Annotated in this window: 56 protein-coding genes (1 of these 56 running past the window's edge); 19 read left to right on the forward strand and 37 right to left on the reverse strand. The window is 58.9% G+C overall.

All coding sequences use genetic code 11. The features are described 5' to 3' along the window. The 4 genes from glyA to MKI83_RS04065 all read right to left on the reverse strand — a co-directional run. Positions 1-533, reverse strand: the 5' end (the start) of a protein-coding gene (gene glyA / locus MKI83_RS04050) for a serine hydroxymethyltransferase (RefSeq protein WP_241583543.1). Its footprint begins 721 nt before the window's first position; 533 of the gene's 1254 nt are visible here — the first part of the coding sequence; its start codon is at positions 531-533; its stop codon lies beyond the left edge, outside the window. Between the two features lie 46 nt (positions 534-579). After that, positions 580-3429 (reverse strand): aminomethyl-transferring glycine dehydrogenase, encoded by a 2850-nt coding sequence (gcvP, locus tag MKI83_RS04055; protein ID WP_241583544.1) that lies wholly within the window; start codon positions 3427-3429, stop codon positions 580-582. A gap of 9 nt (positions 3430-3438) precedes the next feature. Continuing rightward, positions 3439-3822, reverse strand: coding sequence for a glycine cleavage system protein GcvH (gene gcvH, locus MKI83_RS04060; RefSeq protein WP_241583545.1), 384 nt, complete (start codon positions 3820-3822; stop codon positions 3439-3441). Positions 3823-4079: 257 nt separating this feature from the next. Then, a complete protein-coding gene (locus tag MKI83_RS04065; RefSeq protein WP_241583546.1) occupies positions 4080-5606 on the reverse strand; it encodes a sigma-54-dependent transcriptional regulator in 1527 nt (508 codons plus the stop codon). 143 nt (positions 5607-5749) lie between these two features. Between MKI83_RS04065 and MKI83_RS04070 the strand changes: the two genes are divergently transcribed. Then, the gene (locus MKI83_RS04070; RefSeq protein ID WP_241583682.1) at positions 5750-6646 is read left to right on the forward strand and encodes a sugar nucleotide-binding protein; all 897 of its coding nucleotides are present in this window, start codon (positions 5750-5752) and stop codon (positions 6644-6646) included. Next, a complete protein-coding gene (locus tag MKI83_RS04075) occupies positions 6639-7592 on the forward strand; it encodes an NAD-dependent epimerase/dehydratase family protein (protein ID WP_241583547.1) in 954 nt (317 codons plus the stop codon). The genes MKI83_RS04070 and MKI83_RS04075 overlap by 8 nt, the downstream gene beginning before the upstream one ends. On the opposite strand, the gene MKI83_RS04080 is transcribed toward MKI83_RS04075, so the two are convergent. The 3 genes from MKI83_RS04080 to MKI83_RS04090 are packed head-to-tail and all read right to left on the reverse strand — an operon-like array spanning position 7582 to position 12108. Then, positions 7582-8736 (reverse strand): L-lactate dehydrogenase, encoded by a 1155-nt coding sequence (locus MKI83_RS04080; protein WP_241583548.1) that lies wholly within the window; start codon positions 8734-8736, stop codon positions 7582-7584. The genes MKI83_RS04075 and MKI83_RS04080 overlap by 11 nt on opposite strands. Before the next feature lie 3 nt (positions 8737-8739). Then, positions 8740-10470: a thiamine pyrophosphate-binding protein gene (locus MKI83_RS04085; RefSeq protein ID WP_241583549.1), complete on the reverse strand. Its 1731-nt coding sequence runs from the start codon at positions 10468-10470 to the stop codon at positions 8740-8742. Between the two features lie 24 nt (positions 10471-10494). Continuing rightward, entirely contained in the window at positions 10495-12108 is a 1614-nt protein-coding gene (locus tag MKI83_RS04090; protein WP_241583550.1) for an FAD-dependent oxidoreductase, read from the reverse strand. Between the two features lie 188 nt (positions 12109-12296). Between MKI83_RS04090 and MKI83_RS04095 the strand changes: the two genes are divergently transcribed. Both MKI83_RS04095 and MKI83_RS04100 read left to right on the forward strand, forming a co-directional pair. After that, positions 12297-13304, forward strand: coding sequence for an AraC family transcriptional regulator ligand-binding domain-containing protein (locus tag MKI83_RS04095; protein ID WP_241583551.1), 1008 nt, complete (start codon positions 12297-12299; stop codon positions 13302-13304). Positions 13305-13367: 63 nt separating this feature from the next. After that, on the forward strand, positions 13368-13778 hold the full coding sequence (locus MKI83_RS04100) for a ribonucleotide reductase subunit alpha (RefSeq protein ID WP_241583552.1): 411 nt from the start codon (positions 13368-13370) through the stop codon (positions 13776-13778). An 8-nt stretch (positions 13779-13786) separates the two neighbouring features. Here MKI83_RS04100 and MKI83_RS04105 read toward each other — a convergent pair whose 3' ends face one another. The 7 genes from MKI83_RS04105 to MKI83_RS04135 form a co-directional block, all read right to left on the reverse strand. Next, complete coding sequence (locus tag MKI83_RS04105; protein ID WP_241583553.1) at positions 13787-14146, reverse strand: SirB2 family protein; 360 nt, start codon at positions 14144-14146, stop codon at positions 13787-13789. 106 nt (positions 14147-14252) lie between these two features. After that, positions 14253-14933 carry an OmpW/AlkL family protein gene (locus tag MKI83_RS04110; RefSeq protein ID WP_241583554.1) on the reverse strand — a complete coding sequence of 227 codons (681 nt, stop codon included), beginning with the start codon at positions 14931-14933 and terminating at the stop codon, positions 14253-14255. A 96-nt stretch (positions 14934-15029) separates the two neighbouring features. Next, entirely contained in the window at positions 15030-15563 is a 534-nt protein-coding gene (locus MKI83_RS04115) for a DUF3299 domain-containing protein (protein ID WP_241583556.1), read from the reverse strand. Between the two features lie 95 nt (positions 15564-15658). Next, positions 15659-16924 (reverse strand): ABC transporter permease, encoded by a 1266-nt coding sequence (locus MKI83_RS04120; RefSeq protein WP_241583557.1) that lies wholly within the window; start codon positions 16922-16924, stop codon positions 15659-15661. Next, the gene (locus tag MKI83_RS04125) at positions 16915-17622 is read right to left on the reverse strand and encodes an ABC transporter ATP-binding protein (RefSeq protein ID WP_241583558.1); all 708 of its coding nucleotides are present in this window, start codon (positions 17620-17622) and stop codon (positions 16915-16917) included. Before MKI83_RS04125 ends, MKI83_RS04120 begins: the two co-directional genes overlap by 10 nt. A 30-nt stretch (positions 17623-17652) precedes the next feature. Continuing rightward, positions 17653-18285, reverse strand: coding sequence for a DUF2796 domain-containing protein (locus tag MKI83_RS04130; protein ID WP_241583559.1), 633 nt, complete (start codon positions 18283-18285; stop codon positions 17653-17655). Positions 18286-18317: 32 nt separating this feature from the next. Continuing rightward, on the reverse strand, positions 18318-18611 hold the full coding sequence (locus tag MKI83_RS04135; protein WP_241583560.1) for a hypothetical protein: 294 nt from the start codon (positions 18609-18611) through the stop codon (positions 18318-18320). A 177-nt stretch (positions 18612-18788) separates the two neighbouring features. Here MKI83_RS04135 and MKI83_RS04140 point away from each other — a divergent pair, with 177 nt between their 5' ends. Then, on the forward strand, positions 18789-19172 hold the full coding sequence (locus MKI83_RS04140) for a hypothetical protein (protein ID WP_241583561.1): 384 nt from the start codon (positions 18789-18791) through the stop codon (positions 19170-19172). A gap of 1 nt (position 19173) precedes the next feature. Here MKI83_RS04140 and MKI83_RS04145 read toward each other — a convergent pair whose 3' ends face one another. The 8 genes from MKI83_RS04145 to pmcY form a co-directional block, all read right to left on the reverse strand. Continuing rightward, complete coding sequence (locus MKI83_RS04145) at positions 19174-20235, reverse strand: AraC family transcriptional regulator (RefSeq protein WP_241583562.1); 1062 nt, start codon at positions 20233-20235, stop codon at positions 19174-19176. 377 nt (positions 20236-20612) lie between these two features. Next, the gene (gene trxA, locus MKI83_RS04150; RefSeq protein WP_241583564.1) at positions 20613-21491 is read right to left on the reverse strand and encodes a thioredoxin; all 879 of its coding nucleotides are present in this window, start codon (positions 21489-21491) and stop codon (positions 20613-20615) included. Between the two features lie 57 nt (positions 21492-21548). Continuing rightward, positions 21549-22217 (reverse strand): class I SAM-dependent methyltransferase, encoded by a 669-nt coding sequence (locus MKI83_RS04155; protein WP_241583566.1) that lies wholly within the window; start codon positions 22215-22217, stop codon positions 21549-21551. After that, on the reverse strand, positions 22217-22672 hold the full coding sequence (locus tag MKI83_RS04160; protein WP_241583568.1) for a hypothetical protein: 456 nt from the start codon (positions 22670-22672) through the stop codon (positions 22217-22219). The genes MKI83_RS04155 and MKI83_RS04160 overlap by 1 nt, the downstream gene beginning before the upstream one ends. 117 nt (positions 22673-22789) lie before the next feature. Next, complete coding sequence (locus MKI83_RS04165) at positions 22790-23548, reverse strand: sulfite exporter TauE/SafE family protein (protein WP_241583570.1); 759 nt, start codon at positions 23546-23548, stop codon at positions 22790-22792. Positions 23549-23609: 61 nt separating this feature from the next. After that, on the reverse strand, positions 23610-24032 hold the full coding sequence (locus tag MKI83_RS04170) for an MAPEG family protein (protein WP_241583571.1): 423 nt from the start codon (positions 24030-24032) through the stop codon (positions 23610-23612). A gap of 48 nt (positions 24033-24080) precedes the next feature. Then, positions 24081-24995, reverse strand: a complete 915-nt coding sequence (locus MKI83_RS04175) for a cation diffusion facilitator family transporter (RefSeq protein WP_241583573.1) — start codon at positions 24993-24995, stop codon at positions 24081-24083. A 157-nt stretch (positions 24996-25152) separates the two neighbouring features. Further along, entirely contained in the window at positions 25153-25569 is a 417-nt protein-coding gene (gene pmcY / locus MKI83_RS04180; protein ID WP_241583575.1) for a periplasmic Zn2+ metallochaperone PmcY, read from the reverse strand. Positions 25570-25743: 174 nt separating this feature from the next. Between pmcY and hrpB the strand changes: the two genes are divergently transcribed. Beyond that, a complete protein-coding gene (hrpB, locus tag MKI83_RS04185) occupies positions 25744-28266 on the forward strand; it encodes an ATP-dependent helicase HrpB (RefSeq protein ID WP_241583577.1) in 2523 nt (840 codons plus the stop codon). Here hrpB and MKI83_RS04190 read toward each other — a convergent pair. Next, positions 28187-29095 (reverse strand): substrate-binding periplasmic protein, encoded by a 909-nt coding sequence (locus tag MKI83_RS04190; RefSeq protein WP_241583578.1) that lies wholly within the window; start codon positions 29093-29095, stop codon positions 28187-28189. The genes hrpB and MKI83_RS04190 overlap by 80 nt on opposite strands. Positions 29096-29104: 9 nt before the next feature. Further along, the gene (locus MKI83_RS04195; RefSeq protein WP_241583579.1) at positions 29105-30196 is read right to left on the reverse strand and encodes an endonuclease/exonuclease/phosphatase family protein; all 1092 of its coding nucleotides are present in this window, start codon (positions 30194-30196) and stop codon (positions 29105-29107) included. Between the two features lie 260 nt (positions 30197-30456). Here MKI83_RS04195 and MKI83_RS04200 point away from each other — a divergent pair, with 260 nt between their 5' ends. Together MKI83_RS04200 and MKI83_RS04205 are read left to right on the forward strand one after the other, a co-directional pair. Next, positions 30457-30696 (forward strand): CDGSH iron-sulfur domain-containing protein, encoded by a 240-nt coding sequence (locus MKI83_RS04200; protein WP_241583580.1) that lies wholly within the window; start codon positions 30457-30459, stop codon positions 30694-30696. 68 nt (positions 30697-30764) lie between these two features. Further along, positions 30765-31598: an SDR family oxidoreductase gene (locus MKI83_RS04205; protein WP_241583581.1), complete on the forward strand. Its 834-nt coding sequence runs from the start codon at positions 30765-30767 to the stop codon at positions 31596-31598. A gap of 9 nt (positions 31599-31607) precedes the next feature. On the opposite strand, the gene MKI83_RS04210 is transcribed toward MKI83_RS04205, so the two are convergent. Then, complete coding sequence (locus MKI83_RS04210) at positions 31608-32582, reverse strand: threonine dehydratase (protein WP_241583582.1); 975 nt, start codon at positions 32580-32582, stop codon at positions 31608-31610. Positions 32583-32628: 46 nt separating this feature from the next. Continuing rightward, on the reverse strand, positions 32629-33549 hold the full coding sequence (locus MKI83_RS04215; protein WP_241583583.1) for a histone deacetylase family protein: 921 nt from the start codon (positions 33547-33549) through the stop codon (positions 32629-32631). A gap of 147 nt (positions 33550-33696) precedes the next feature. Between MKI83_RS04215 and tesB the strand changes: the two genes are divergently transcribed. Beyond that, positions 33697-34566 carry an acyl-CoA thioesterase II gene (tesB, locus tag MKI83_RS04220; protein ID WP_241583584.1) on the forward strand — a complete coding sequence of 290 codons (870 nt, stop codon included), beginning with the start codon at positions 33697-33699 and terminating at the stop codon, positions 34564-34566. A gap of 20 nt (positions 34567-34586) precedes the next feature. Next, positions 34587-35111: an RNA methyltransferase gene (locus MKI83_RS04225; RefSeq protein ID WP_241583585.1), complete on the forward strand. Its 525-nt coding sequence runs from the start codon at positions 34587-34589 to the stop codon at positions 35109-35111. 73 nt (positions 35112-35184) lie between these two features. Here MKI83_RS04225 and MKI83_RS04230 read toward each other — a convergent pair whose 3' ends face one another. From MKI83_RS04230 to MKI83_RS04240, 3 genes are read right to left on the reverse strand one after another with little or no spacing between them, the layout of a single operon-like run. Beyond that, the gene (locus tag MKI83_RS04230) at positions 35185-35973 is read right to left on the reverse strand and encodes a substrate-binding periplasmic protein (RefSeq protein WP_241583586.1); all 789 of its coding nucleotides are present in this window, start codon (positions 35971-35973) and stop codon (positions 35185-35187) included. 56 nt (positions 35974-36029) lie between these two features. Continuing rightward, complete coding sequence (locus MKI83_RS04235; RefSeq protein ID WP_241583588.1) at positions 36030-37328, reverse strand: NAD(P)/FAD-dependent oxidoreductase; 1299 nt, start codon at positions 37326-37328, stop codon at positions 36030-36032. Positions 37329-37362: 34 nt separating this feature from the next. Beyond that, on the reverse strand, positions 37363-37536 hold the full coding sequence (locus tag MKI83_RS04240; protein WP_241583589.1) for a DUF3094 family protein: 174 nt from the start codon (positions 37534-37536) through the stop codon (positions 37363-37365). A gap of 126 nt (positions 37537-37662) precedes the next feature. On the opposite strand from MKI83_RS04240, the gene MKI83_RS04245 reads away from it, so the two are divergent. Together MKI83_RS04245 and MKI83_RS04250 are read left to right on the forward strand one after the other, a co-directional pair. Then, the gene (locus tag MKI83_RS04245; protein ID WP_241583590.1) at positions 37663-38106 is read left to right on the forward strand and encodes a GNAT family N-acetyltransferase; all 444 of its coding nucleotides are present in this window, start codon (positions 37663-37665) and stop codon (positions 38104-38106) included. Continuing rightward, positions 38103-38774, forward strand: a complete 672-nt coding sequence (locus MKI83_RS04250) for an energy-coupling factor ABC transporter permease (RefSeq protein ID WP_241583591.1) — start codon at positions 38103-38105, stop codon at positions 38772-38774. The genes MKI83_RS04245 and MKI83_RS04250 overlap by 4 nt, the downstream gene beginning before the upstream one ends. Before the next feature lie 28 nt (positions 38775-38802). Here MKI83_RS04250 and yacG read toward each other — a convergent pair whose 3' ends face one another. From yacG to pilB, 5 genes are read right to left on the reverse strand one after another with little or no spacing between them, the layout of a single operon-like run. Then, a complete protein-coding gene (yacG, locus tag MKI83_RS04255; protein ID WP_241583592.1) occupies positions 38803-39009 on the reverse strand; it encodes a DNA gyrase inhibitor YacG in 207 nt (68 codons plus the stop codon). Next, positions 39006-39617: a dephospho-CoA kinase gene (gene coaE / locus MKI83_RS04260; RefSeq protein WP_241583593.1), complete on the reverse strand. Its 612-nt coding sequence runs from the start codon at positions 39615-39617 to the stop codon at positions 39006-39008. Before coaE ends, yacG begins: the two co-directional genes overlap by 4 nt. After that, the gene (locus tag MKI83_RS04265; protein WP_241583594.1) at positions 39617-40492 is read right to left on the reverse strand and encodes a prepilin peptidase; all 876 of its coding nucleotides are present in this window, start codon (positions 40490-40492) and stop codon (positions 39617-39619) included. Before MKI83_RS04265 ends, coaE begins: the two co-directional genes overlap by 1 nt. After that, entirely contained in the window at positions 40493-41713 is a 1221-nt protein-coding gene (locus tag MKI83_RS04270) for a type II secretion system F family protein (RefSeq protein ID WP_241583595.1), read from the reverse strand. 5 nt (positions 41714-41718) lie between these two features. After that, a complete protein-coding gene (gene pilB / locus MKI83_RS04275; RefSeq protein ID WP_241583596.1) occupies positions 41719-43422 on the reverse strand; it encodes a type IV-A pilus assembly ATPase PilB in 1704 nt (567 codons plus the stop codon). Between the two features lie 234 nt (positions 43423-43656). Here pilB and MKI83_RS04285 point away from each other — a divergent pair, with 234 nt between their 5' ends. Both MKI83_RS04285 and MKI83_RS04290 read left to right on the forward strand, forming a co-directional pair. Further along, the gene (locus MKI83_RS04285; protein ID WP_272493004.1) at positions 43657-44130 is read left to right on the forward strand and encodes a pilin; all 474 of its coding nucleotides are present in this window, start codon (positions 43657-43659) and stop codon (positions 44128-44130) included. 54 nt (positions 44131-44184) lie between these two features. Next, positions 44185-45756: a PglL family O-oligosaccharyltransferase gene (locus MKI83_RS04290; RefSeq protein ID WP_241583598.1), complete on the forward strand. Its 1572-nt coding sequence runs from the start codon at positions 44185-44187 to the stop codon at positions 45754-45756. A 23-nt stretch (positions 45757-45779) separates the two neighbouring features. Here the strand turns inward: MKI83_RS04290 and nadC are convergent, their stop codons facing one another. Beyond that, on the reverse strand, positions 45780-46625 hold the full coding sequence (gene nadC, locus MKI83_RS04295; protein WP_241583599.1) for a carboxylating nicotinate-nucleotide diphosphorylase: 846 nt from the start codon (positions 46623-46625) through the stop codon (positions 45780-45782). Positions 46626-46892: 267 nt separating this feature from the next. On the opposite strand from nadC, the gene MKI83_RS04300 reads away from it, so the two are divergent. From MKI83_RS04300 to MKI83_RS04315, 4 genes are all read left to right on the forward strand, one after another. Continuing rightward, a complete protein-coding gene (locus MKI83_RS04300; RefSeq protein ID WP_241583602.1) occupies positions 46893-49277 on the forward strand; it encodes a DUF1631 domain-containing protein in 2385 nt (794 codons plus the stop codon). 71 nt (positions 49278-49348) lie between these two features. Next, the gene (ampD, locus tag MKI83_RS04305) at positions 49349-49942 is read left to right on the forward strand and encodes a 1,6-anhydro-N-acetylmuramyl-L-alanine amidase AmpD (protein ID WP_241583604.1); all 594 of its coding nucleotides are present in this window, start codon (positions 49349-49351) and stop codon (positions 49940-49942) included. Then, the gene (ampE, locus tag MKI83_RS04310; protein WP_241583606.1) at positions 49939-50769 is read left to right on the forward strand and encodes a regulatory signaling modulator protein AmpE; all 831 of its coding nucleotides are present in this window, start codon (positions 49939-49941) and stop codon (positions 50767-50769) included. Before ampD ends, ampE begins: the two co-directional genes overlap by 4 nt. A gap of 242 nt (positions 50770-51011) precedes the next feature. After that, positions 51012-53042 carry a methyl-accepting chemotaxis protein gene (locus MKI83_RS04315; protein WP_241583607.1) on the forward strand — a complete coding sequence of 677 codons (2031 nt, stop codon included), beginning with the start codon at positions 51012-51014 and terminating at the stop codon, positions 53040-53042. A gap of 45 nt (positions 53043-53087) precedes the next feature. Here MKI83_RS04315 and MKI83_RS04320 read toward each other — a convergent pair whose 3' ends face one another. Next, the gene (locus MKI83_RS04320) at positions 53088-53888 is read right to left on the reverse strand and encodes a TatD family hydrolase (RefSeq protein ID WP_241583608.1); all 801 of its coding nucleotides are present in this window, start codon (positions 53886-53888) and stop codon (positions 53088-53090) included. A gap of 99 nt (positions 53889-53987) precedes the next feature. Here MKI83_RS04320 and MKI83_RS04325 point away from each other — a divergent pair, with 99 nt between their 5' ends. Then, positions 53988-54620 (forward strand): response regulator, encoded by a 633-nt coding sequence (locus tag MKI83_RS04325; protein WP_241583609.1) that lies wholly within the window; start codon positions 53988-53990, stop codon positions 54618-54620. Positions 54621-54651: 31 nt separating this feature from the next. Here MKI83_RS04325 and MKI83_RS04330 read toward each other — a convergent pair whose 3' ends face one another. Then, on the reverse strand, positions 54652-54963 hold the full coding sequence (locus tag MKI83_RS04330; RefSeq protein WP_241583610.1) for a hypothetical protein: 312 nt from the start codon (positions 54961-54963) through the stop codon (positions 54652-54654). Between the last annotated feature and the right edge of the window lie 50 nt (positions 54964-55013).

Below are 55013 nucleotides of genomic sequence, written 5' to 3' on the forward strand. Positions count from 1 at the left end.
GAGTAAGCCGAGAAGCCCGCGACGATCATCTTCGGCTGATGCTCTTTGGCCAGGCGCTCCACTTCGTCGTAATCAACCAAGCCTTGCGCGTTGATGCCGTATTGCACCGCGTTATACAGCTTGCCGGATGAGCTGACTTTGGCGCCGTGAGTCAGGTGGCCGCCGTGGGCCAGGCTCATACCCAAAATGGTGTCGCCGGCTTGTAGCAGGGCGAGGTACACCGCTGCGTTGGCTTGGCTGCCGGAGTGCGGCTGCACGTTGGCGTAGTCGGCACCGAACAGTTGCTTGGCGCGGTCGATGGCCAGTTGCTCGACTTCATCCACGTGTTGACAGCCGCCGTAGTAGCGCTTGCCCGGATAGCCTTCGGCGTACTTGTTGGTCAGCGCCGAGCCTTGCGCTTGCATCACGCAGGGGCTGGTGTAGTTCTCTGAGGCGATCAGTTCAATGTGCGCTTCTTGGCGCACATCTTCGGCGTCCATGGCTTTTGCCAAGGCGGGGTCGTAAGCGTTCAGCTGTAGGTTGCGATCAAACATGGGCACATCCTCATCACGGGCCGGCCCGAAGGCCGGCGGCAATACATTAGTCTTGATAGGCTTCGATGGCGGGGCAGGCGCATTGCAGATTGCGATCGCCGTAGACGTTGTCGACGCGCCCTACCGGTGGCCAGTACTTGCCGTCGATCAAGCTGGCGACGGGGAACACCGCCTGCTCGCGGCTGTAGGCGTGCTGCCAGTCGCCGGCCAGTTCTTGGGCGGTGTGTGGGGCGTTTTTCAGCGGATTGTCGAGGTCGTTAAGCTGGCCTTGTTCGACCGCGCGGATTTCCGCACGAATGGCGATCATGGCGTCGCAGAAACGATCCAGCTCGGCGCGCGACTCGCTCTCGGTCGGTTCGATCATCAAGGTGCTCGCCACCGGGAAGGACATAGTCGGCGCGTGGAAACCGTAATCGATCAGGCGCTTGGCAATGTCATCCACGCTGATGCCGCTGCTCTCTTTAAAGGGCCGCACATCGATGATGCATTCGTGCGCCACCAAACCGTTGGCGCCGGTGTACAGCACCGGATAGTGCTCCTCAAGGCGGCGCGCAATGTAGTTGGCGTTGACAATGGCCAGCTCTGAGGCGCGTTTTAAGCCTTTGCCGCCCATCATGCGCATGTACATCCAGGTGATCGGCAGAATGCTGGCGCTGCCGTAAGGCGCCGCGCTGACTGCGCCTTCGCGACGGCTTAGCGCGTGGCTATGGCCGGGCAAGAAAGGCGCTAAGTGGGCTTTGACGCCAATCGGGCCGACACCTGGGCCGCCGCCACCGTGCGGAATACAAAAGGTTTTGTGCAGGTTGAGGTGCGACACGTCACCGCCGAATTGCCCCGGCGCGCACAAGCCGACCATGGCGTTCATGTTGGCGCCGTCGATGTACACCTGCCCGCCGTTGGTATGCACGATGTCGCAAATCTGGCGAATCTCTTCTTCAAACACGCCGTGGGTCGACGGGTAGGTGATCATGATGGCCGCCAGGTGCTCGCGCAGCTCTTGCGCTTTGGCGCTAAGGTCAGCGAGGTCGACGTTGCCGCGTGCGTCACAGGCCACCACCACCACGCGCATGCCGGCCATGCTGGCGGTGGCGGGGTTGGTACCGTGTGCCGACTGCGGAATCAGGCAGATATCGCGCTGCTTGTCGCCACGGCTGTGGTGGTAGGCACGGATGGCCAGTAGGCCGGCGTATTCGCCCTGTGAGCCAGCGTTGGGCTGCAGGGATACGGCGTCGTAGCCGGTGGCCGCGCACAGCATGGCTTCTAGTTCGCGGGTTAGCTGTTGGTAACCTGCGGTTTGCTCGCTGGGGGCAAAGGGATGCAAGTCGGCAAAGGCTGACCAGGTGACGGGGATCATCTCGCTGGCAGCGTTGAGCTTCATGGTGCAGCTGCCCAGCGGAATCATGCTGCGATCGAGGGCTAAGTCTTTGTCGGCCAGCTTGCGCAAATAACGCATCAGCTCGGTTTCTGAGTGGTAGCGGTTGAACACCGGGTGCTGAAGAATCGCCGACTGGCGACGCAGTGCCGCTGGCAGGCAGCTGGCGGCGCTGGCGTGTTTGATAAAGGCCGGTAGCGGCTGCCCTTCGGCAAACACCTGCCAGAGTTTCTGTACGTCGGCTTCGCGGGTGGTTTCATCTAGCGAAATCCCCAAGTGCTCAGCATCGATGACGCGCAGGTTGATGTCGGCGGCAAACGCCGTGTCATGCAGGCGTTGGGTGGCAGCACCGGTGTGCAGGCTCAGGGTGTCGAAGAAATGGCTTTGCTCGACCGCGTAGCCCAGCTGACCTAAACCGCTGGCCAGCACGCAGGTCAAACCGTGCACCCGCCGAGCAATCGCGGTGAGCCCGCGCGGGCCGTGGTACACCGCATACATGCTGGCGATGTTGGCCAGCAGCACTTGCGCGGTGCAGATGTTGCTGGTGGCCTTTTCGCGGCGGATATGTTGCTCGCGGGTTTGCATGGCCAAACGCAGCGCCGGCTGACCAAAGCGGTCGACCGATACGCCGACCAAACGCCCGGGGATGTCGCGCTTAAAGCGCTCATGAGTGGCAAAGTACGCCGCGTGCGGGCCGCCAAAACCGAGCGGCACGCCAAAGCGCTGGGCGCTGCCGAGGGCGACATCGGCGCCTAATTCGCCGGGGGCGCAGAGCAAGGTCAGGGCGAGCAAGTCGGCGGCCATAGCCACCAAGGCACCGCTGGCGTGGAAGCGCTCGATCAGCGCGCGGTGGTCGATAATGTCGCCGTTGCTGGCGGGGTATTGCAACAGCGCGCCAAAGTAGGCACTGGTGTCTTGCAGGGTGTTTTCATCGCCGATCACCACCTCAAGCCCTAAGGGCTCGGCGCGGGTGCGCAGGATGTCCAGCGTTTGCGGATGACAGTGCTGCGAGGCAAAAAACTGCTGACTGGCTTTGTTCTTACTCAAGCGCTTGCAGAAGGTCATCGCCTCGGCCGCGGCGGTGGCTTCATCCAGCAGTGAGGCATTGGCAATCGGCAACGCCGTCAGGTCGCTGATCAGGGTTTGGAAATTCAGCAGAGCTTCAAGACGGCCTTGCGAGATTTCCGGCTGGTAAGGGGTGTAGGCGGTGTACCACGCTGGGTTTTCGAGCAAGTTACGCAGGATCGGCGCCGGCGTGTGGGTGCCGTAATAGCCTTGGCCGATGTAGCTGCGCAGCGGCAGATTACGATCGGCAATCTGGCGGATTTCAGCCAATGCGGCGGCTTCGCTGACGCCGTCGCTGTCGGGCAGCACGCTGCTGTCGGCAATGCTCGGCGGGATCACGTGTTGGATCAGCGCATCGAGGCTGTCATAGCCCAACAGCTGCAGCATGCCGGCAAGGTCATCCTCGCGCGGGCCAATGTGGCGCTGATGAAATTCGTTGTGCGTCGAGAACCCAGTCATGGCGGCTCCTTAAGCGTCGGCGGTGGCGGTGAGAAAGCGCGCGTATGCACTTTCGTCCATCAGGCTGTCGAAGGCGCTCATGTCGGCGGCGCGCATGCGGAAGAACCAGCCTTCGGTCAACGGCGCTTGGTTAACCAGCTCGGGGGTTTCTTCCAGCGTGGCGTTGACCGCAATCACCTCACCGGCCATGGGCATGACGATGCTGCTGGCCGCTTTGACCGACTCCAGCACCGCGACCTCTGCGCCTTGCTCGTAATCACCGGCTTCGGGCAATTGCACAAACACCACATCGCCGAGGGCGTCTTGGGCAAAGTGGGTGACGCCCACGGTGATCAGTCCATCCTGATCCACACGCAGCCATTCGTGGTCGACGGTGAAACGTAGCTCGCTCATTGCAACTCCTCATCATTGTTGTGATCGCAGCCCACGGAGCAGGGCTGGCGACGATACGAGGAGATAGCAACGGCTGTGCCATGTCGTAAATGCCTGATAAATCAGTGGGTTGCGGCTTGCGTGCGAATAGATTGGAATGATTTCGTTACGGTTTTTTTGTGCCAACCCGCCGAGCGCGTGGCGCTAACCCGCGTCAGTCGTGTGGCTTAAGGGCGTGTTGCGAAATCGTTACGCTGTAGTGAAATCGTTACGAGGCGCTATTCGTTGCCAATCCCGTACTTACGCAGGCGTTTGGCGATCGCGGTGTGGGAGGTGCCGAGGCGCTCGGCCAGTCGGCGAGTGGAAGGAAAGTCTTGATACAGCTGGCTGAGCAGGTCGCGCTCGTAACGCGCCATGCTGGCCTCTAGCGTTGCATGCTCGTGGTTGGGGTTTAACGAGGTGGCGGTGGCGGCGGGGATATCGAGATCAGCCTGATCAATCAAGGGACCTTCGCCAATCGCGGCGGCGCGGAAGATCACGTTTTGCAGTTGCCGCACATTGCCGGGCCACGCATGGTTGAGCAAGGTGTCGTGGGTGGCGGCGGTGAGGCGGCACGGTTGGCGGCGGATTTGTTTGCACGCTTGCTGCAAAAACGCTTCGGCCAGCGCGAGGATATCTTGGCCGCGCTCGCGCAAGGGCGGCACTTCGAGGTTGAGCACGTTAAGGCGGTAATACAGGTCTTCGCGGAAGCTGCCGGCGGCGACCATGGCTTTTAAGTCGCGGTGTGTGGCGCTGACGATGCGCACATCCACTTGGATTTCGCGCTCGCCGCCAACCCGGCGAAAGCGTCCGTCATTTAAAAAACGCAGCAACTTGGCCTGCAAGTACAGCGACATTTCGCCGATTTCATCGAGAAACACAGTGCCCTTATCGGCCAGCTCCAGCAGGCCCGGCTTGCCGCCGCGTTGAGCGCCGGTAAAGGCGCCAGAGACATAGCCAAACAGTTCGCTTTCGGCCAGATTCTCCGGCACCGCGGCGCAATTGAGCGCGAGAAAAGGCTCGCTGGCGCGTCCGCCGCCGCTGTGGCTGGCGCGCGCGATCAGCTCTTTACCGGTGCCGGTTTCGCCTTGGATCAGTAGCGGCGCATCCAATTGCGCCAAGCGCTGCGCCCGCGCTAACAGGGTGCGCATGGGCGGCGAGTTACCCAGTAGCGTGGCGAAGTCATCGGCTTGCTCTTGTAGCGCCGACAGGCGGCCACCGATGCGGCTGGGATGAAACAGAGTCAGCAGCGCGCCGGCTTGGCCGCTGTCATCGCTGGCCAGTGGCACGGCATCCAACAAAAAGGCTTGGCCGGCCAATAGCACTTCACGCATCGGCAGGCGAAAACCGTGGGCTTGTAGCTCGCGGGTCAGCGCTGGGTCATTAAACAGCTCGCCCACGGTGCCGGCTAGGTGACGGCTGGCCTCAGGCAGGCAGCGTAAGAAGGCGACGTTGGCCAGCATGACGTGCGTGTTGGAATCCAGCAGCACCGCAGGGTCGGTCATGGCATCGAGCAGGGCATTAAGCTGCAAGCGCCGATGCTGGCTGGGCAGTAAATCAATCACGGCCACGGTTTGCACGCCGGCAATCGCCAGCAGCGCTTGGCGCAGCTCGGCGAGTACTTCTGGCAGCAGGGTTGGTGCGTCGATATAGACGTTCGGCGGCACCATTTCGACGGCGTCGAGGTTGAGGTTGCGCCCGCCCAGTAAGGCCAACACTTCTTGGGTGATGCCAACGCGGTCATCAAAGGTGACGTGAATACGCATGCGGTCAGGCTGTGGTGATGGGGTGTTTCAGTCTGCCTAAGCGCTGCGGCGATGCCCAGTGTTTTCCCGTGGGTGCTGCCACACGGACGACTTGGGGTACACTCGCGCTTTGCTTACTTGATTGGTTTAACAGGGTCGCCATGTTGCGAATGCGTCTGTTGTTACTCGGCGGTGGCAGTGCACTGGGGCAAGCGTTGCTGCGCCAAGGGGCTGAATACGATATTGGCTTCATCGCGCCGATCCCACCTGCCGGCGGTTGGGATGCGCCCAGCCTCACCGCGCTGGTGGATGAAACCCGCCCCGATGCCATCATCAATTTCGCCTTCTACCACGACTGGTTTCAAGCGGTGAGCGTGCCGGTTGAACGCTTGGCCGAGCAAGAGCGGGCCGTGGCGCGCTTGGCCAGCTTGTGCCAGCACCACGATATTTTGCTGATTCAGCCGTCGAGCTTCCGTGTGTTTGATGGTGCGCGTTCCACCGCTTACACCGAGCGTGACGAGCCGCTGCCGTTGGGCGAGTTGGGCCATGCGCTGTGGCGTATCGAACAAAGCGTGCGTGCGGCCAGCCCACGGCATGTGTTGCTGCGTTTTGGTTGGTTGCTGGATAACAGTTTGGACGGCTGGCTGGGGCGCTTCTTGCAGCTGGCGGCGCAGCAAGCCGAGATCAGCATGGCGGACGATCGCCGCGGCATGCCAACGCCGGTTGAAGATGCCGCGCGGGTGGTCTTGGCGGTGATTCAACAGTTGGATTGCGACGCACCGTTGTGGGGCCTGTATCAATACGGCAGCCACGAGCCGGTGGCCGCGCACAGCTTGGCTAATCTGATCTTGCAGGAGGCGCGCTTGCAGGCGCCGCTGCAATGTCAGCAGGTGACGCCGGTGGCGCACAGCGCCCTGCCTGACGCCCACGACACCCCGCAACACGTGGTGTTTAACTGCAAAAAAATCATGCACACCTTCGGCATCAAGCAGCGCGCTTGGCGCGTGCAGTTGACCGGTTTGCTGGATAGTTATTACCGACAAGGCAAAACCCATGAGTGAACAACGCAGTAATGAGCCCCGTATTTTGGTCACCGGCGGCGCGGGTTTTATTGGCTCGCACTTGGTGGACTTGTTACTGAGCCAAGGCTTTGCCGTGACCGTGCTGGATAACCTGTCGTTCGGTCATCAGCACAACCTGCCGTTGGACAATCCCAAGCTGCGCTTTATCCAAGGCGATGTGGCCGACGCCACCGTTGTTGCCGAGGCCGTGCAAGGTTGTCAGGCGATTGCCCACTTGGCCGCAGTGGCCTCGGTGCAAGCCTCGGTCGATGACCCGTTGGGTACCCATCAAGCCAATTTGGTCGGCACGGTGGTAGTGGCCGAGGCCGCCAAGCAGGCCGGTATTAAGCGCATTGTGTTTGCCTCCAGCGCGGCGGTGTACGGCAACAATGGCGAGGGCGTGGCGATTGATGAAGACACCCCAAAGGCCCCGCTGACGCCGTACGCGGCCGACAAACTGGCCAGCGAGCATTACCTTGATTTTTACCGGCGCGAGCATGGTCTGACGCCTGCGATCTTCCGCTTCTTTAATATCTACGGCCCGCGCCAAGACCCTTCCTCTCCGTACTCGGGGGTGATCAGCATCTTCACCGAGCGCACCCTCAAGCAACAGCCGATCACCGTGTTTGGCGACGGCGAGCAAACCCGCGACTTTGTCTTTGTTGCCGACTTGGTGGCCTTGCTGGCGCAAGCCTTACACGCCGAGCAGGTGCCGGTGGCCGCGGTCAACGTCGGCCTGCAGCGCTCGACCAGCCTGAACCAGCTGCTGGGCTATTTGCGTGAGATTACCGCCAGCCAGCCGAGCGTGACATACGCTGCAGGCCGCCCCGGCGATATTCGACACTCCTTGGCCAACAACCAGCGCCTGCGCCAGTGCTACGCGTTTGCGGAGCCTGTGCCCATGCTCGACGGCTTGCGTGCCTTGGTTGCCAGCGTTAAGGCTTAAGCAAGGTGCTGTTGGCTTGGCTGAGCGAGTCAATGCCGCACAAGGCCATGGCAACGCGTAGCTCGTGTTGCCAGCCGCGCAGCCATTGTTCCACCCCGGCCTGACCTCCTGCGGCCAGCGCCCATGCCCAAGGCCGGCCGACCATCACGGCGTTGGCACCCAGAGCGCAGGCCTTGAGCAGGTCGGCACCGCTGCGCACGCCCCCGTCGATCAGTAGCGGCACGCGGCCATCTATCTGCGCGGCGATCATCGGCAGCTGACTGATGGTGGAGGCAACATCATCCAGCTGGCGGCCACCGTGGTTCGACAACACCAGTGCATCGGCACCACTGTCGCAGGCGGGCTCGACATCGGCGCAGTCCAAAATCCCCTTTAAGACCAAGGTGCCCGGCCATTGTTGACGCAGCCAGGTGATGTCTTGCCACGTCACGCTGGGATCAAACTGTTGGTCGAGCCAAGCTTTGAACTGATTAAGGTCGTGCGGGGCCGTGGCTTGCTCGGCTAAGTTGGCAAACTGATGGGGTTTGCCGCGCAGGCCCACGTCCCATAACCATTGCGGGCGTTGTGCCAGCTGCCATGCCTTGCTGAGTTTGCCGGTCCAGTGCTGAGTCAACAGGCCATTGCGCTGATCACGATGACGCACCCCGGCCACGGCCAAGTCGATGGTAAACACCAGCGTGCGGCAGCCTTGCTGCCAGATGTGCTGCAGTAAGTCGGCGACAATCGCGCGGTCGCGCAGCATGTACAGCTGAAACCAGCACGGTGTTTGGCTAGCCGCGTGCACCTCGGCCACACTGCAAATACCCACGGTAGACAAGCTAAACGGCACTTTTAGTGCGGCGGCCGCGCGGGCGGCTTGCGCCTCGCCACGGCGGGCGTACAGCCCAGCCATACCAATGGGCGCGAGGACTAACGGCATGGCAAGGCTTTGCCCCAACAGCGTGCAGCGGGTGTCGCACTGGCTGACATCTTTAAGCACGCGCTGGCGTAAGCGCAGCGCGGCAAAGTCAGCTTGGTTGGCGTGCAGCGTGTGCTCGTCGCCAGCGCCGCCATCGATGTAGTCGAACAAAAAACGCGGCAGCCGTTGCCGGGCTTGTCGGCGGTAATCGGCGCAACTGGCGGCAAACACGAGTGGCGTCGGCATACGTCACCCCGTCACACGGCGCCACAGCGCCCGGCTAATTACGCGCACTTTGTCGCGCGGGGTAAAGCGTTGCAGCGTGGCTTTGACCACGCCTTCGGTAAAGCGCGTGCGTTTGCTGTAGTCGATGGCCACATCGACCAGCACGGTGTGCTGCTGTTCGGCCAGCGCCAAGGCTTGGCGAATGCCGGCGGCGCAGTCTTGATTGTTATGGATGCGCACAAACTCGACGCTGCAGGCTTTGGCCAAGGCTTGTAAATCAAGGTTGGGCAGTACGCTGCAGGTTTTGCGGTTGTAGGGGATTTCTTGGGCTTGGGCGATTTGCGAGAGCTCGCCGTCATTGAACACAAACACCACCGCGCCGAGCTTCAAGCTGCTGGCAGTTAACAGCTCCAGACCGGTCATGCGCACGGCACCGTCACCGACCACGCCGACCACAGGGCGCGACGGGTTAGCCAGCTTGGCGCCGATGACGGCGGGTATGCAGTAGCCCATGGCGTTGAAATCGCTCGGTGAGATGAACTGCCGTGGGCCGTGGATGGGCATCAACTCAGCGAGCAAAAACGTGTGGTTGCCGTCGTCGGCCACCACGATGGCGTCATCGCTTAATTGCTCGCGCAAGTCGGCGCAAAAGCGCATGGGGTTAACGCGGCCTTGGCTGTCATGGTTGAGCCAGCTGGCTTGGTAGGCGTGCTTGTCATGGGCGATACGTTTGGCCACGCCGCGCTCAGCATGGGGTTTACGGCGCTGCTGCACGGCGGCGAGCAAGGCCGGCACCAGCTGCTGGGCGTCGCCTTGCAGCGTGAGCTGGGCGGCAAAGTTGGCGTTGAACACCTGAGGGTTGATGTCCAGATGAATCAGCTGCGTCGGCACCGGCATGCTGTAACTGCCGGTGGGGATTTCCGCAAAGCGAGTACCAATGGCTAACAAACAGTCGCACTCGGCAAACGCGTTGGTTGCGGCGGGCACCGCATAAGCCCCAAAGCCCATGCCGGTGTGCAGTGGATGGTTGCTAGGGAAGGCGCTTAAGCCTTGCAGCGTGGTGCAAACCGGGGCTTCTAACAGCTCTGCCAGGGTTTGTAGCGCGCGGCTGGCGCCCATGCCGCCCCAACCGACGAAAATCCCCGGTTGCTTGGCTGCTAATAGCCGCTCGGCGGCCTCAATAATGGCGGCATTGGGCAACTCGCTCGTCTTGCTGGCGGCTTGGTAGGTGGGCATGTCGTCCACCTCGCCCAAAAAGTTACCGATGTTGTACGGCAGCTCAACAAACACCGGGCCCGGCTCGCCAGTGGTGGCGATGCGGTAGGCCTCATAAAACAGCGGGATGACGTCGGCATGCCGGGTGATTTTGAACTGCGCCTTGCTGATCGGCTTGATCAGGCTGTGCTGGTCCATGTCATGCAGTTGATATTGCCGGCCGTTGGCGCTGTGAATGCCGCCGCTGATGATCAGCATGGGAATACCGTCCAGCCCTGCCTCACCAATGCCGCTGGCGGCGTGGGTTACGCCGGCTGCGGGCACGATGACCAAGGTGCCAATCTGCTCGCTGGTGCGGCTCACCGCATCGGCCATAAACGCCGCTCCGCATTCGTGTCCGACCAATACGGGGGTGATGCTCGCGGAGGCATTGAGCTCGTCGTACAGCTCGGTGTTGTGAACGCCGGGAATGCCGAAGGTGTGCTTAACCCCCAGTTGTTCGAGGGCAAAACGGGCTAAGGCCGCGCCTGATTTTTTCATCGTGCAAACTCCTGTGGGTATGAACTAGCCGCCGGTGGCAATGCACTGAGCAGCACGGCGCGCGGTAAAAATGCAGTTGCTAAGGAAGGTGCCTTCGAGCGAGCGCCGTCCGCTGATACCGCCGCCGCCAAAGCCAGCTGCCTCGCCGCAGGCGTACAAGCCGGGGACGGGTTGGTTGGCGGCGTTAAGCACGCGCGAACTCAAGTCGGTGAGCATGCCGCCCATGCTTTTACGGCTGATCACGCGTGTGCGGATGGCGATCAAAGGGCCGGCAGCGGGCGCGTTGATTGACTGAAAGTGGCAGGTGCGCATGCGCTCGCTGCGCCATTGGCGTAGCTGCTGGATACGCCGTAGCTGCTCGTCGTTGTGCAGTGCTGGGCCGCGGGCGATTTGGGCGTCGTAACGGGCGACGGCGGCCTGTAGCTGCTCGGGCTGCAGGCGATTATCGGCACACAGCGTGCGCATCTTGCGCGCCAGCTCGCTGAGGTCGTGGGCGTGTATGACGTCAGGGCAGTGCTGCATCAGCCAGCGTGTTTGTGCGCGATTGCCGCGCAGCAGTTGCCAAGCCAAGGCCAATAAGCGCCGATCACGAAACAGTGGGTTGCTGTCAGTGCCGCTGATGGCCAGCTCGCGGTCGGCAATGCGGGCATTGAGCAGCAGCCAGCCGTATTGCCCGGGCAAGTGTCCGATCTGTTTGCACAGATCGTGCGTATCGAAGCCGCTGACCAAGGGCATAGGGCCAATACGTTGCCCGCTGGCGTCGAGCCATAAGGCCGAGCGGGGCGGAATCAAACTCAGCCCGTGACGTTCAAATTCGGGGTTAGGGTGAGCAATGCCGGCGGCGTAATTCCACATGTGGCCCAAATTGCAGACTTGTCCGCCGAGGCCGTCAACCATGTCGTGGAGTGCGCCATCGGCGCGCGCAAACGTGCCGTTGAGGATGTTCTCGGGGTAGGCGCCATAGCAGTCCTGATCCCAGTGTTGACGCACCTTGGCGAGATTGCCGTTGATGCCGCCGCCGCAAATCACCGTGTGCTCGGCGTGTACGCTGAAGGCTTGGCCTTGGTGCTGGCCGCAACAACCGCTCACGCGACCGTCGTGGCTGAGTAATTGGCTCACCTGGTGTTGCTCAAGGCAGCGCAGCAAGTGGGCGTTGCGGTGTTCACGTAAGCGGCGCAACAAGGTTTGCGCCACGCCACGGCCACACCCCCAGGCGATGTGATAACGCGGTAGCGAGTTGCCGTCGCCGTGATTGCCCCGCTCAACCCATTGCACTGCCGGCACAAAGCGAATGCCTTGCTGGCTGAGCCAGTCATAAATGTCGCGGCGGTTGTATTCGCTGTACGCCTTGGCCCAGCTTAGCCCCCATTGCTCGTGGGGCTGAAAGGCAGCCGCCTGCTGCCAGTCATGGAAAAACAACTCGGCGCTGTCGCGAATACCTTGGCGGCGCTGCTCGGGGGTTTCGCTCAGCAACATGCCGCCGAAAGCATCATTCGCTTGGCCGCCCCATTGGGCAAAGGCGGCGCGGTCTAACAGGGTCACTGCGCGGCCTTGTTGCAGTAGCTCCAAGGCCGTACACAGGCCGGCAAGGCCCGCGCCGATGACCAGTGTTTCGCACTTGATTGAAGGAGTCGCCATGGGTCGAACACCTGCGCTAAAAGACGCCTCTAATCTAGAGCGAGCCAGGTTCACGCGGCCTGACCGTTTGCGAGTGCTGGGCTGACCGTTTGCGAGTTTTGCGGCAAGTGTGCGCATCTTGACGCGCGTCAGCATGCTTGGCGTGCAGCTGGGTCAACATGCGCTCACTGAGCAAAAGGTGAGCGGGCATGACGCAAATCGCGCGCAGCGCTGTGTTGGTAGGGTTTGAAGACCTATGCCGCCAATGCGGGGTCAACCCGCATCAGTTGTTGCTGCGTTGCGGTTTAGACCCGCTGTTGTTGCGCCGTGAAGATCTGTATCTGCCTTATGCCCGCTTTGCTGAACTGCTGAATTTGGCCAGTGCGCAAAGCGGCTGTGTGACCTTTGGGCTGCGCTTAAGCGAGTACCACGACTACCTGGTGCTGGGGCCGTTTGGCTTGTTGTTATCACAAGCGGCGAGCATGGCCGATGTGCTGCGTTTGGCGCAGCAATATGTGCACTTGCATGCGCAAGGTATTAGCTTGAGCGCGCACCCGTGCAGCCAAGGTTTGCAGGTCGATTACCAACTGAATCTGGCCACCGCACAGCCGTTACGCCAGTTGCTTGAGCTGGGTATTGGCGTGGTGCAACGCTCGATGAGTAGCTTGTTTCAGCAGCAATGGCAGCCGCAGCGGGTGTTGTTTGAGCATGCGTGTGTCGGTGAGCGGGATGAGTACGCGCGGCTGTTTAACTGCCCTGTGCTGTTTGAGCAAAGCTGCAGTGGCTTCGTGATGCCGGCGCAAGCGCTGGCGCTGAAACCGATTGAACAACGCCAAGTGCTGAGTGATTACCTGCTGGCGCGGTTTGGTGCGCAACGCCCCGCGTTGAGTTTGGCGCAGCAAATTGCGCTGATATTGCAGTCGATTCTGCCCACCGGCGAGGCCACGTTAACCGTGGTGGCGCGCTTGCTTGATCGGCATCCGCGCTGTGTGCAACAGGCCTTGCAGGCGCAAGGGTTGAGTTTTCGGCAGTTGCTGGCGCAGGTGCGCTTTGCCGAAGCGCAGCAACAATTGCAGTTATCGGCCCAGAGCATTACCGATTTGGCGTTGAACTTAGGGTATGCCGACGAAACCGCTTTTTCGCGGGCGTTTCGTCGTTGGAGTGGTCAGTCGCCGCAGCAATGGCGCGATCGGGCACGGGTAGCAAGTACGTCTTAGGACATAGGGGCCTGCCGCCGTGGCAGGCTGCAGTGCACAGTTAGGGTGATTGAGGAGTTGGTTATGGCACGTAATATTGTTGAATTTGCTGATCTTTTACAGGCCGCCCAAGGCCAAGCAGAACCCCAGCGCTTGTTGATGGTGTTTGTCGCCGCGGAGCTGCCGGATGATGCCACCGAGGAGGAGAAGCAAGCCTTCGCCTGTGGTGAAGGCGGTGCGTTAGCGCCGGTGTTGTGTGTGGACAAATGTCCTGAAGAGATCGCCGATTTTGCCGCGCTGGTCGCGGAAGCGGCGCTGACGGGCAAAGCCTGGGACTTGCTGTTTGCCGCAGGGCTGTCGGGGCGCGGGGGGATTGCGCCCAACAGTGATGAAGCCGAGCAACCATTGAAAATGATGGTTGGCGCGATTCAAAGTGGCAGCATTGGCAACTTCTTAGCCTTTGACCGGCAAGGGCAGGTGGTGAGCTTTAACTAAGCGCGTAGTTAAAACGGCTTTAAGCGAGCCAAGGCCAGCATGCCGACAAAACTGCTCAGGGCTAAGGCGCTGAGCAGTAACTTGCAAGCGCTTGGGCGTTGGCGCAACGCCAAGGCTGCCAGCACGATATAGACCAGCAGTAAGCCCAGTTTTACCCCCAGCCACAGCGGCACTTGCCAGTGCCAAAACACCGCCAACAAGTACAGCGCACTGCCGAGCAGAACGGTGTCGTTGATGTGCGGCACGACCTTCCAAACTTTGCCCAACGGCGTGTGCGGACGCCACACTTGCAGCGCTAAGCGGCTGACCAACAGGATCAGGCTGGTCAGGGCTAAGGTCATGTGTAAGTGTTTGACGATCAAATACATGGCGCGCTCGTTGGCTAGTCTGGCGGAATAAAAAAGGCGCCTTATCAAGGCGCCTAGGTGCTGGGCCTAAACCCTAGCAGGGAGTGTAACCGTTGCTGGCTCAGGCTTAAAACTTGTAGCCCAGACCGACCATGTAAACCCATGGGTCAACATCGACGTCGACTTTCACTTTGCCCAGTGCCGTGTCTGCGGTGGCTTCGGTTTCAATGTCGATATAACGCACTTGGGCGTTGAGCATGACGTTGTCGGTCAGCATGTAGTCCATGCCTACTTGAGCGGCTAAGCCCCATGAGTTTTCCAGCTCAAGGTTGCTGAAGCTCGCGGCGCGGGCTTCGCTGGAGAGCGACTCATCAAAGAAAACGGTGTAGTTAATGCCCAAGCCAACATAAGGCTGGAAGGCCGAGTTGTTATCCAGCGGGTAGTACAGCGCGCTCAACGTCGGCGGCAATTGCTTGATGCTGCCCAGATCGCCACTGGGTACTAAAGAGTTCACTGTGCTGCCTTTAACGCCCACGTTGTGCTCAAACGGGGTGGCGGCCAGTAATTCGATACCAACGTTGTCGGTGACCATGTAGGCGAAGTTCAAACCCAGCTGCGTATCGCTATCGAGGTTGGCTTTTTCGCCGTTTAGGTTGCTGCCGCCCACGCTGATGTCGCTGCTGCTTTCGTTCGGGTCAACGGTAATCGCACCGGCGCGGACGATGATGTCACCGGCTTGATAAGCCGCAGCAAAGGGGGCTGCGATGGCTAGGGTAAGGGCTGAAACAGCCAGTAACGTCGTGCGCATAAGAGGCTCCAAAGTTCCGTGTGAAGATTTTGGGGCCATCTTAGGGCGCTCAGCTTAGCGATTATTGACTTGGCTCAAGGTTACGGCTTGTAACACTTACATTTCGTAGGGATAAATTTTCGCTTTCAATACTTGGTAGCCGGCTTCGGCCAGCTCACTGCTGCTGCTCTTGGCGTGAATCTGTCCTTCGATCCAGAAAGGCTGATACAGCGCTTCCATATCCACAGGGTTGCCGGCGGTGATGTAGACGATTTGATTGGACGGCGGCGGTGGCACATGGATGCAGGCGCCAAAGTAGGGCACTAACAAAAACTCTTCGGCTTGGCCTTCTTCGTTGTAAGCCAGCGGCACCAGGTAGCCCGGCAGCTTGATGGTTTGACCGTTTAAAGCCGCTACCACTGGCGCGCTGGGTGAGGCCTGCTTGGCCGGCGGCGCTTGCTCGGCGGCCAAGGTGTCGGCTAATTGCGATAAGTCATGCATGGCCATCGGCTGCTGGGGCGCCGGCATGGCTCCTTCGGGGATGAGTTCGGACCACGTCAGCTCGCGCGCCTCGTTGGCCAAGGCGGTGCCCACCAGTGCAACAAGGCAGGTGGTGATGCAGCACAGCAGTGCGTTAGTGAAGGGGTGCATGACAAACCTCAACAGCCCAAGCCGGCGCAGCGCCGCTTGGGAAGACCGAATAATTGCAGCGCTGCTGCACAGTAGCGCTGGAGTGTGCCAGAGCTTTACACACGAATCGACAAACCATCGCTCAGCGACTGCCGATAAGCGCGCCACGCCGGGACAATGCTGATGACTAAGGCAGCGAGCAAGATGCCGCCCAGCAGGCTCAGTTCGTACCAAGTCGGTGCGCTCAACGGCAGATAAATACCGTACAGGCTGAGCACCGGCTCGCGCGCGATGAGCAAGCCCGCGTAGAGCAACGCCACACCGAGCAGCAGCCCCAGCAGGGTCAGGGTCAGTGATTCGAGCACCAACAGCAGCGCCACATGCCAAGGCCTTGCGCCTACCGAGCGTAAAATCGCCATCTCGCGGCGGCGCTCATTGAGGCTGGTAAGAATGGCGGTCAGCATGCCGATCAAGCCGGTCAGCACCACAAACAAAGACACCACAAACAGGGCTTTTTCCGCCGTGCCCATCAAGCTCCACAGCTCTTGCAGAGCCACGCCTGGCAATATCGCAAGCAAGGGTTCGCCGCTGTATTCGTTGATTTCGCGCTGCACGCGGAAGCTGGCAATGCGGCTGTTTAGCCCCAGTAGCATGGCGGTGATGGCTTTGGGTTGCAGGGCCATCTCCCGCGCTTGCTCGGCGCTGATTTTGCCGTTGCCGTAGGCGGGCATGCCGTTTTGCCAGTCGATGTGCAGCGCCTCAATTCCCGCGAGGGAGATATGCAGCGTGCGATCCACCGGGGTGGCGGTGGGCTTAAGAATGCCGACCACCTTGAACGGTTTGTCGTCGTGTTTTTGCAGCGTGACCTTGGCCACACCGTGGGCCAAGACTATCTCGTCATTGAGCTGATAGCCCAGCTTGCGTGCCACTTCGGCGCCGAGCACCACTTCAAACAGGTCCTCGCCGAAGGGCCGGCCCTTGGCCAGTTCGAGCGCTTGTTTGCGTCCGTATTGGTAGTGCTCGAAGTAGGCCGCGCTGGTGCCCAGCACCCGATAGCCGCGGTGCGAGTCGCCCAGTGATAGCGGGATCGCCCACTTCACCTGCGGGTGTTCGGCAAAGTGTTGGTAGCTCGACCAGCGGATGTTGTTGGTGGCGTTGCCGATGCGAAAGACCGAGTACAACAACAAATTCACGCTGCCCGAGCGTGCGCCGACGATCAGGTCGGTGCTGGAAATGGTGTTGGCAAAGCTCATGCGCGCTTCAACACGGACGCGCTCCACCGCTAACAGCAAGGTGGCCGATAAGGCGATGGCGAAGACCGTGAGCAGGGCGGTGAAACGGCGATTGCGCAGGCTGGCCAGCGCTAGGCGGATCAGATGCATGCGGGGGCTCCTGCGGCGCGGTTAAGTTCAGCCAGATCGACCACGCGATCAAACAAAGGGGCCAAACTCTGGTCGTGGCTAACAAACAGCAAGCTGGCCCCGGCGCCGCTACATTCGGCAAACAACAGGCGGATAAACGCCTCGCGGCTGTCGTAATCCAGTGCCGAGGTGGGCTCGTCGGCAATGATCAGTTCGGGGCTACCGATCAGTGCGCGGGCCGCGGCCACACGTTGCTGTTGGCCGATAGACAACTCATCGGCGCGGCGACTGTGCAGGCTACTGGGCAAGCCGAGCTGTTCGAGCAAGTGACGCGCGGCCTGTTCTAACGAGCCATAGCGCTCGCTGGCGCGGGCAGCGCGACGTTTGGAGAAGCGGCACGGCAGCAACACGTTGCTGGTGATGTCGAGAAACGGCAAAAGGTTGAACTGTTGGAACAGGTAGCCCATGTGGTCGGCACGAAAGTGATCGCGCGCCGCCGCCGAGAGACTGCTCAAGGTGTTGCCGTTGGTCACCAACTGGCCTTGCTGCGGTAGCTGAATGCCACCGAGCAAGGCCAATAGGGTGGTTTTGCCGCTGCCGGAGGGGCCTTTGAGGAACAAGCGCTCACCGCGAGTCAGAGAAAACTGCGGGATGTCCAACAGTAACGCCTGGTTGGGCCAGGCGAATTGCAGGTCGGTTAGGCTGAGAACGTGGCTCATTGGCCGCTCCTTAGCAGGCGATGGGCGAGGTTAGTGCAAATGCAGCGTCGGTTGCTTGGCGCTCAGGCTGGCGCCGGACTGCCCGTGCTCACTGAGGTGTTGCACGTCGAGCTTGCTGAGCTGTGCAAACTGCTCGAACAGGCCAAAGCGTAAGGTCTCCAGTGCTGCCGGTTGCGAGCAGGTTAGGCGGTAGTGCGCGGCAATATCGTTGTGGGTTTCAGTCTCGGCGGCATGCTCGCTGTCATCATGGTCATCATGGTCATCATGGTCATCATGGTCATCGTCATGCTTGGCGCTGAACAGGGCGCTCTCGATGTGCTGTTCGTCCACGCGGCAGCCTGCGGTTTCGGGAATGCCAAACAGCGCGAGTGGTTGGCTTAGCGCGGCTTTGGCTTGCTCGATGGCCGTGTGTTGTTCGGCGGTGCGCGGCGCATGCTCGAAGCCGATCAGGTTGAAAGCAGGGCTGTGCAGTTCTAACTCAAGCGTGTTGCCGTCTAACGCCAGATTGAGCTTGGCGTGGCCGTGTTCGTGGCTGTCTAGGCTGCTGTTTTCGTGGCTGGCGTGCTCGTCGTGCTTGTGTTCGGCAGCGTGCAGGCTAAGGGGTAACAGGGCGGCCAGTACGGCAGCCAGAGCGGTGGGGCGAGCGGTCGGGATAAAGCGCATGGTGACATCCTCAAGCAAATGAAATGAGCGGGTTATAGCGGGAGGATGGCAGGTGGTGCGCGTGCCCAACGGCTAAGGCTGATTTGGCTGAAGTGAGTAGCGAACAGTGGCTGCGGGCTTGGCGCTGCGGCGACGAGAACCGAAGGTGCGCTGAGCTGGCCGACGGCGGCGTGCAATAGACTGGGTTGCAAGCACAGCGCGCAGTGGGCGTGTTCGCCGTCGTCATGTTGATGGCTGAGACGCTCTTGCCCTTGCCATAACGCCAACAGCACCAGCGCCAACAAGAGCGGCGTGAGCAAGCGACGGTGACGGGCAGCGAACAACATGACGTGGGTGACAACCTGTGCGGGTGAGTAGGGGTGGTTGTTATGTTGTAACAGTTAGGCGGGGGATTAAACCACAAGCAGGGCTTAATTGAGCTTTAAGTGTTGCGTAATAATGCGCGGGCTGACGCCGTCACTACCTTAGGACGGGCCTTAAGTCGGCGGCCAACAGGAGCACAGATGAAAATTAGCGGACGCATTGGTGAGCAGGTGGTGGACCTGACCGTAAGCCTTGAGCCTCATGAGTGGGTGCAGTTAGCACAGGCTGGCGTACAGCTGGCTCCTGCGTTGACTGCGCCGGCTGATCTCACGGTAACCACGGCCCCCGCCGCGAGTATGGCGGGCGTGGCCGCGTCGGCCCCCAGCGCCGATAAATTGCTGACGATGGCTTTGCAAGTTTTGGCGGCCCACGGCGCGTGCGATGGGCCGACCTTGCGGGGTGAGTTGCTGGCGCTGGCCGGCAGCGAAGTGGCGGCCAAGCGCTTGCTGGTGAAGTTGCGTCACCATCCACAGGTGACCTTGGAAGAGCACCAAGCGGCACCGGTGTACCGCTGGCGTGGCTGAGTTAGCGCTTCCAGCCTTGTTGTTGGCGGTACTCCTGCGCTGAGGCGCCGGTCCATTGGCGAAACGCATGCGAAAAGCTGCTGTGCTCGGCGTAACCCAGCAGCTGAGCAATCTCAAAAATACTCATGCTCGATTCGCGCAGATAAAACAGCGCCAGCTCGTGGCGCACTTGATCGAGAACCGCCTGATAGCTGGTGTCCTCGGCGCTTAAGCGGCGGCGTAAGGTGCGCTCGCTCATGGCCAGTTCGCGGGCGATCTTTTGAATGTTGGGCGCTTCGCGCGGCAGCAACGACTGCAGTAAGCGCGCCACTTGGCGCGTGGTCACCCCCGGTTGACTGAGGCTGCTGACAATGGCTTCGGCCTTGGTGCGCATCAAGCGGTTCAGCTCGGGGTCGTGCTGATTGAGCGGCATCGCCAGCTGAAAATGTGGAAACACCAGGGCATTGATCGCCGCATCAAAGTGCATCGGCACGTCATCAAACAGGCGACGGTACTCGGTTAGCTCGGCGGGTCTGGGGTGGGCGAAATGCAGCTCGGTAATAAAGCCGCGCTGGCCGGTGATCCAGCGACCAAAGCTCACCCACGAGCTGACGATGGCCTCCTGCAGCGGGCGCAGCGGCTCGCCCATGGTGCAGTTAGAGCGCCAACTGAGTGTGGCTTGTTCGCCATCGGTGGCAAACAGGGTGCGACCAAAGTTCTCCATCACATCGTCGTAACGTGGGATCAGCTGCACGGCGTCTTCCAGCGTGGCGCAGCTCATCGCGGCATAGCCCAGCGCATTAAAAGCGGCGGGGCGAACTTGCTCGCCGAGGTGCAGGCCAAAGAACGGGTCTTTGAGTTCGTCCATAGCGGCGGCTAACAACACGAGGGTGTGCCGTTTGCTGACGCGATCGACGGGGTTGCGCAACGCTTGGGCATCGAGCCCGGCGGCGCTGAGTAAGCTACTTTGCCGTGCGCCAAACTGTTGCGCGACGCTGAGTAGATTGTTGATCCATGCCACTGACAGATGCTCTTTGGCATCTTGCCCTTGGCCTGTGATGACAAGCGGTTGGCCGCTTTCCATGAGGTTGTCCCCGCGGTGCACTCTTATGATTATTAGCCATGCCGGTCGATGTCGGAGCGCCCGGGAGCTGCCCTGTGAAAGACGCGTGCGTTTGGCGCAGGTCCACGAGAGTTTGGATGCCTCTCGTGCAGTTTGAACCTGATGTTCCATGAGCTGGCGCACGGCACTTTGCGACAGCGACTCCTACTTCTGTTATTTCGGGCCGCCTTAGGGTGGCCCGTTTTTTTTGCCTAGCAAAACACACACGGCGACCTTCATCCCTGAAGATCGCCGCGCTGGTCGGGTCTGATCTACGTCATCCGCCGACCCCTGCCCGAGGGCGCAAGCTAGCAAAGTAGCGCTGAGAGGGGTCTTGCATAGTTAAGGTTTTTTTGACGTCAGTAAAGTGCCTGATACAGCTTGCGCCGGTATTCACTGACCAGCGGATGGGCGTTGCCGAGCAAGTCGAACACTTGCAGCAAGGTTTTGTGCGGCAAACCGCCTTGGTAGTCGCGCTGTTGCGCAAAGAGCTGCAGCAGGCCCGTCAACGCTTCGGCATAGGCTTGTGCGGCCAGTTGATGCACGCACAGTTGGTAGCTGGCCTCGGCGTCTTGCGGGTTAGCGGCTAGGCGCGCTTGCAGGCTGGCGACGTCGGGCAGGTCGCGCTGTTGCCGTAAGAAGGTCAGTTGTGCACGCGCGCCGGCTAAGGCTTGCTTGTGTTCGTCACTCTTGACGCTGTCGAGCACCGCGCTGGCGTCGTCCAGTTCGCCGCGCTCGGCTAAGCAGCGGGCGAACAAGATCAGCCCGTCGGCATGGCTGGGTTCTTCGCCCAGCAGTTGCTTGAGCGCGGCCTCGGCTTGTTCGAGCTGGCCGTCGGCGTGCAGGGCGGTGGCGATGGCAAACAGGTCGGCGTCAGGGTCGCCATTGAGCGGCTCGGCGACATGCGGGGCAAGCATCTCGCGGATCGCTGATTCAGGCTGTGCACCGGCAAAGCCGTCTACCGGCTGGCCGTTTTTGAACAGCACCACGGTGGGCAGGCTGCGAATGCCAAAGCGCTGGGTCAGCTCGGCTTCGATGTCGCAGTTGACCTTGGCCAGCAGTAGCTCGCCTTGGTACGACTCGGCAATTTGCGCCAACAGAGGCATCAGCGCTTTGCAGGGCGCGCACCACTCGGCCCAGAAATCCACCAGCACGGGCTTGTGGAAGGAGTTTTCCAGTACCAGCTGATCAAACTCGCGGGTGCTGACATCAAAAATATACGGCGTGGCTTGATTCATCGCGGTGTTCCAAGACAAGGCAGGCGCGCATCTTAGCAAGCCTATTGGCGCTTGCGCTTACTCGGCGATGCTTTGATACAAGGTCACACGGCGAAACTCTTTCGGCTCGGCCAAGTCGGGCCAAGTGCTGGCCTCGGCCACGCTCAGGTGTTGGTAGCGTGGGTGGGCAAAATTCCGGATGCGCGAGTCGGCCAACAGCACGTCACGCCCGCGTTGCAGAAACGCATCCAGCAGCGGCAGATTTTCGCGGTCGTAGAGTACGTCAGCGACCAGGATGAGGTCGTAATCGCAGACCTCGCTAAAAAAGTCATCGCTGTAGCGCAGCTCAACACCATTGAGCGCAGCATTGGCGCGGCTGGCCTCAAGGGCCAGAGGGTCGAGATCGCAGGCGACCACCTCGCGCGCGCCGGCCAGTTTGGCGGCGATGCCGGCCACGGCCGAGCCGGCGCCAAAATCCAGCACCTTTTTACCGGCGACCACGTCGGGATGCTCGGCTAAATAGCGCGCTAAGACCAAGCCGCTGGCCCAGCAAAAACACCAGTAGGGCGGCTCACCCAAGATGCGCTCGGTTTCAGCGGGGCTAAACGCGCGTTGCATGTTGGCCGGATCAATCAGCCAGAGGCGCAAGTCTTCGCGGCCCGGCAGCGGGCTGGCGAGCAGTTGCGCGTCGCCGAGTAAGGCGCTGAGGGCGTTCTGCAGCGCCACGGGCGCGCTTGGGCTGGCCATTACGGCATGGCCTGCAAGGTCAGTATGGGTAATTGTGCTGGCAGCGGCTGGCTGATGTCGTGATGGGCAAAGGCCAACAGCTGGCTGTCGTGGCTAACCCGTGCGCGCAGTTGCAGGCGTACCCCGGGCGGCAAACGGCTGGGGTCGAGCGCGAGCTGGAAGGGGCTGTAGGGGTTGCCAAACCACTGCTCGCTATCGAGTGTCGCCACCGGACGACCGCGCTGGTCGAGCATCAAAATGGCCAGATCAATCTGTACCGGCTGGCTGCGATCCAGTGGCCCGCCTTGCAGCTGGCCGCGCAGGGCGTGCTGGGTCGGTGCGCTGATGCGCGGTTGCGGCTGGCTGAGCACCACCGGCGCCGTTGGCAGCGCTGCGGTTTGCGGGGCGCTGGAGCAAGCGCTTAAAGCGGCCAAGCACACTAGCGTTAAGCCAAAACAGCACGTGCGAGCAGACATAAGCCCCCCATTGGTCAGCAAAGTGGCGGCCTGTATACCGAATAAGCGCGGACTTGTTAAGCGCGAGTTAGCCGCTGGAGATCGATTGGCTCGCCGCCGCCATTCATGCAGTGGTTTTTAGGCGACGAGAAAGTAATACAGCGTCATCGCACTGCCCACGCTGATCACCCACACGCGCAGCCACTGCGGCGCCAGTCGATCAGCCAGCCGGCCACCCAGGTAGCCGCCCAGCACGGTGGCTCCTAGTAGCACGGCTAAATGGTGATAGCTGATGGCGCCAGCGGCGATAAACACCAAGCTTGCGACGCTGTAAATCACCGCTGAGAAGAGGTTTTTCAGCGCGCTGGCGCGTTGCACGTCATGGCCCTGCACGGCCAGTAGCGCCAGTTGCACAATGCCCATGCCCGCGCCAAAAAAGCCGCCATAAACCGCGCCGCTGGCATGCAAGGCCAGCCACGCGGGGCTGTTGTGTGCGCCGCTGACGGTACGTTGCTGCGATAAGCGCCGCAGCCACGGTGCGGCGGTAAACAGCAGCGTGGCCAGTAGCAGTAGCCACGGGATGAGCTGGCGAAAGAGCGCCTCGCCACTGAGGAGTAATAAGCCGCTACCCAGTACGCCGCCCAGTAAGGCCGCAGCCAGCAGTGGCCATAGTACCGCGACATGACTGCGCCAGTGTCGGCGGCCGGCCCACGCGCTGGCGATGCTGGCCGGCCACAGTGCCACCGCATTGGTGGCGTTGGCGCTAACCGCCGGCACCCCCACAGCCAGCAAGGCGGGGAAGGATAAAAAGGTGCCGCCGCCGGCCAGAGCATTCATCGCTCCGGCCGCGCCGCCGGCTAACAACAGCCAGGCTAAATCCACCAGCGATAGGCTCATGGTGTGCTCATCCGTTTAATCGCGTGCCTGATAGGAGGCGCTGACTATCCGGTGAAACGGCTTAGGCAAGCAAGCCGCTGAGCAGGCCGAGCCAGTACAGGGCGATGGCAACCTGCACGCCATAGGCGGCAAAACGCAGCCACACTGCTGCCGCGCTGGTGCTGGTCATGTGCACCACGCTTTGCAGCACGCGCGCCGCTAGCATCGCCCAAGCCAAGGGATCGGTCAGTGCCGTTTGCTGGGTGGCAATGGCGAACAGCAGGATGCCAGCTTGCATCGGCAGGTTTTCATAACAATTGGCGTGGGCGCGCACCAAGCGCTTGCCGAAGGCATCCGGCGTGTTACTGCCGTCGGCGGCAAAACCATTGACCGGCATTTTGCCGGTAAATACATAAAACGCGCGGTGATTGGCCATGATCAGCACGAGTAAAAGCGGCCAAGCACACAAGCTCAGTAACGCGAGAGCGGAAGGAGTTAAGGACATGAGGGGCACTCTGGTTGTTATGGGAGTGCTCTTTGTAGAGTAAATGCTCTAGTTTGGGCAAGCGCCATCGGTGGGGCGTTTGTTGACGGTAGCGCTGGGCGGGTCGGCGTGCAGAATCACTTGTGCCTGCGGGTAGGCGGCTTTGATCGCGGCTTCGACGGCATCGCACTGGCGGTGAGCCTGCTCAAGGTTGATGTCGCCGGCGAGTTCTAAATGTAACTGCACAAACCAATCGGGGCCGGCGGCGCGGGTGCGCAGATCATGGGCGCCAAAGACGCCTGGGGTGTTGTTGGCCAAGGTGAGGATGTGTTGGCGAATGGCGTCGTCGAGTTCTTCATCCATCAGCACGCGCACCGATTGGCGCACGATGCTCCACGCGCTGAACAAGATGTAGGCGGCGATGCTCAGGCCGGCGATGGGGTCGATCCAGACCCAGCCTTGGGTGCTGCCCCACAGGGCCAGCAAGATGCCGAGGTTGAGCAAGATATCCGAGCGATAGTGCAACGCATCTGCGGCAATGGCGGTGGACTGGGTGCGCTGATAAGCCACGCGCTGCAGGCTGACCAAGGCGAGGGTAAGGACGAGGCTGACGATGATCACCGCAATGGCAAGGTCGGTGGCGGGCAACGATTTGGGGTGCAACAGGCGATCAAACGCTTGCAGAGCCACCAATAACGAGCTGCCGGTGATGAACGCCGCTTGCGCCAGGCCGGCTAAGGCTTCGGCTTTGCCGTGGCCGAAGCGGTGTTCGCGGTCGGCGGGTTTCAGGGCGATTTGAATGGCGATCAAGTTCAGTAGCGAGGCCAGGCCATCCATCAGTGAGTCGGTTAAGCCAGCCAATAAGCTGACCGAGCCTGAGGCCAGCCATGCCCACGTCTTCAGGGCGATCAGCAGCAAGGCCACAGCCAAGGCGCTGCGGCTGGCGAGCTTGAGCCAAAAAGAGTAGTTAGCGCGTGCGGTCATGCGGCAACACCTGTGCGGCCAGCGGCTTAGTCATGTGCGCAGAATAGCGTATGGCCAAGGCTTGCTTGCTGATGATGGTCAAGCCCGCAGCGTACTCAGCGTACTCAGCGTGCCGGCATGGCCGTGCGGCGCGGTGCGCACGGCTACGCCTAGGATGTTACGCGGCCGGTGCCAAGCCATAGGCGGCCAGTTGCTCGGCGTTACCGCTGTGTTGCTGGAGGTTGGGGTGGTTGAGCGGCAGGTTTAACTCCAGCGCTTGCTGCAAAATCACTTGCAGCTTGGCCTCGTCGACACTGCCGTCGGCATTGAGCGCTGGGGCGAGGGTTTCGGGGCTGACGCTGTAGCGCGCATCGGGCAAATAGATCGCGCCGGTGGCAAAGTCCACGGCAAAGGCGATCAAGCCCGGTACCACATAAAACAAGATGCCGATGCCATCGAGAATGGCGATCGCAGGATCAATACGGCCCTCAATCTGGCCGCGACGCTCGGGGTAGAACAAGGTGCCGCACGCGCTTAATTGCGTCACCAAAGCGGCAGACAACACAGCGGCTACTAAAGGTTTAAGGGCGGGCATGAGGGCTCCTGTGGGGGTTAAAAAGTGCGCTGACTATACCCGCCGTGTTTGACAAAACAAGCGCGGGAGGGCGCGCGCTATAATGCCAGCCCCTAGCGCAACCTGCGCTGAATCGCAGCTGAATTTAAGCTGAATAGATCGCGAGGTTGTGTGGCGTTTAGTCCTGAGTGTGCCATGAGTCTGCCGATTGAAAGTGTCATCCCTGCCCTGCGTGCGGCCTTGGCTGCGCGTGACGAGGTGGTGTTAGAAGCCCCGCCCGGTGCGGGTAAAACCACACGGGTGCCCTTGGCCTTGTTGGCGGAACCGTGGCTGCAAGGGCAAAAGATCATCATGCTCGAGCCGCGCCGACTGGCCGCGCGTGCAGCGGCTGAGCGCTTGGCCGAGCAGTTAGGTGAGCGTTGTGGCGAGACGGTCGGCTATCGCATGCGCCTTGATAGTCAGGTCAGCGCGCAAACCCGTATCGAGGTCGTCACCGAAGGCATTTTGCTGCGCCAGTTGCAGGATGACCCGAGCCTTGAAGGCGTCGGGCTGCTGATCTTTGATGAATTTCACGAACGCAGCTTAGATGCAGACCTTGGCTTGGCCTTGGCCGATAGCGCCCGTAGCTTGCTGCGTGATGAGCCGCTGAAGCTGTTGTTGATGTCGGCCACGCTGGAGGGCGAGCGCCTCAGTGCGCTGCTGAATAACGCGCCGGTGGTGCGTAGCGAAGGCCGCAGCTATCCCGTGGAAGTGGTGTACAGCGCGCCGGCGCAAGTCGGTGAGTTTATCGAACCCCGCGTGACGGCCGCGGTGTTACAGGCCTTGGCCGAGCAAAGCGGCAGCGTGTTGGTGTTTTTGCCGGGGCAAGCGGAGATTCGTCGTGTGCATGGGCAGCTACAAGAGGCACTTGGCGGGCGGGCAGATATTTTGCTGTGCCCGTTGTTTGGTGATCTGGAGCTGACGCAGCAACGCCAAGCCATCGCGCCGGCACCAGCAGGGCGGCGCAAAGTGGTGCTGGCGACCAACATCGCCGAAACCAGTTTGACCATCGACGGCGTGCGCGTGGTGATCGATAGCGGCTTAGCGCGGGTGCCGTGCTTTGATCCGGCCAGTGGCATGACGCGCTTAGCCACGCAGCGCATCTCGCGCGCCTCAAGCATTCAGCGCGCTGGTCGTGCTGGACGCTTGCAGCCGGGGGTGTGTTTTCGTCTGTGGTCGGCCAGTCAACAGGAGCAACTGGAGGCCTACAGCAGCGCCGAAATCATGCAGGCTGATCTGGCGCCGCTGGCGCTGCATTTGGCGCGTTGGGGGGTGGATGCCCCGCGTGAGCTATTGTGGCTCGACCCGCCGCCTGCGGCCGCGTTAGCGCAAGCGCGCGAATTACTGCAGGCGCTCGGCGCGTTGAGCGCCCAAAACCAGCATTGGCAGCTCACCGCGCACGGTCAACGCATGGCGACATTGCCGGTGCATCCGCGGCTGGCGCACATGCTGCTGCGCGCTCAGGCGTGGGGCTTAGGCGCAGTAGCCTGCGAGTTGGCAGCGCTATTGGCCGAGCGCGATATTTTGCGCAGCCGCGAAGCGGATCTGCATTTGCGTCTGCAAGCCCTGCGCGGCGAGCGCAATGTGCCCAGTGCTGAGCGCGTCGCGTTGCAGCGGATTAAACAGCTACAGCGGCAATACCAGCAGTTGCTGCGGGATGTGCCGGTGGAGGCGGCGGTTGCCAACCGCGAGGACGAACAATGGTTGGCCGTGCTGTTGGCGCAAGCCTACCCCGACCGCATTGCCCAGCGTCGTGGCGAGGGGCTGAGTTATCGCCTCAGCAATGGGCGCGCGGCGGTGTTTGCCGAGGCTGACAACTTGGCCAAGTCGGCGTACTTGGTGGTGGCCAATTTAGGCAGCCGTCAGGGGCAGCGTGAGGAGCGCATCTATCTGGCGTTGGCGTTGCCCGCCAGCGCTTTTGCTGATGCCTTGGCTGATCTGAAAACCCAGCATGAAGTGCTGGAATGGGATGAGCGCGCCGGCGAGCTGCGTGCCGAACGGCAAACCCGTATCGGCAGTTTGCTACTGGCCAGCGAGCCGCTGCCGCACTTGGATGATGCCGCGCGCGGCCAAGCCTTATTGGCTTTGGTGCGCAAACGTGGCTTGGCACTACTGAGCTGGCCCGAAGAGCTGCAACAGTGGCGGGCGCGGGTTGGCTTGTTGCGTGAGCTGGAGTTGGCCCAGCAAGGGCAGTCGCAATGGCCGGATGTGAGTGATGCGGCGCTGCTGGCTAGTCTGGAACACTGGCTGCTGCCGTACTTGGCGCCGGTCAAGCGGTTGGCTCATTTCGCCCAGCTGGATACTAGCGCCATGCTGCATACACTGCTGCCGTGGCCTTTGCCCAAGCAGTTGGATGAGTTAGCGCCGCGCAGTATCAGTGTGCCGTCGGGTTCGACGGTGCGCTTGGACTACAGCGAGTCGCCGCCGGTGCTGGCGGTGCGTCTACAAGAGCTATTCGGCCTTGAGCAAACGCCGAGCATTGCCGGCGGGCGCTTACCGCTGAAACTGCACTTGTTATCGCCGGCGCGCCGTCCGGTACAGGTGACGCAAGACTTGGCCAGCTTTTGGCTGAACGGTTACCCCGAGGTGAAAAAAGACCTTAAGGGGCGCTATCCGAAGCACTACTGGCCGGATGATCCGCGGGTGGCAGAGGCAACGGCACGAGTTCGTCCTCGCTGACCCCCAAGGCCAGCATTTGCTCACGCAGCTGGCCTTTGACGATCAGCTCGCGATAGGCCTGATCCATGTCGTCGCGCAGTTGTTCGGCATTGACCGCGTACTTGGAGAAAATCAGCGATAGATCCAAGCGGTACAGCGTGGTGTGGGGCAGTGGCGGCAAATCGAGCGCTTTGCGCGCGGCATCCACGGGGGCTTTGTAGTCGAGCAGAAAATCGCCGCGTTCCTTAAACAGCATCAGCAAGGCCGATTCGTGGCTGCTGGTGCGGCGCGGTCGCACTTGTAAGTTGGGGTTGCCCAGTAGCTGCGTGGCGGTCTGCCAGTAGGTGTAGCCGTGAATCAGAATGATTTCGCGGTTTTCCAAATCGCCGGGCAATACAGGTTCTGGGGTATTGGGCCGCCGGTAGAGGTTGAGCTCGGTGTGCCCGACCATGACTCGGCTGGTGATGACGTGGCCGGCTAGCTCTGGCTTGTTTAGTGCGCCGGGCCACAGGTCAATGCTGCCGTCCAATATGCCGGCATACAGGCGCGCGCTGGGCAGTAAGCGGAAATGCACCCCGTAACCGGCCTTGCTGGCTAATTGGCGAACAAACTCAAGCGCCGGGCCTTGAGGGGTGTTGTGCGCATCCATGTAGCTAAAGGGCGGAAAGTCGTAGAACGCCACGGTGATGGTGCGTTTTGTGGGTTTTTCGCTAGCGCTGGCGGTAATCGCGCTTGCCCCGTTAGCCGGCTCGTTGGCTAAGGCGGCAGCACAAAACAGCACCCCTAGCAGGGCGAGGCTCCGGCTGAGCAGCGGCAAGTATCGGAACAAGTGTCGGAATAAATTCAGCATACAACTACGTTAGTTCGCAGGGCTGGCTGCCGGCAACTCAAAGTCGGCAATAACCGGCAAGTGGTCAGAGATTTGCTGTGTGTCGTGCTGGCGAACTTCAGCGGCGCGCTTGCTCAGTCGTGGGCTGTAAAACAAATAGTCCAGGGTGCGGTCAGGGCCGGCGACGGCAGGGTCGTTGGGGTAATGGGTAAACCAGCGTGCCGCCGCATCGCCACGAGCGGCGCTGATACTAGGGATCATCGGGTAGCGGTTCCACAGCAAGGCCAGTTCGCTTTCGGCTTGAAAGTACGCGCGCTGTGTCGGCGGCAGCCGCTCAAACTGGCCGGGCGGTAGCAGGTTGAAGTCGCCGCCAATCACCCAGCTTTGCCCGTTTTGCGTCAGGCTATCGAGCAGGCTGCGGGTCATGGCGACCTGTTGCTGCATGGTGTTATAGCCTTGGGCGAAGGCATCTAAATGGGTGTTGATGGCCACCAGTGGCTTGTCGCCCTCTACCGGCAGCTCGCTGAGCAGCAAAGCGCGCTTGAGGTTGAACTGTTGGGTAACCGGGTCAGTCGGGATTAACGGCAACTGCCGGCGCTCGGCGCTGCTGATGCGGTAGCGGCTTAAGGTGGCCAGCTTCATGCCGACGCTGCCCAAGATGCGTGGGTGCGGCACCCAGGCGGCCTTCCAGTAAAAGGCCTGACTGCTGCAGGCGTACTCGCTGCCCAGTCGCGCTTGAAGCAAGTTAAGTTGATCTTGATGGTCGGTGGCTTTGGCGCCGTCATGCACTTCTTGCAGCAGCACAATGTCGGGCTGCACATCGCGAATAATGGCGACCACTTCATCACGGGTACGGGCGATGGCTTGAGCGCTAGGTCGCTCGTCAGGGCCGCTCTCATCCAGCAGGTCGTACCAGAACACGTAGTCTTTGCCGGCCAGATACTGGATGTTCCAACTCATCACCTTAAGTGTTTGCCCGGCTTGTAGCGTCGGGGTGTTGCTGGGGCAGTTCAGCGTGGCGGCTTCGCGCGCCTTGGGGTGCCACGTGAGGGTGTAAACCAGCGCTGCCATAATCGCCGCTAAGCTAACTAGACTTACCAACATGAAGCGTAAAACGCGCATGGACAACCTCACTCATGCCCGGGGTGGGCGTCTGTTGGGCTAAAACACGACAGGCGGCGCGGTGCGGCGAGAAATCAGCCTAGACTCAGTGCAGTCTACTGCGCGACTTAATGTCGGTAGCGATAAAAACGAACAAGCATGGCAGCTTAGCGGATGCACTACCCCTATCCCAAGTTAGGTCTTGTCTGCGTGGGTGGGTTGGATGGTAACGCGCGCTGCCGTGCTGACGGTAATCATGGCGGATCACGATGAGGTGAACTATGACAGCCCCTGTTATCGCCCAAAAGGCGCCGTTTGCGGTCGCGGTTGAAGCTGGGCAAGATTATTTTTGGTGTCGCTGCGGGCGCAGTGGCCAACAGCCGTTTTGCGATGGCGCCCATCAAGGCACCGGCTTGACCCCGCTCAAGTACCACGCCGAGCAAGCGCAGACACTGTACTTCTGCGGTTGCAAGCACACCGGCAAGCCACCACTGTGTGACGGTAGCCACAGTCGCTTGTAAGCGCGTAGCCTTTAATGCTCACCCGAGCACAATCGGTGCTCGGTGATGGATCAACTAAGGAGCCCTGCATGCCCCGCAAGGTGTTTGCCAGTCATGTGTTTGAACGCAAAGTCGTGGTGGTGACCGGCGGCTGTGCAGGTATTGGTCGCGCGTTGGTGAAGCGCTTTGCCATTGCGGGCGCTAAGTTGGTTATCTTGGATTTAAACGCCGAAGCCTTGGCCAGCTTGGCGCAGCACTTACGCGATCACCACAACGTTGAGGCCAGTACTTACGTGTGTGATGTGTCGGATGCCGAACGCGTGAGTGAGGTGTTCCGCCAAGTGATCGAGCAGCATGGTGGCGTTGATGTGTTGGTCAATAACGCCGGTATCACCCATCGCTCTACCTTTGCGCAAACCTCGCTCAAGGTGCTGCAACGTATCATGCAGGTGAACTACTTTGGCGCAGTGTTTTGCACCCAAGCGGCGTTGCCGAGTTTGATTCAGCGACAAGGGCAGGTGATTGTCCTCAGCTCGCTGTCAGGCTTTGCGCCTTTGCTCTATCGCAGCGCCTACAACGCCAGTAAGCATGCGCTGCATGGCTTATTTGACACCCTGCGGGTTGAACTTAAAGACTCCGGCGTGAATGTGATGCTGGTCTGCCCGGGCTTTACCGCCACCGATATCCGTAAGAATGCGCTGGTCGGCGACGGCTCGGTCACCCATCAGCCGCCGTTGGCTATGGGCAAGGTGTTGTCGGCGCAAGATGTTGCCGAAGCAATCTATACCGGCGCATTGAAGCGTAAGCGCTTGTTGGTGTTGTCGAATGTGGATTGGCGCGCGCGCTTGCTGGCGCGTTTCTTCCCGCGGGTGTTTGAGCGTTTGCTGCTGCCACGCCTCTCGGGGCTTAAGCCACGGCAGTAGCGTGAGCGCTTAAACGGCGAGGGGCGCAGTGCCTTGCAGCACGTGGGCAAACTGCGCGCTGTCGATATTGCCGCCGGTGATGATGACGCCCACCTCTTGGCCGTGATGTTGCGCGCGTTCTTGCAATGCCGCGGCTAAACTGGCCGCGCCAGCGCCTTCAGCGGCGTTGTGGGTGCTGCGAAACAATAGCTGCATGGCCGTGGCGATTTCCGCATCGCTCACCGTCACAATCCGTTCAACGCCGGCCAATATGGCCGCCAAGGCATTGCTGTCGGGCGTACTGCAGGCTAAGCCGTCGGCCAGTAGCGTGGTGGCGGGGGCGCAGGTGGCGGTGCCGTGCATAAATGACAGCGCATACGCCGGCGCATGCTGCGAAACCACACCAATGATTTGCACAGGGTGCTTGAGTGCCGCCCGCGCCGCGAGCATGGCGCAAATGCCCGACCCCATGCCGATGGGCACGTACACCTTGGCTAATTGCGGGGCGGCTTGCAGCAGTTCAAGGCAATAACTGGCCACGCCTGCGACCAAGTGCGGATGAAACGACGGCACGCTGTGCAGTCCGTGCTGCTCGGCCAGCGTGGCGGCGTGTTCGCGCGCGGCTTGAAAGTCGTCGCCGTGCTCGATCAGCTCTGCGCCTAAGCTCTGCATGGCGGCATTCTTTTCGCGGCTGTTACCGTGGGGCACCACAATTTGCAGGGCTAAGGCGTGTTGGGCACAGGCAAAGGCCAGCGATTGTCCGTGATTGCCACGTGTGGCACTGATGATGCCGCGTATCTTGGGCTCGCGCTGGCGCAGCTGCTCAAGGTAATACAGGCCACCGCGCTGCTTAAACGCGCCGAGGCTGCCGTGGTTTTCATGCTTGACCCACACCGGCGTGCCGAGCGCTTGCGCCAGTAACGGCCAGCGATATTGCGCGGTGGGTTTTAAGTGGCGGTAGACCACTTCGGCAGCGCGTTGTAGTTCCTGGGCGTCGGGCAGCATGCAACCTCCTTGGCGAGTCTGGGTTCACCTTAGAGGGCGCGCTGTGCTAACCCAAGGCACAGTCGCGCCAAACCTCGGCAGCACAGTGGTGGACGATGCCGTGCCGGCGGGCCAGCGCATGCCGGTCGCGATCATAGCCGCCGCCGATCACCGCCATGATCGGAATCTGCGCCTGCACCGCCCGGGTAAACACCAAGCGGTCACGCGCGTGCAGACCGTGGTCGGTCAGTTTGAGGTAGCCCAGCGCGTCGTGCTGATGCACGTCGGCCCCGGCGTCGTACACGATGAAGTCCGGCTGGGTGAGTGGCAGCAGGTAGTCTAGGGCTTGTTCGAGGGTGTGCAGGTAGTCCGCATCGCCCATGCCCATCGGCAGACCGATATCCCAATCCGATAAGGCTTTACGCGCGGGGTAGTTCTTCTCGCAATGCAGGCTGACGGTGATCGCCTCCGGCACATCGGCCAAAATGCGCGCGGTGCCGTCGCCTTGATGCACATCGCAGTCAATGATCAACACCCGCTGGGCGCGGCCGGTGTGCAGCAGCTCTAAGGCGACAATCGCCAGGTCATTAAAGATGCAAAAGCCGGCGGGATAATCGAAGTGCGCGTGGTGGGTGCCGCCGGCCAAGTGGCAGGCCATGCCATGTTGCAGGGCTAATTCGGCGGTCAGTAGCGAGCCGCCGACAGCGCGCACGGTGCGTTGCGCCAAGGCCTGTGACCAAGGCAGACCTAAACGGCGCAGCTGCTCGGGGGCTAGGGTGCCGTTCATGTAGCGCTGGATATACTCAGGGCAATGCGCGCGCGCCAGTTGCGCTTGGCTGGGCAGCTGCGGCTGATACAGCTGACAGCGATCGAGCAAGCCCGTGTGCGCCAGATGCTCGTGCAACAGGCGAAACTTCTCCATCGGGAAGCGGTGTTCGCCCGGAAACGGCGGGCTGTATTCAGGGTGGTAAACCAGCGGTAACGGCATGTACACAAGCTCTAATGCGATGGCTGACACTGTACTGCAAAGCGCGCGGCTGTCGCCTAAAACCGCGCTGGGCTAACATGGCGCGGCTAAAAACGTACCGCCGCTTCAGCGCGGCGTGGATTGATCGATGGGAAGTGAGGAAAGCACATGTCGCAAGTATTGTCGGATTTGGTAAGCCTGCTGAGCTTAGAACCCATCGAGGAAAACCTGTTTCGCGGTGCCAGCCAAGATCTCGGCTTTCGCCAGTTGTTCGGCGGTCAAGTGCTGGGCCAGTCGCTGTCGTCCGCCAGCCAGACGGTGGCGGCAACGCGGCATGTGCATTCGCTGCATGGCTATTTCTTGCGTCCGGGCGATGCCAGTATTCCGGTGGTGTACACCGTCGATGCCGTCCGCGATGGCGGGAGTTTCTCCACTCGCCGCGTCACGGCCATCCAAAAAGGTAAGCCAATCTTCACGTGCATGGCGTCATTTCAGGATGAGGAAGAGGGCTTCCATCATCAACTGCCAATGCCTGAAGTCGATGGACCAGAAAACTATAAATCAGAGGTCGAGCTGGCGCGCATGGTGGCCGGCATGATTCCGGAGCGCATGCGCGAGCGCTTCACCAGTGAAAAGCCGATCGAAATCCGCCCCGTTACCTTGATCAACCCGTTCGCGCCCAAGCCGTGCGAGCCGGTCAAGTACGTGTGGTTTAAGGCTGACGGTGTGCTGCCGGATGATCCACACCTGCATAAGTACCTGCTGGCCTATGCCTCGGACTTCAACTTGCTGACTACTTCGATGCAGCCGCATGGCGTCAGTGTGTTCCAGAAGTTCATGCAGGTGGCGAGCTTGGATCATGCGATTTGGTTCCACCGTGATCTGCGCATGGATGACTGGCTGCTGTACGCCATGGACAGCCCTTGGGCCGGCAATGCACGGGGCTTTTCGCGGGCGTCGATCTTTAATCGCCAAGGCCAACTGGTCGCCAGCGTGGCACAAGAAGGCCTGACCCGCGTGCGCGAAGATTGGCGTTAATTCATCAACAAGGTTTACCCATGACACATTTACGCCGCGCCACCATTGGCTTGGTTAACCCGAAAACACCGGTCAATGTCGGTAGCGTCATGCGCGCTTCTGGCTGCTATCGGGTCGACAGCGTGTTTTACACCGGCCAGCGTTACGCACTGGCGGCCAAAGCCAGCGGGCAGTACAACATCGACACGCAAAAAGCGGCCAAGAGCATTCCGCTGCAAGGCGTTGAGTCTTTGCTCGATGCCGTGCCGCCAGGGGCCAAAATTGTTTGCGTGGATTTAGTCGTGGGCGCCACGCCCTTGCCGGTGTTTGAGCATCCGGACGATGCGTTTTATATCTTCGGCCCTGAAGATGGCGACATTCCACAAGCCTTGATCGATGTGGCCGATGCGGTGGTGTATGTGCCCACGGTGGGCTGCATGAACTTGGCCGCCTCGGTCAACGTCTTGCTGTATGACCGCCTGGCCAAGTCAACGGATGTGCAAGCCGATGATGAGTTGATCAAGCAAAGCCGCAATAACAACAACCGCACCCAAGTTAAGCGCTAAGCCGCCAGGGCTGTTACAGCGGCACAGAGCTAAGCGAGGCGCGACGGCAGCGTCTAAGGCAGGCAGGGCGGGATCAAGGCGTGGCGCTGTGCTCGTTGGGCGTGTCATCCAGACTGATTAAGCGTTGTTGCGCAAGGTCGTTGATGGCTTGGTTGATCGCCTGCTGCTGTGCTTCGGGCAGGTTTTTTGAGCACATCAAGTAACGAGCGTTGCCACTGGGGATATCGGCAAAACGCACGGCCAGCAGTTGGCTGCTAGGAATCTTGAGCTCTTCTAGTAAATAACTGGTTTCCAAACGATCGGCGACAATCACGTCAACACGCTTGGCCAACAAGCGTTGAATGCTGTTTTGTACCGACTTGGCAGTGTGGTCATTAGGGATTTTGCTTTTTTGCAGCAGTTGATCGAGCTCGACGCCGTAAGAAAAACCGTCCACCAAGCCGATACGGTAAGGCGCCTGAAGTAGCCCGCGAAAGCTAGCAAAGCCCATCAGTCGATTGGCTTCTGCTTGGCGTACCAGCAGCCACATCGGTGCGTCGTGATGGATCGGCTGAGAGAACCACGCCAGTGCTTCACGCTCAGGGGTTTTAAACCAACCGACGCTGCAAAAAGGCCTCTGCTTGCGCTCTAGGGCATGCAGAATGCGCGGTGGCGGCAGGCTGCGCGGTTTGGGGCTAAGCCCTGCGGTTTGCAAAATCAGTAAGCTGCGCGCGAGTAAGAAACCGCTCGGTTGCTGCGCGTGGGTGAAGTAATAAGGCGGCTTCTCGATGTAATACAGCGGCAGTGACGTGTCGGTGTCACTGGCCGCAGCGTTGAGAGTGAGACCGAGTAATAGCAGTCCAAGTAACGGCCATTTGTGCATGCTATTCGCCTTAAAACGTGAGCGCTAAGGGTAGCGCTCACGGGTGGTTTGTCACTTTAATGTAGCTTGAGTCTAGGCTCAGTGCTGCGTCCTAGTCGATCACTAAGCATTAATAATGCGGTGCGAAACCAGCCAAACAGGGCGGCTTGGTGCAAACGGTAGAGTGACACATAAAACCAGCGGGCTAGACGCCCTTCCAGCATCACGCTGCCGGTTAAATTGCCCATCAAATTGCCCACCGCGCTAAAGCTTGAGAGTGAAATCAGCGAGCCGTAATCGCGGTAGCGAAACTCAGGCAGTGGCTTGCTGGCAAGCTTAGCCTTGAATGACTTGGCCAGCAGCGAGGCCATCTGGTGTGCCGATTGCGCCCGTGGCGGTACAAAGCGCGTGGGGTCATCGTGCAAGGGGCACGCGGCGCAGTCCCCCAAGGCATAGATGTCATCATCCAGCGTGGTTTGCAGAGTGGGTTTCACCAGCAGCTGATTAATGCGGTTGGTTTCTAGACCGGCGATGTTGTTAAGAAAACGCGGCGCACGAATCCCCGCCGCCCACACCTTGATGGTGGCGGGAATGGTTTGTCCGTTTTGCAGGGTTAGACCGTCCTCGCTGACTTCGCTGACCGGTGAGCCGGTGAGGACGGTCACACCGAGCTTGCGCAAGGTCTGCGTCACCGGAATGGCGATGCGATCGGGCAGCGCTGGTAGTACGCGTGGGCCGGCTTCAACCAGGGTGATGCGCAGGTCTTCCGGCTCGATGCCCTTAAAGCCATAGGCTTTAAGCTCGTGTGCAGCGTGGTGCAGCTCTGCCGATAGCTCAACGCCGGTCGCGCCCGCGCCGATGATGGCGACTTGAATACTGTCTTTGCTGCCTTGGTTGGCGTGGCTGCGCATGTAGTGGCGTAACAGCTTGCGATGAAAGCGCTCGGCTTGGGCGCGGGTATCCAAAAACAGGCAGTGTTCAGCCGCACCGGGGGTGCCAAAGTCATTGGTGGTGCTGCCCACAGCGATCACTAGGCTGTCGTAGGCAATCTTGCGCGCCGGTACTAACTCTGTGCCGTTCTCGTCTTGCTGGGCTTCGAGCTCGACGGTTTTATGTTCGCGGTCCAGGGCTGACATGCGGCCAAGCTGGAACTCAAAGTGATTCCACTTAGCTTGCGCTAAGTAGTTCAGTTCATCATCCGAGGTGTTCAGCGAGCCTGCGGCGACTTCGTGCAGCAGGGGCTTCCAGATGTGGGTGAGGTTGGCGTCAATCAAGGTTATGCAAGCGAGGCCGCGCTTGCCTAGGCTTTTGCCAAGGCGCGTTGCCAGCTCGAGGCCGCCGGCGCCGCCGCCGACAATCACGATACGGTGGGTCATGGGAAGTTCTCATAGCAGTAAGAAAGCGGTGTGCTCAAAGCAGCCAAGCAGTGAGTAGGCGGCTGAGCCCGCCCAAGGCAATCACGCACACGATGACCAAGAGCAGCAGGCGCAGCGGTTTGAACGGCGCGCGTTCAACTTGGTGCTGCGGTGCGCTTAAGTAGTCTGCGACCCGAGCCTGATCTTCCGGGGAGAGCTTGCTGGTCATGGGTGTCTGCCATGGCGGTAGGATGGGCTCATTCTAGCCGCCGTGGGCGAGGCTCACAAACGCCGTTGTGGTGACGTCGTGCTTGTGGCTAAGCTGGTGCAGACTTTTTATCGAGGCGTGTAAACCATGTTGATGCGTGCCGTCGTGGCTGAAGATCACCCGCAACTACTCGCGCAGTGGCAGCAAGCCCCACAAATTTGTGTGCGTGAAGACGATGCTTTTGCCCCCTTTTGTCGTTATCTGAGCCGCAACCCCGAGTTGAGTGTGTTGCTTGAGGTGGACGGCCAGATCGTCGCCAGCGTGTTGGCGGGTCACGATGGTCGGCGTGGCTACTTGCAGCACTTGCTGGTGCAGGCCCAGTGGCGTGGGCGCGGTTTGGCTAAGCGCCTATTGAGCGAGGTGTTAACCCGTTTGGCCGCGCAAGGGATTAGCAAAACCCATGTGCTGGTCTTGCGTGATGCCGACGCGGCGATGGCGTTTTGGCAAGCACAGCCCGACTGGCAACTGCGCGAAGACGTGCAGTTGTGCTCCTGCGTTGCCCTACCCAATGGTGCGGTGCTTAATCCGTGATTGGCACGCCGCTGCTGACAGAGTCGCTGATATTCGGCGCTTGGGCGTTGGCTGTGCCGCTGTTGGTGTGGGCCATTGGGCGGGCACCGTGGATTGAGCTGATGAGTGATAGTCGGCGACAACACCTGTTATTTGGTTGCGTGTTTGCCTTGGTGTTGTTGTGGCTGGTGCGGCGTGATTTTGCGCCAGGGTTGGCGTTTCACTTTATCGGCTTAACGGTGGTCACTTTGCTGTTGGATTGGCCGCTGGCTTTATTGGCTGGCTTTGCGGGGCAGTGTGCCTTGTGTGCGCTGGGGCGGATGGAGTGGGCCGCGTTAGGCTTTAACGCGGTGTTGTGGCTGGCCTTGCCGGTGCTGATCGCGCAAGGGTGCGCGCTATGGGTTGAGCGCCGCCAGCCACGTAACTTATTTGTGTATATCTTCTTGTGCGGCTTCTTTCCCGCAGCATTAACGGCGTTAGCAGTGGCGCTGTTGGGGCTTTGGTTGTTGCAGTGGGGCGGACTAGCGCTGCCGTATTGGCTACAAGACTATGCCGGCTATCTATGGCTGGTGATGTTTCCTGAGGCGTTTATCAACGGCATGTTGGTGTCGGCGCTGGTGATCTTTAAACCCGAGTGGCTAGAAACCTTCAACCGCAGCCGTTATCTGCAAGCGCCGTGGCGAGACTGAGCGCATAGCAGGCTGATCGACGTCGGGTTTAATGCAACTTGTTCCAGTCTTCGCTGAAGAGTTCTTCTTCGGCGGGCTTGCCAGCGATAGCGTGTTCCTCGGCGGCCCACGCGCCAAGATCAATCAACTGACAACGCTTGCAGCAAAAAGGTCGAAACGGGCTGGCGCTAGACCATGCCACCGGTTTTTTGCAGGTGGGGCAGTCGACGAGGGTAGGGGCTTTAGGAGCGGTCATGCAGAAGGGCCATTCAGGGTGAGATAAAACTGATGCAGACGTGCGACTTCTTGTGCGAGCCAGCCTAAATCGCGGTCGTTGATCAGAACGTCGTGCGCTTGGCGCAGGCGTTCATCGCGCTGACTTTGCGCCTGCATGATGGCACGCACTTGGGCATCGTCAACCCCGTCACGGCTGCTCGTGCGGCTGATTTGCAGCGCTTCAGGCACGTCAACCACTAGCACGCGCTGGGTCATTTGATGCTGGTTGGTTTCAAACAGCAGCGGCGATACCAAAATGGCGTACGGCGAATTGGCTTGCGCAAGGTTGGTCACAATCTCTTCGCGGATCAGTGGGTGGAGCAGCTGTTCAAGCCATTGCCGCTCGGCAGGCTCTGCAAACACAAGGCGGCGTAGCGCGGCGCGGTTGAGTTCGCCGCTGTCCTGCAAAATCTGCCCACCAAAGCGTGCGGCAATCTGCTCAAGAGCGGGGCGCCCTGGTTCAACTACCCAGCGCGCGGCATGATCGGCATCCACGGTGTGCACGCCGTGCTTGGCAAACTCAGCGGCGGCGGCGCTTTTGCCGCTACCAATACCGCCGGTTAAGCCCAGTACCCAAGGTGTCGGCATCAGTGCGCGAAGCCCGCCACTTGCAGGTAGCTCGCAGTGATTTGCTCGCCCCAAATCAGCGCAATCCACCCGGCAATTGCCAAATAAGGCCCGAACGGCAGAGGTGTGCTGTTATCAGCGCCACGCGCTTTAAGAATGATGATGCCCAAAATCGCGCCGACCAGCGATGACAGCAGAATGGTTAGCGGTAATACCTGCCAACCACCCCATGCCCCGAGCATGGCCAGCAACTTGAAGTCGCCGTAACCCATGCCCTCTTTGCCGGTGACGAGCTTGAACAGCCAAAACACGCTCCACAAGCTCAAGTAGCCAATGGCTGCGCCCCAAACAGCATCGCTGAGCGGCACCAGTACGCCTTGAGTGTTGGCCAATAGGCCAAGCCACAGCAAAGGCAGTACCAATGCATCGGGCAGCAATTGATGGTCGACATCGATCATGCTCATGGCCACTAAGCCCCACGTCAGCAGCAACATGCCCGCGCAAGCCCAAGTAAAACCAAATTGCCAGGCCACCACGGCAGATAAAATAGCGGTTAATAACTCCACTGCAGGGTAACGCCAGCTTATGGGGGCCTTACAGTTCGAACACTTGCCGCGCAGAAACGCAAAACTTAACAGCGGAATATTTTCCCACGGTTTAATTTCATGGTCGCAATGCGGGCAATGTGAATTGGGTAGTACTAAATTAAAGGTATTGTGCGGTGTGTCATCGGCTATATCTAAAATTTCACGCGCCTGTTGCCGCCAATCACGCTGCAGCATCATCGGTAAACGATGGATGACTACATTTAAAAAGCTACCAATCAGCAGGCTTAAGATGAAAACACATAAAACAAAGGCCGGCGGGGCGCTGGCCAAATACGTTGCTACATTCATTTAAACAACCGCGCCCAACTGGAAGATTGGCAAGTACATCGCAATAATCAAGCCGCCGACCAATACGCCAAGGACTGACATAATGAGTGGCTCCATCAGGCTGGTTAGACCATCGACGGCGTTATCGACTTCGGCCTCATAGTAGGAGGCAACTTTGTCAAGCATGGCATCCAAAGAGCCCGCCTCCTCACCAATGGCAGTCATCTGAATCGCCATTGAGGGGAAGATACCGGTGGTGCGCATCGAAAAGTTTAGCTGCATGCCGCTGGAAACGTCTTGCTTGATCTTATTTACCGCATTGCGAAAGACCACATTGCCGGTAGCACCCGAAACCGAGTCTAGCGCCTCAACCAAGGGGACGCCGGCAGCAAAGGTGGTGGCGAGAGTGCGGGCATAACGAGCTACCACCGCTTGATAAAGGATGTTGCCGATGATGGGGGCTTTTAAAACGGTGCGATCCGTCCAATCACGGAAAGCTTGCGATTTCTTATGAGCGTTGGATATGACAAAACCAAGAACAAAGAAAACGGCTAGAGCAATAAACCAATAGGATTGTAACCATTCTGAAATTCCGATTACAAATAAAGTAAAGGCAGGGAGTTCGGCGCCGAAGTTAGAAAAAACCTCTTGGAATTGAGGTACAACTTTAATTAGTAGAATTGCGCTCACAATGATGGCGATGCACACTACCGCGATAGGGTAGTTCATGGCTTTCTTTATTTTAGACTTCAATGCTTCGGTTTTTTCTTTGTAGGTGGCGACACGATCAAGGAGCTTTTCCAAAGCGCCTGATTGCTCGCCAGAGTCAACCAGATTGCAGTACAGATCATCAAAGTACTCAGGTTTTCTACGTAAAGAAGTGGCAAGGCTGTTGCCGGCGGCAACCTCTTGTTTTACATCATCAACCAACTTGCGCATTTTCGGATTATCAAAGCCTTCACCGATGATGTCGAATGACTGAAGCAGTGGTACGCCGGAGGCAAGCATGGTCGCTAGCTGACGGGTAAATAAAGCAATATCAAGGGGTTTGATCTTTTTGCCCGCACCACCAAGCAGCGATTCGGTTTTTTTCTTCACTTTGCCAGGGTTAATGCCTTGCTTGCGCAGCTGCGCCTTAACCAAGGCGATGTTTTGCCCGCCCAGCTCACCTTTAACTTTGGCGCCTTTCTTGTCGGTGCCCTCCCAGACGAAGGTGCTGGTTTTGACTGCTTTGTCGGCCATTGTTATTAGTCCTTGGTTACCCGGTTGACCTCTTCGAGGCTGGTAGTGCCTTGCATCACTTTTACCAGCCCGGAGCGGCGCAAATCATTAAACCCCTCAGCGCGTGCTTTGTCGCTGATTTCGATGGAGTTGCCTTCCTCCATGATAATCCGCTGCAGCGGTTGAGTGATTTTAACTACTTCATAAATACCGACACGGCCTTTGTAGCCGCCGTTACAGCTTTCACAGCCAACAGGGCCGTAAACCTTAAAGGTGCCGAGGTCTGCATCGGTAAAGCCTTCTTTGCGTAACGTTTCATCGGGCACGTCGACCACTTTTTTGCACTGCGAGCACAGTTTGCGCGCTAGACGCTGGGCAATGATCAGGTTGACTGAGGTGGCCAAGTTGAACGCGGCGACACCCATGTTGCGTAAGCGGGTTAGGGTTTCAGCGGCGCTGTTGGTGTGCAGGGTTGACATCACCATGTGGCCAGTCTGCGCGGCTTTGATGGCGATTTCGGCGGTTTCGAGGTCGCGAATCTCACCCACCATGATCACGTCCGGGTCTTGGCGCAAAAACGCGCGTAGGGCTTTGGAGAAGTCCATGCCTTGCTTGGGGTTGACGTTGACTTGGTTGATGCCTTCGAGATTGATCTCGACCGGGTCTTCGGCGGTGGAGATATTGACCTCGGCGGTATTAAGGATATTGAGGCCGGTATACAGCGATACCGTTTTGCCAGAGCCCGTGGGGCCGGTGACCAAAATCATGCCCTGCGGCTGGCCGAGGGCCTCCATGTACAGTTGTTTCTGTGCGTCTTCATAGCCGAGAGCATCAATACCCATCTTGGCGCTGGAGGGGTCGAGAATACGCAAAACGATTTTTTCGCCCCATAAAGTGGGCATTGCGTTAACGCGGAAGTCGATGGACTTGTTGGCCGAGATTTTCATCTTGATACGGCCGTCTTGCGGTTTGCGGCGTTCAGAAATATCTAGCGCTGCCATCACCTTCAAGCGGGCTGAAATGCGGCTTGATAGCTGGATCGGTGGCTTGGCCACCTCATGCAGAACGCCGTCAGTGCGAAAGCGCACGCGGTAGCTCTTTTCATAAGGCTCAAAGTGCAAGTCCGACGAGCCGCCTTTAATGGCATCCAGCAGCATTTTATTCACAAAGCGCACCACGGGCGCATCGTCGGCGCTTTCACCGACGGGGCCGTCGTCTTTGTTGTCATCGACGGCTTCAACGTCGAGTGCGTCAAGATCAACGTCGCCCAAGTCCTCCATGCCGGAGCCGGTAGAGTCGAAGAACTTGTCGATGGCCTCTCCAAGCTTGTCGTCCTCCACCAAGATGCCTTCGGTGCTCAGGCCGGTGGAAAACTGAATGTCGGTGATGGCTTGGTGATTGGTAGGGTCAGAGATACCGACGTACAGTTTGTTGCCGCGCTTGTGCAGCGGGAGCACGCGGTGTTGGCGAATCAGCTTTTCGCTGACCACGTCCTTGGGCTGCGCCTCTTTATCAATGCAGGCTAAGTCAAAAAACGGCACGCCAAAATTTTCACAGGCTAGGTCGGCAATTTTACGGCCGTTAACCAGCTTGTTCTGCACCAAATAGGTGACCAGCGGGATTTTATTCTTTTGCGCTTGTGTCAGGGCTTGGCTGGCTTTGGTTTCGTCGAGTAACTCGGCAAGCACAATTTGTCGGGCCAAGCCTGTCAGGGCGGCGGTTTCGCTCATGTCGGCAATCCTTAAGGTGACATTGCTTTATAGCCTAGACGACAGTGACAGGGCAAAGCGAGCGGCTGCGGGTGACGCAAAACGTCACATTGTCGCTTTTTTGCTGCTTGGTGACTGGAGATCTGAACGTTAAGCGCTATGTTTTAGAGGTTGCGTACAGTTGGCACGCTTTGCGCTAGATACGATTCAGGTCTCTAGGTCTAGGACCTTAAATTTCACGCTGAGGAATAACTCATGAAAGCACAACTGCAAAAAGGTTTTACCCTGATTGAATTGATGATCGTGGTTGCGATCATCGGTATTTTGGCGGCCGTTGCACTGCCGGCGTACCAGGATTACACCGTGCGTGCAAAAATGTCTGAAGTGATTTTGGCCGCTTCGACTTGCCGCGTTTCAATCAGTGAAACAGCACAGTTCTCAGATACTATCCCGTCTGGTGCTAATGGTTGGGGTTGTGAGCAAACCGGCGCCTCGGGTGCAACTCGCTATGTAAGCACCATTACTACTTCTGCGGCTGGTGTGATTACTGTTACAACACGCGGCTTTGGTGATGCTGCTATTGACAATCAGACAATCACCCTTGCCCCTACTGATAGTAATGGCACGGTAGTTGCACTAACAGATGCCCTTCTGCCGACTGTAATTCAAGGCTGGAAGTGTTCTCCAGGCACTTTGAATCAAAAGTATTTGCCGGGCTCTTGCCGTTAATACTGTTGTTTGAAAAATGGCGCCCATGGGCGCCATTTTTTTTGGAGTTTTATTGTGTTGATAATTGTGCGTGTGCTGGCTGTTTGTTTCGCTTTGCTGGCGTGGTTGTTGCCAATTACCAGTTTGCCGTGGCTTTCCTTTTCTAAGGAGGTAAGCGTTTTTTTGTCGATATTTGCTGTGGCGGTGCTGCTTGGTTTACAGCAGATACGTTTACAGGCGACCCTGTTTGCTTTTTGGCCCTGGCTGATGCTGTTGTCAGTGCTGGTTTATTATGCTTTTGGTGTGATCCTGTACTTTGATGATGTGATTGTTTTTTGTTTGTATATTCTTCTTTTTTATTGTTGCTATGTTTTTGCTTTTTCGGTGCAAAAGCGAGAAGTGGATATTTTGCTGTTGGGCAGCAGTGTTCTTGTTGTTGCGGGGGTGCTGTCTTTCGGGGTGGTGTGTTGGCAGTGGCTCAATTTGGGTGATGTTTTGTGGGTGAATGCGGGGCCGTCGTCAGGTCGGCTCTTTGCTAATTTTGGTCAGCCGAATAACTTGGCGACATTCTTTTTGCTGTCCTTGCTTTCTACTGTGCTGCTTTATTGGCGCGGCCGGTTAACAGCGGTTTTGTTTGCGATATTAACTATTGCATTTTTTTGGGGTGTGGCTTTAACGCAGTCGAGAACCGCAGGCTTGTCTGTTTTGGTTGTCGCCTGTTGGTGGTTTTTAAAAGGCAGAAGTGTTGTTTTTCCCGGGAGGCACAAGCAAGTTATTGCGGCGGTGATTTGCTTTTTTATTATGTTTTTTGGTGGTGGGCAGCTTGTGGGTGGTGAAGAGGTCGTCGCACATTACTCTAGTCATGAGAGACTGCCGGCTTGGTGGCAGATGCTGGGCGGATTGAGCTTTTGGGGGTATGGCTGGGGGCAGGTGGGGCTCGCTCAGGCCGAGATCGTGTTAGCGCAAGGGTATGGCACCATCTTTTTAATGAATGCACACAATATTGTGCTGGATTTTTTATTGTGGGCTGGTGTTGTGGGTGCGGGTTTGGTTGTGGTTTTTTTTGCGTGGTTTGCTCGAGGGTTGTGGTCGCCCTTTAGTGCTCAGCAATGGTTTTATACGGCAATGTTGGCGGTTTTATTTGTTCATGCTTTTCTTGAGTTGCCGCTTGAGTATGCGTATTTCTTGGCGGTTTTTGCTGCGTTATTAGGTGGGTATGATGCGATAAGAGAGGTAACAGCAAGAGAGTGTTCCTGGTGGCTAGTTACCCCTGTGTTGCTGATTATGCTTCTGGTTGGCGCTCTATTAACAAAAGAATATGTTGATGTTGAGCAAGATGCTCGAGTGATGCGCTTCCAGCTGGCTGGATTTCAGGGGGCGGAAAACGATTTATTTGACTATGATACTTTGCTGCTGGATGGGTTGCGGGATTTCTTGTTTGTGGCGCGCTTACAGGTCAATGAACAGATGACGGAGCATGATGCCTTAAGAGTGAGTAAAGTCGCTCAGCGCTATCCCTATGCTTCGGTTCTTAAACGCAGTATTGAGGTGCTCAGCTATACCCATGAGTGCGAAAAAATGCGCTCCGAAGAGCGGAAGCTGTTTTTCCTGCATGGCTTAAAGTCGTCACAATCGTGTGTTGAGTGATGGCATTTATTGGGTAGACGGGACTAGTAAAGTCGCATCGACAAATCCACCGCCTTCACATCCTTGGTCAAACTGCCAATCGAAATAAAATCCACCCCGGTTTCAGCGATGGTGCGTAAGGTGCCTTCGCTGACGCCGCCGGAGGCTTCGAGTTTGGCGCGGCCGGCGGTTTGTTTGACGGCGGTGCTCATGTCGTCGTGCGATAGCTCATCAAGCATGATGATGTCGGCGCCGGCCTCAAGGGCTTGAGTCAGTTCTTCTAGGCTTTCTACTTCCACTTCGACCGGTTTGCCGGGGGCGATCTGCCTCGCGGTTTGCACCGCTTGGGCGATGCCGCCGCAGCTGGCGATGTGGTTTTCTTTGATCAAGAAGGCGTCGTACAGGCCAATGCGGTGGTTGTGACAGCCGCCGATGGTTACGGCGTATTTCTGTGCCAAGCGCAGGCCCGGCAGGGTTTTGCGAGTGTCGAGCAGCTTGACCGGTAAGTCGCTCACTATGTCGGCCAGCTCGCGGGCGCGGCGGGCAGTGGCGGATAAGGTTTGCAAAAAGTTCAGCGCGCAGCGTTCGCCGGTTAATAAGCTGCGAGCAGGGCCGCTGAGCTCGCACAGTAATTGGTTGGGCGTGACGCGTTCGCCTTCGGCGGCGTGCCAGGTGATGCAGACGCGCGCATCCACTTGGCGGAAAACCTCTTCGACCCAAGCTTGGCCGCACAAAACGGCGTGTTCGCGGGTGATAATGCGAGCTTGGCTAATAACCTCGGCGGGGATGAGCTGTGCGGTGATGTCGCCAGCGCCAATATCTTCGGCCAGTGCCAGTTGTACGCTGGTGCGGATATTCTCGTGCAGGTCGTTCAGCGTCAGGTTGGCCATCGGTGTGCTCGCGTCAGGTTGCTCAATGAGTCGCGCATTATATAAGTCGTGGCGCTGTGCGCCAGTGTGTGACCGTTCGTGCCATCGGCCGGCCTTTGGTCGGGGGTAGTGTGTCTAAATGTGAACGGGGTCAAATCTAGCAGGCGTAGCCCCTTGGTAGTTTTGCCGCCCCCTCTATAATCGAATAGCACCAAACTGTTGACGCTTGTATTTTGACAATGCGGCGTTCGCCGAAAGGCTTGGAGTAGTGTTGTGGGAGATGACGCCATGCAGACAGATGCCAAAGTAGTACCGCTGGGTAAGCCCGGCGCTGAGGGCGCTGCTGTGGGCCGCTTGCCGCTGCCCTTGATGCAAGTGCGTGACCTGGCCGTGCAAGGCTTGCGGGTGCGGATTGCTAGTTTGTTTGATAAAGCCGACGACTCGTTGTTCGAGTTGGCGGATAAGGCCGGCAGCAACGCCGAGCAAAATGCCTTCTTTGAAGCCATGCGCGATTTGCGTTTAAAGCGCAAAGGCATCGAGCGCAGCTTTCTGCAAAGCCTGTTTGACGGCTTTGCGCGCCTGAATAAGGTGGAAATTGGGCGGCCCGCCAAGGTTGAGGCGGTAGCCATGGACTCGCTGTCTTTGGTGCAGAACGACGAGCTGGAAGAGTCCGTAGCAGTCGATACCATGGTGTCTAAGGTCATGGGGCGCGACGGCTCTGGTGTATCGCACCTGACGACACGTCTGAATACCCTGGTCAGCAAAAAGCTTGACGATAAAAACAATCCGCTCGGCCCGCAGCGCCTGTGCGAATCGTTTTTAGAGGCGTGTCAGAGCTTGGGTGTCGAGATCAAGGTCAAGCTGATCATCCTCAAACTGTTTGAAAAGCATGTGCTGGGCGATATCGCGGAGCTGTACGCTGAGGCCAATCAGGCGTTGATTAAGGCGGGCGTGTTGCCCGAACTTAAGTCGCAGCTGCCGCGCCCGCAGCGCCCCGCAGCACCACAGCGACCGGTTTTGCGTGAAGATGAAATCAGCGATGACGCCGCCGATGATACGGATTGGCTAGACAACGGCGCCGTGGCGGCCGAGCAGGGGCATGCGTTTGCTGCACTGCAAAGCTTAATGTCGCAGGTGCGTGGCTTGGCGTTCCCACAGCGCAGCGCGGCGCGGCAAGATGCGGTGCCGGTTTCCAGCCGCGATCTGACACGCCTGCTGTCGTTTATGCAGCAACGCCATCAGCAGTTTTCCGGTGATGGTAACGAGCTGCGTGAGCAGTTAGACGGCTTGCTGGTTAAAGCCAGCGCCAAAAGCGGTAAGGCCCGCAGTGTGGGGCAGGTCGATGACGACGCCATCAATCTGGTGTCGATGCTGTTCGACTTTATTTTGGATGATCGCAACTTAAGTGACTCGCTCAAGGCGCTGATCGGGCGCTTGCAGATCCCGATGATTAAGGTCGCGGTGATTGATAAGAGCTTCTTTAGTCGCGGTGGTCATCCGGCGCGCCGTTTGCTGAACGAGATTGCTTCGGCGGCATTGGGCTGGAGCGGTAAAGAAGATTCAGAACGCGATGCGCTGTACCAAAAGATCGAAGTGATCGTGCAGCGTTTGCTAAAAGATTTTGATGATGATCCGGCGATCTATAACGAGTTGCTGGCGGATTTCCTCAATTTTGTCGGTGACGAAAAGCGTCGCAGTGAGCTGTTAGAGCAGCGCACCCGCGATGCCGAGGAAGGCCGTGCGCGCTCGCAAGTGGCGCGTGAGAAGGTCGAAGAGTTGCTCAACATGCGTTTGGTCGGGCGCAGCATGCCCGAGCTGGTGTTGGAGTTCTTGAAAGAGGCTTGGAGCAAAGTACTGCTGCTGGCTTATCTGAAGCACGGTATTGAGTCTGAGCAGCTTAAGCAGTCGCTGGATACCATGGAACAGCTGATCTGGAGCGTGCAGCCAGACTTGGGCGCCGATGAGCGTCGTCGTTTGGTGAGCGTGGTGCCAAACCTGCTGAAGGCTTTGCGTGAGGGGCTAGAAGAGGCGTCTTACGATCCGTTTGCCACCAGTGAGTTCTTCACCAAGCTCGAAGTGCTGCACATGCAGTTGTTTACCCAGCACAAGCGTGCACTGGAAAAGCGTGCTGAAGTTGAGCCGCTAGTGAGTGTGGATCAGCAGCAAGCTGCGAGCGAAGGTGATCAGCTGTTGGATGTGCCGTTGCTGCAAGACGAGCTGTGCAGCGAGTTTTTGGCTGCCGAGGCGGTAGAAACCTTGTCGCCCGCTGCGTCGGCAGTGGCGGTAGAGGTTGAATCACCAGTGATGGTTGAAGTGGTTGAGGAGATTGTCCTCGCCTCACCACAAGAGCGTGAGCCGCTGGCCGCTGAAGAGTTGCTGCCGGATGACGATGCCTCGTTGGCGCAAGTCGATGCACTGCATGTGGGGGCATGGGTTGAGCTGAACGAAGACGAAGAGCACAAGCTGCGCTGCAAGCTGGCGGCGGTGATCAAGCCCACCGGTAAATACGTGTTTGTGAACCGTACCGGCATGAAAGTGTTGGAGAAAACCCGCATTGGTTTGGCGGTGGAGTTTCGTCGCGGCAGCATTCGCGTGCTGAATGACAACCTGCTGTTTGATCGCGCACTTGAGTCGGTGATCGGCAACTTACGCCGCCTCAAAGATCAGGCTTAATGGGCTAAGCCTCGTTAACGGCTTGCTTGACGAGGCGCAGGCCAAATAGCATGGGCTATTAAGGAGAGCCCATGCCGTCGTTATCTTCCCTCTCGCCGTTGTTATCTATCGAGCCGCAAACCGGCTGGTGCAATGGCGCTACGGTTTGCCCGTCGCCCCATTTCAATCAGCGCCCTGATCCGGCGGATATCTCGTTATTGGTGATTCATAACATCAGCCTGCCGCCCAGACAGTTCGGTACGGGCTGGGTGCCGCGTTTTTTTGCCGGTCAGCTCGATCCTGCCGCGCATCCTTATTTCGCAGAAATCGCAGATTTACGTGTGTCGGCGCACTTTTTTATCGAGCGCGATGGCGCCTTGACTCAGTTTGTCAGCTGCAATGACCGCGCTTGGCATGCGGGGCAGTCATGCTTTGCTGGCCGTGAGGCGTGTAATGACTACGCTATTGGTATCGAATTAGAAGGCTGTGATGACGTGGCGTATACCGAGGCGCAATACGTGCAGCTGCAGGCCTTAACCGTGGCCATCCAAGCCGCTTATCCGGCCGTGACGGCTGAGCGCATCACAGGGCATGAGCATATTGCGCCCGGGCGCAAAACCGATCCGGGCGCCGCGTTTGATTGGCAGCGCTACCGCACCGCACTACAACAAGGAGAGCGTTCGTGAGTTTTGTCATTCTGGTTTTAGTGGTGGTGCTGGAGAAGTTTTCTGCATGGCGCAAGGTGCTCCAGCGTGATGGCTTGTGGTGGCGTTGGCATGCGTTGGCTGCAGCGAGCGAGCAGCAGCCGTGGTTGCGTTTGCTTTTGTTGTTGGCCCTGCCGCTAGGATTACTGAGTCTTTTGCTGTGGTTGGCTGGGCAGTGGTTTTACGGTGTGTTGCTGTTGCCGCTGGAACTGGTGGTGGTGCTTTACGCCTTGGGGCGGGGTGAGATTCCTGCAGCTTTAGGTGGTTTTCGTGATGCCTGGCGTCGTGGTGACGTGCAGGGCGCGGCGCATGCGGCAGAGCGTGACCTTGGCTTGGATGAGCATGAGGATGCTGCTGGCTTGTTCGCTGGCGTGCAGTCGTATTTGTTGTGGCAGGCGTTTCAGGGGTTCTTTGTGATTGTGTTCTGGTATGCGCTGCTGGGGCCTGTAGTGGTGCTGGGTTATCGCCTACTGGCTTTGCTGGCGGAGCATAAGGCGCAGCCAGCGTTGAGTGAGTGCGCTCAGGCATTGCGCCATGGCTTGGATTGGTTGCCAGTGCGTTTATTGGCCACCAGTTTTGCCTTGGTCGGTAATTTCACCGCGGTGATGGCGGTGTTGCTGCACGAGCTGCTGGGCTGGGACACCTCAGCGCAAGCGCTGTTGGCTAAGTGCGGCCGGGTGGCCGATGAGCAGGAGCAAGAGGCTGCCGGCACCGAAGGTTTGTTGCAGCTGGATAGTCTTTGGCACTTATTAGTGCGTAGCGCCACGCTTTGGATGGCGGTGCTGGCGGTGCTGACGCTGTTGTGGTGAGCAGGCGCGGAATCTGTGGCTATGCTTGCAGGTAGAGCTTAAGTCGCAGCGAGCGATGCCGATAAACGGTTTTAGTAGGGCTTGGGTTGCGCGGGCGTCTGTGACATAGTCGCCAATCCTCGCCAAAGGCATGACGCCGGCATAATGGCGTTAGCGTCGGAAGAGAGAAGCCACAAGGCTCGGTCCGGCTGCCAGCTCACTTTTTAATAAAAATACACCGTGTGGCAACGGGGAGATTCTTTGTGAAAGCCTTACTCTATCCGGCTATCGCGTTAATGAACCGCCTTAACTTTGGCATGAAATTCACGCTAACCAGCGTGATCATCTTCTTGCCGATGATCATCACCAACTACTTCTTGGTGAACGAGGCCTACCATCAGTTCAAAGTAACCCGCACTGAGCTGCGCAGCTTGGACGTGCTCGACGGCGCGCTCAAGGTCGGCGTGGGCGTGCTGGAGCTGCGTGACCTGAAAACAGTCAACTCGTTCACTGGGCAATCCGGCAGCGGCGAGCAGATTGAAGCTCGTATGCAAGGGCTGATGAATGATCTTGAGAAAGACATCAAAAAGCTCGAGATGCAGTCGGATGATCTCGATCTGAGCGAAGAATTCGCCAAAAAACGCGGCGAATTACTGCAAGCGCTGGATGCTGTGCGCAGTGAGACTAGCTTGGGTAGCGCCGCTGAGCTGGCGCAGAAGCTGCTCAATAATTACCAGTTGTTTTTCAAGTTCACCGCGGTGAGCGCAGGCTTGGCGCAAGATGCCGATCGTACCGTGCGCCAACTCAGCGACCTGCTGGTCAACACCACGCCGATCATTGTGGAGGCCCTAGGCCGTGGTCGTGCCACCGGTAGTTATGCCCTTGAGCGCGGCTTTCTGGATTCAGCGACCAGCACCGAGATGGATAACTTGTTCCTCGAGCTGGAAAAGCGCCGCAACGAATATCAGCTCAAGATTGATGAAGCCTTAGATGGCAGTGCCCGCGTGCAAACGCAGTTGGCCGGTGCAACCACCGACAGTGTGGATAGTTTGAAAAGTGCGGGTACCGTGTTTGAAGACAAAATCATCATGGCCGATGCGCTCGACATGCCTTGGGATCAGTATTTCCAAGCGCTGACGGTCGAAATGAACAAAACCTATGCCCTTAACGGCGCGATTATCGAGCTGCTAGGTCAGGAGCTGAGCGAGCGCTTAGACGATAACCAGCAACAAATGGGTTTAATGGTGTTGGCGCTGGTGGGGATTTTTGCCTCGATTGTGTACCTCTACGCCGCGTTTTATGTCTCCACGCGCGGCTCGCTGCATGCGCTTGGCGGGGTGATGTCGCGCATGTCCGCCGGTGATATGACGGTTAAGTTCAAGGTCGTCAGCCAAGATGAGTTGGGCGAGCTTGGCGTGGCGGTTAATAACGCTGTCGAGAAAATGCATGACCTGATCCAAAAGGTTGGCGAAACGGTCGAGAAGGTTGATGGCCAAGCGGGGCAAGTGCGCAATATCTCGGCAGAAAGTAGCCAAGCGGTGAATGAGCAACGCAGCCAAATCGAGCTGGTGGCCACCGCCATGAATCAAATGGCTGCTACCGCTCAAGAAGTGGCGCGCAGTGCCTCAGTGGCCGTTGATAGCGCGCATAAGGTCAACCAAGAAACCAGCAATGGTCGCACCCAAGTTAATAGCCAAATCAGCAATATTGAGCGCTTGGCCAATGAGATTGATAACTCGGTTCAGGTGATCAATAAGCTGGCTGGCGACAGCCAGGCGATTAGCCAGGTGCTCGACGTGATTAAGGGCATTGCTGAGCAAACTAACTTGCTGGCGCTTAACGCCGCGATTGAAGCGGCGCGCGCGGGCGAGCAAGGCCGTGGCTTTGCTGTGGTGGCCGATGAGGTGCGTAACCTCGCTAAACGCACGCAGCAATCCACCGAAGAAATTGAAGAAATGATCGCCCGTCTGCAGTCCGGTGTGGGGGCAGCGGTTAAAGCGATGGGCACCAGCCATAAAATGGCTAATGACACCGTCAGTGAGTCCAGCAAGGTGCAGCAGGCCTTGGACAACATTCTGGGTGCGGCAGGCTATATCGTCGACCAAAGCCAGCAGATTGCTGCTGCCGCTGAAGAGCAAACCGCGGTGGCACAGGACATTGATCGCAATATTGTGCAGATCAGCGAGGCCGGCGAGCGTACCGCGCAAGGCGCCAATAAGGCAGAAAGCGCTAGCACCCAGCTCAACGAGCTGGTGCATCAGCTCAAGCGTTTAACCGCTAACTTCCGCGTTTAACATCGTTGTGCTTGTCTCGGGCTCGCTTAGGCGGGCCCGAGGCGTTTATGGCGTATTGCAATGGCTGGGCGACCAACCAAATAGGCGGCAGGCGTTGGCGCTGCATTGCGCGGCAAATTGCTCCGTGGGTTGCTCGCGCAGCTCTGCTAGCTGCTGAGCAATCTGAGCTAAGGCGCTGGGGTTGTTACGTTGTTGCGCTAAAAACACTGGGGCCATGTCAGGGGCGTCGGTTTCCAACACCAGTTGCTCGGCCGGCAGTGCTGCGATGGTGCGGCGCAGTCGTTGTGCTTGCGGCCACGTGGCGGCACCGCCAATGCCGAGCAGAAAACCGAGTTTTTGGTATTCGCGGGCTTCCTCAAGGCTGCCGGCAAAGGCGTGCACGATGCCGCCGCGGGCTATTGGCATACGCTTAAGCATGGCAATGGTGTCTGCATGGGCGCGGCGCACATGCAGCAAGACGGGCAGCTGGTGCTCTTGGGCTAAGGCTAATTGTGCGGCAAACAAGGTTTTCTGGGCGTTGCGATCCAGTTCGGGCAAGTAGTAATCCAAGCCAATTTCACCCACGGCACAGCATTTGGCATGGCTGCCGGTTAGCGTCAATTGTGCGGCTAGCTGCTCGATGGCGTCGCTTGGGTGCTGGTTAAGGTAGACCGGGTGCAGGCCAAAGGCGGCAAATAAATCCGGCTCGCGTTGGCACAGCTGCCAAAGTGTTGGCCATTGCTCTACGGTAACGCCTAGCAGCACCTGCCGGACAATGCCCAGAGCGCGGGCGTGCTGCAGCTCGGCGTCGCGGTCGTGATCAAACGCGGGAAAGTCCAGATGGTTATGCGTGTCGATGAGCTGCACAGGGGTGGCCGTTTAGACGAGACTTGCTATTACTTATAGGGTGAAGACGCGCAATGCAATGGCGCGTTTGAGTTGTGCATGACGAAAAGGAAGACCGTAGTGGCTGAACTAACCGATGAGATGCAGCGTAAGCATCTGTTGATTGTGGATGACGTGGGCTCGGTGCGCAGCTTGTGCAAAGGTTTCTTGCGCGAGCTGGGCTTTGAAAATGTGCACGAGGCGATTGATGGCAAGGCTGCGGTGCAGTTCTTGCGTCACCATGCCGCGCATTTAGTCATCTGTGACTGGAATATGCCCAACATGAGTGGCTTAGAGTTGTTGGAGGCCGTGCGTGCTGACCCCAATATCCATGACATTCCTTTTCTGATGATTACCGGTACCGCCGACGTTGAGCGGGTTAAGCAGGCCATTGCTGCAGGCGTTTCTGATTACATCCTGAAACCGTTCCAGCCTAACCAGTTAGGCTTTAAGGTGGCGCGGGCTCTCAGTGGCTCTAAGTACGAGTCAGACGGACGTATGCAAGCCTTGCAAGAGGATGAGCCTGAAGAGGTTGAAGCCGCTGACAAGCAAGACGAGTCGACCAACAAAGATGAAGCGGCGGGCGCTGCCGACGCTGGCGATAAGCCTGCCGAAGAGCCGCCAGAGCAAGCCAAGGCGGATGAAGCCGCTGAGGATGATTTAGATATTTCAGCCGATGCGGTGGAGGAGGAGCAAGCGGCAGGCAAGGCCTAAGCGTGCTGCCGCTTGCTGTCAGCGAGAGGGCTTAGCAGCGTTTGGCGTTGGCAGTTGAAGCTGGCTGGCCCTCGATGCAGACCGGAGTGAAGCCTTGCTGTAGCTGCGGTGACTTGCTGCGCAAGCTGCTGGTCAAGCTATTTAGGAAGCGAGTGGCTTGGCTTGGGTCGTTAAATTTGCGCGCACCGGTGAAACTGCCGGTGTAGCTACCGTTGGAGGCTGCGTAGCACTGCGAGTAGCCTTTACAGCTTAATTCGACATACCAAACGGGTTGCTGGATTTCGACGCCGGCGAGGCTGGGCGTGCTCAGTAGGGCAATAAGGGCAAGCGTGTGGCGGCGCATGATGGGCTCCTTCCGTGGTAGCGATGTTGGTCGTTATGCCGGTAGCGATG

It is taken from the genome of Atopomonas sediminilitoris, assembly GCF_022601735.1.
GTDB lineage: Bacteria > Pseudomonadota > Gammaproteobacteria > Pseudomonadales > Pseudomonadaceae > Atopomonas > Atopomonas sediminilitoris.

Coding starts and splice junctions, on each gene's coding strand:
- gcvP (WP_241583544.1), bottom strand. CDS start 3,429: ATGACTGGGTTCTCGACGCACAACGAATTTCATCAGCGCCACATTGGC.
- gcvH (WP_241583545.1), bottom strand. CDS start 3,822: ATGAGCGAGCTACGTTTCACCGTCGACCACGAATGGCTGCGTGTGGAT.
- MKI83_RS04065 (WP_241583546.1), bottom strand. CDS start 5,606: ATGCGTATTCACGTCACCTTTGATGACCGCGTTGGCATCACCCAAGAA.
- MKI83_RS04075 (WP_241583547.1), top strand. CDS start 6,639: ATGAGTGAACAACGCAGTAATGAGCCCCGTATTTTGGTCACCGGCGGC.
- MKI83_RS04080 (WP_241583548.1), bottom strand. CDS start 8,736: ATGCCGACGCCACTCGTGTTTGCCGCCAGTTGCGCCGATTACCGCCGA.
- MKI83_RS04085 (WP_241583549.1), bottom strand. CDS start 10,470: ATGAAAAAATCAGGCGCGGCCTTAGCCCGTTTTGCCCTCGAACAACTG.
- MKI83_RS04090 (WP_241583550.1), bottom strand. CDS start 12,108: ATGGCGACTCCTTCAATCAAGTGCGAAACACTGGTCATCGGCGCGGGC.
- MKI83_RS04095 (WP_241583551.1), top strand. CDS start 12,297: ATGACGCAAATCGCGCGCAGCGCTGTGTTGGTAGGGTTTGAAGACCTA.
- MKI83_RS04100 (WP_241583552.1), top strand. CDS start 13,368: ATGGCACGTAATATTGTTGAATTTGCTGATCTTTTACAGGCCGCCCAA.
- MKI83_RS04105 (WP_241583553.1), bottom strand. CDS start 14,146: ATGTATTTGATCGTCAAACACTTACACATGACCTTAGCCCTGACCAGC.
- MKI83_RS04110 (WP_241583554.1), bottom strand. CDS start 14,933: ATGCGCACGACGTTACTGGCTGTTTCAGCCCTTACCCTAGCCATCGCA.
- MKI83_RS04115 (WP_241583556.1), bottom strand. CDS start 15,563: ATGCACCCCTTCACTAACGCACTGCTGTGCTGCATCACCACCTGCCTT.
- MKI83_RS04120 (WP_241583557.1), bottom strand. CDS start 16,924: ATGCATCTGATCCGCCTAGCGCTGGCCAGCCTGCGCAATCGCCGTTTC.
- MKI83_RS04125 (WP_241583558.1), bottom strand. CDS start 17,622: ATGAGCCACGTTCTCAGCCTAACCGACCTGCAATTCGCCTGGCCCAAC.
- MKI83_RS04130 (WP_241583559.1), bottom strand. CDS start 18,285: ATGCGCTTTATCCCGACCGCTCGCCCCACCGCTCTGGCTGCCGTACTG.
- MKI83_RS04135 (WP_241583560.1), bottom strand. CDS start 18,611: ATGTTGTTCGCTGCCCGTCACCGTCGCTTGCTCACGCCGCTCTTGTTG.
- MKI83_RS04140 (WP_241583561.1), top strand. CDS start 18,789: ATGAAAATTAGCGGACGCATTGGTGAGCAGGTGGTGGACCTGACCGTA.
- MKI83_RS04145 (WP_241583562.1), bottom strand. CDS start 20,235: ATGGAAAGCGGCCAACCGCTTGTCATCACAGGCCAAGGGCAAGATGCC.
- trxA (WP_241583564.1), bottom strand. CDS start 21,491: ATGAATCAAGCCACGCCGTATATTTTTGATGTCAGCACCCGCGAGTTT.
- MKI83_RS04155 (WP_241583566.1), bottom strand. CDS start 22,217: ATGGCCAGCCCAAGCGCGCCCGTGGCGCTGCAGAACGCCCTCAGCGCC.
- MKI83_RS04160 (WP_241583568.1), bottom strand. CDS start 22,672: ATGTCTGCTCGCACGTGCTGTTTTGGCTTAACGCTAGTGTGCTTGGCC.
- MKI83_RS04165 (WP_241583570.1), bottom strand. CDS start 23,548: ATGAGCCTATCGCTGGTGGATTTAGCCTGGCTGTTGTTAGCCGGCGGC.
- MKI83_RS04170 (WP_241583571.1), bottom strand. CDS start 24,032: ATGTCCTTAACTCCTTCCGCTCTCGCGTTACTGAGCTTGTGTGCTTGG.
- MKI83_RS04175 (WP_241583573.1), bottom strand. CDS start 24,995: ATGACCGCACGCGCTAACTACTCTTTTTGGCTCAAGCTCGCCAGCCGC.
- pmcY (WP_241583575.1), bottom strand. CDS start 25,569: ATGCCCGCCCTTAAACCTTTAGTAGCCGCTGTGTTGTCTGCCGCTTTG.
- hrpB (WP_241583577.1), top strand. CDS start 25,744: ATGAGTCTGCCGATTGAAAGTGTCATCCCTGCCCTGCGTGCGGCCTTG.
- MKI83_RS04190 (WP_241583578.1), bottom strand. CDS start 29,095: ATGCTGAATTTATTCCGACACTTGTTCCGATACTTGCCGCTGCTCAGC.
- MKI83_RS04195 (WP_241583579.1), bottom strand. CDS start 30,196: ATGCGCGTTTTACGCTTCATGTTGGTAAGTCTAGTTAGCTTAGCGGCG.
- MKI83_RS04200 (WP_241583580.1), top strand. CDS start 30,457: ATGACAGCCCCTGTTATCGCCCAAAAGGCGCCGTTTGCGGTCGCGGTT.
- MKI83_RS04205 (WP_241583581.1), top strand. CDS start 30,765: ATGCCCCGCAAGGTGTTTGCCAGTCATGTGTTTGAACGCAAAGTCGTG.
- MKI83_RS04210 (WP_241583582.1), bottom strand. CDS start 32,582: ATGCTGCCCGACGCCCAGGAACTACAACGCGCTGCCGAAGTGGTCTAC.
- MKI83_RS04215 (WP_241583583.1), bottom strand. CDS start 33,549: ATGCCGTTACCGCTGGTTTACCACCCTGAATACAGCCCGCCGTTTCCG.
- tesB (WP_241583584.1), top strand. CDS start 33,697: ATGTCGCAAGTATTGTCGGATTTGGTAAGCCTGCTGAGCTTAGAACCC.
- MKI83_RS04225 (WP_241583585.1), top strand. CDS start 34,587: ATGACACATTTACGCCGCGCCACCATTGGCTTGGTTAACCCGAAAACA.
- MKI83_RS04230 (WP_241583586.1), bottom strand. CDS start 35,973: ATGCACAAATGGCCGTTACTTGGACTGCTATTACTCGGTCTCACTCTC.
- MKI83_RS04235 (WP_241583588.1), bottom strand. CDS start 37,328: ATGACCCACCGTATCGTGATTGTCGGCGGCGGCGCCGGCGGCCTCGAG.
- MKI83_RS04240 (WP_241583589.1), bottom strand. CDS start 37,536: ATGACCAGCAAGCTCTCCCCGGAAGATCAGGCTCGGGTCGCAGACTAC.
- MKI83_RS04245 (WP_241583590.1), top strand. CDS start 37,663: ATGTTGATGCGTGCCGTCGTGGCTGAAGATCACCCGCAACTACTCGCG.
- yacG (WP_241583592.1), bottom strand. CDS start 39,009: ATGACCGCTCCTAAAGCCCCTACCCTCGTCGACTGCCCCACCTGCAAA.
- coaE (WP_241583593.1), bottom strand. CDS start 39,617: ATGCCGACACCTTGGGTACTGGGCTTAACCGGCGGTATTGGTAGCGGC.
- MKI83_RS04265 (WP_241583594.1), bottom strand. CDS start 40,492: ATGAATGTAGCAACGTATTTGGCCAGCGCCCCGCCGGCCTTTGTTTTA.
- MKI83_RS04270 (WP_241583595.1), bottom strand. CDS start 41,713: ATGGCCGACAAAGCAGTCAAAACCAGCACCTTCGTCTGGGAGGGCACC.
- pilB (WP_241583596.1), bottom strand. CDS start 43,422: ATGAGCGAAACCGCCGCCCTGACAGGCTTGGCCCGACAAATTGTGCTT.
- MKI83_RS04285 (WP_272493004.1), top strand. CDS start 43,657: ATGAAAGCACAACTGCAAAAAGGTTTTACCCTGATTGAATTGATGATC.
- nadC (WP_241583599.1), bottom strand. CDS start 46,625: ATGGCCAACCTGACGCTGAACGACCTGCACGAGAATATCCGCACCAGC.
- MKI83_RS04300 (WP_241583602.1), top strand. CDS start 46,893: ATGCAGACAGATGCCAAAGTAGTACCGCTGGGTAAGCCCGGCGCTGAG.
- ampD (WP_241583604.1), top strand. CDS start 49,349: ATGCCGTCGTTATCTTCCCTCTCGCCGTTGTTATCTATCGAGCCGCAA.
- MKI83_RS04330 (WP_241583610.1), bottom strand. CDS start 54,963: ATGCGCCGCCACACGCTTGCCCTTATTGCCCTACTGAGCACGCCCAGC.